We start from the raw sequence: 52,926 nt of genomic DNA, 5'->3' as shown, positions 1-52,926 counted from the left end.
TGTGGGCGCTGGGCCTGGGACACGGTTGTCACTTGCGACGCTCCCCGTAGGATTTGGGACGGGTCAGGCTGTCTATCATGGGGACGCAGAGATTGGCCAGCAGCACGGCGAAGGCGATGGCGTCCGGATAGCCGCCGAAACGGCGAATGATGTAGATGAGCACGCCGATGAGGGCGCCATAGATGAGACGACCCCGGGCCGTGGTCGAGGCGCTGACCGGATCGGTGGCGATGAAGAAGGCCCCCAGCATGGTGGCGCCGGAAAACAGGTGGAACATGGGGGTGGCGGTGGCATCCGGGCTGATGAGATAGCCCAGGGTGGCGGCGCCAAACAGGCTGGCCAGCATGGCCACCGGGATGCGCCAGGCGATCACCCTCTGTTGCAGCAGGAAGAGGCCGCCCAGCAGGTAGCCCAGGTTGACCCAGCTCCAGCCGATGCCGCCCCAACCCTCGAACACGGAGTGCGTCATCACCTCGCTCGCGGTCAGCCCCTGGCCCAGTCCCGTCTTGAGGGTATCCAGCGGCGTGGCCATGGTGAGGCCATCTACCCCCTGCTTGAGCTGGGCCATGCTGTAGCCGTCCAGGCTAAAGCCGGTGAAGATGGTGGAGACGGCATCCCCAAAGCCGATGCCGTAGGCGGCGATGTCGGACGGCGGCAGCCAGCTGGTCATCTGTACCGGGAAGGAGACCAGCTGCAGCACATAGGCCACCATGGCCGGGTTGAACAGGTTCTGGCCCAGGCCGCCATAGAGGTGCTTGGCGATGATGATGGCGAAGGCGGTGGCGACCAGGGTCATCCACCAGGGCAGCAGGGGCGGCAGGGCCAGCCCTATCAGCACGGCGGTGAGCAGGGCGCTGCCATCTAGCAGGGCGGGTTTGACCGGCCGGGCGCGCAGGCGCAGCACCAGGGCCTCGCAGCCAAGGGCCGTGACCGCGGCCAGGGCTATCTGGATGACGGAGCCCCAGCCGAAGAACCAGATCTGGGCGGCGAGCCCGGGCAGACAGGCCAGGATCACCAGCAGCATCAGGGTCTGGGTCTGCTTGCGGTTGTGAGCGAAGGGGGCACTCGCGATAGTGAACATGACTCAGGTATCCCTCTTGCTGTCAGCCGGGCTGACCGTTTCGTTGTCTGTGGTGGCGCCCGCAAGCGCCGCCTTTCTGGCCTTGGCTTTTGCCACGGCGGCGGCGATGGCTGCCTTCTTGGGATCTAGCTCGGGGGCAGACGTCTCGGCGCCAGGGGTCGTTTCGGCGCAGGGCTGTGCTGCGGGGGCCTCCTTGGCCTCGGCCGCCTTTCTGGCCTTGGCTTTTGCCACGGCGGCGGCAATGGCCGCTTTCTTGGGGTCAACCTCGGGGGCGGACTCGGCGCCAGGGGCCGTTTCGGCGCAGGGCTGTGCTGCGGGGGCCTCCTTGGCCTCGGCCGCTTTTCTGGCCTTGGCTTTTGCTACGGCGGCGGCAATGGCCGCTTTCTTGGGGTCGACCTCGGGGGTGGACTCGGCGATCGACTCGCTGGGTGCCTGGCTCGAGGCGATGGGCGCGGCGGCAGAGTCGTCTGCGCCCTGGTCCCCGGCAGCCTGGGCGGCCTTCTTGGCCTTGGCGCGGGCGATGGCGGCGGCAATGGCCGCTTTCTTGGGGTCAACCTCGGGAGCGGACTCGGCGATCGGCTCGCTCGGTGCCAGGCTCGAGGCGATGGGCGCGGCGGCAGAGTCGTCTGCGCCCTGGTCCCCGGCAGTCTGGGCGGCCTTCTTGGCCTTGGCGCGGGCGATGGCGGCAGCGATGGCCGCTTTCTTGGGGTCAACCTCGGGGGCGGACTCGGCGATCGGCTCGTTCGGTGCCTGGCTCGAGGCGATGGGCGTGGCTGCTGAGTCGTCTGCGCCCTGGTCCCCGATGGTCTGGGCGGCCTTCTTGGCCTTGGCGCGGGCGATGGCGGCGGCGATGGCCGCTTTCTTGGGGTCGAGCTCGGCAGCAGATCCCGTCACCGGCTCGCTCGGTGCCTGGCTCGAGGCGATGGGCGCGGCGGCAGAGTCGTCTGCAATCTGGTCCCCGGCAGCCTGGGCGGCCTTCTTGGCCTTGGCGCGGGCCAGGGCGGCGGCGATGGCCGCCTTCTTGGGATCGGACTCTTGGGACGGGGCGGGCTCCGTCATGGGGGCACTGGCCTCGAGTTCGGCCGCCTTGGCGGCGCGGCGCGCCAGGGCCTCCTGCTTGCGGGCCTCCCGAGCGGCGGCCATGGCTGCGTTGTCAGGGGCGCCTTCGCCTGGGGTCGCTTCCTGTTTTGCCTTGAGCCGGGCGAGGGCGGCGGCCACGGGATCTTCCCCGGTGGCGGCCGTCATGGCCTGGCGGCGCTGGGCGGCGGCCTCGGCGTGGCGTGCCTCGCGGGCGGCCTTGTCCCGCTCGAAGCGCGCCTGCTTGGCCTCGAAACGCAAGCGGGCGCGTTCGGCCTTCTCGGCTTCCTCGCGGGCCTCGCGGATATCGTCCTTGGCAATCTTGTAGTACTGCACCAGGGGGATCTGGCTCGGGCAGACCCAGGCACAGGCGCCGCACTCGATGCAGTCGAACAGGTTGAGCTGCTCCGCCTTGTCATACTCCTTGGCCCGGCTGTACCAGTAGAGCTCCTGGGGTAGCAGGGTGGCGGGGCAGGCGTCGGCGCAGGCGCTGCAGCGGATGCAGGACTGCTCCGGCTCGGGAGGGGGCAGTTCGGCCCGGGTCGGGGCGAGCAGGCAGTTGGTGGCCTTGACCACAGGCACCATGGCGTGGGGCAGGGTGAAGCCCATCATGGGCCCCCCCATGATCACCCGCTGGCCCGGTTCCGGCTGCAGATCGAAGCGCCCCAGCAGCCAGCGTACCGGGGTGCCAAGGCGCACCCAGGCATTGCCCGGCTGCTTGAAGGCGTCTCCGGTGAGGGTAACGATGCGCTCGATGAGCGGCTCGCCGTCGACGATGGCGCGCTTGATGGCGAACACGGTGGCGACGTTGAGCACCATGATGCCGATATCGACGGCCCGGCCCCCCTTGGGTACCTGACGGCCGGTCAGCAGCTCTATGGTCTGTTTGGCGCCGCCCGAGGGATATTTGGTGGGGACCTCCCGCACCAGGATGTCCTCTTCGCTGATCTGCTGACGCAGGGCCTTGGCCGCGGCGGGCTTGTTGTCCTCGATGCCGATCAGGCAGAGCTTGGGCTTGAGCAGGTGCTTGAGCACCCGGATACCCTCCAGGATCTCGTCCGCGTACTCCTGCATCAGGCGGTCATCCGTGGTGATGTAGGGCTCGCACTCCAGGCCGTTGATGATGAGGATCTCGGTGAGCTGGCCATGGCCATCGAGCTTGCTGTGGGTGGGGAAGACGGCGCCGCCGAGTCCGGCTATGCCGGCCCCTTGAATGCGCTCGAGCAGGCTGACCCGGTCCAGGTTCCAGTAATCGGGCTGGGGCTGGCGCTCGCACCAGGCGTCCTCTCCGTCGGGGATCAGGGTGATGCAGAGATCGGAGAGGCCGGAGGGGTGGGCGACCGTGTGCTGGCCGATGGCGCTGATGACCCCTGAACTGCTGGCGTGGACCGGCACGAAGCGGCCCCGCTCGAAGGCGGTGAGGGGCTGGCCCTTCTTCACCTTGTCGCCCACCTTGACCAGCAGCTCGCCGGCCAGGCCCGCGTGCTGGCGCACCGGTATGATGAGCTCGGGGGGCAGTCCCGCCTGCACCACAGGGCTCAGGCTGGATTGCTGCTTGTTCTCGGGGGGATGGATGCCGCCATGAAAATCCCACAGGGCACCGGCCTTGATGCGTTCGATTACAGACTGCATGACTACTCCACCATCTTGACCGGGATAACGACGCTGTTGAGATCCCACTTCCAGTTATCGACCGTAGTGGGGACCGGGATCATCTCGATGCAATCGGTGGGGCAGGGGTCGACGCAGAGGTCGCACCCGGTGCATTCATCCTTGATCACCGTATGCATCGCCTTGGTGGCGCCGACGATGGCGTCGACCGGACAGGCCTGGATGCACTTGGTGCAACCTATGCACTGATCCTCATGGATGAAGGCGACCTTCTTGATGGGCACGGCGGCATGGCCGTCCCCCATGGCCAGGGGTTCCACCCCCATGAGGTCGGCAATCTTGCGCATGGTGGCATCGCCGCCCGGGACGCACTTGTTGACGGCGTCGCCATTGGCGAGGGCTTCGGCATAGGGCTTGCAGCCCGGATAGCCGCACTGGCCGCACTGGGTCTGGGGCAGCAGGGCGTCGAGCTGATCGACGATGGGATCGGCCTCCACCTTGAACTTGATGGCGGCAAATCCCAGGATCAGGCCGAAGGCCAGGGCCAACAGCGCCAGAACCAGGATGGCAAACAATAGGTGAGTCATAGCGCTATATCTTGATAAGGCCGGTAAAGCCCATGAAGGCAAGGGACATCAGGCCTGCGGTGATCATGGCGATGGACACGCCACGAAACGGCGCCGGGATGTCGGCGGCCACCAGGCGCTCACGCATGGCGGCAAACAGCACCAGCACCAGGGCGAAACCGGCAGCGGCGCCGAAGCCGTAGATGATGCTCTGGATGAAGTTGTGGCGCTCGTTGATGTTGAGCAGCGCCACCCCGAGCACGGCGCAGTTGGTGGTGATGAGGGGCAGGAAGATGCCGAGCAGGCGATAGAGGGTCGGGCTGCTCTTGCGTACCACCATCTCTGTAAACTGCACCACCACGGCGATGACCAGGATGAAGGCCAGGGTGCGCAGGTAGCCAACCGAGAGCGGCAGCAGAATATAGTGTTCCACCAGATAGGAGCAGGCGCTGGCCAGGGTCAGCACGAAGGTGGTCGCCAGCCCCATGCCGATGGCGGTTTCCAGCTTGCCCGAGACCCCCATGAAGGGGCAGAGGCCGAGGAATTTCACCAGCACGAAGTTGTTCACCAGCACGGTGCCAATCAGTAAAAGCAGGTACTCAGTCATCAGAATTTGGATTATCCGCTGTGAAGGCGGGCGGTATTATCTGATGTTAGGGGGTCAGAAACAACCGCAAGCCCGCAGGGTTATTAGTGAATTATCCAGCCCTGTGGTGCGAGGACGCGTCCCTTGTGCCCATCTCTCCCGACGAGGCGCCAGGGGGGCACCTCGTCGGGAGTGATTCATATGGAGAGATTTTTGACCGTGTCGGAGACGGAGTTGGCGTCTTCGATGATCTCCTTGATGACGGCGGAGACGATGTTGGCCTGCTCCTGCCCGGCCATCGCCTTGTCGGACACCACGCTGACGGTCTGGGTGATGGTGGAGGTGATCTGGGAGTTGAGCTTGATGACGGAGACGATCTCGTTGGTGGAGGAGGAGGTTCTGGCCGCCAACTGCCTCACCTCGTCGGCGACCACGGCAAAGCCTCGCCCCTGTTCCCCCGCCCGGGCCGCCTCGATGGCGGCATTGAGGGCCAGCAGATTGGTCTGATCCGCGATGCCGCTGATGGTGGAGATGATGGACTCTATGCTCCTGGACTGCTGGTTGAGCCGCTCTATCTGCTGGGTCACCTCGCTGACCGAGCTGTTGATGTGACGGGAGGTGTCCAGCACCTTGTCGATCACCTCTCGTCCCTTGTCGGCGCTGGCGACCGTCTCGCTGGCGATGGCGCAGGCCTTCTTGGCCGCCTCGCGCACCGAGAGGGCCTGCTCGACCCGCTCCGTGATGTCGCTGGCCAGCTTGATGATTTTTACCACCTTGCCTTCGTGATTGAAGATGGGGTTGTAGGTGGCCTCCAGCCAGATCTTCTGGCCCTGGTGCCCCAGGCGCATGAAGAGACCGGATTGTATGGTGCCTGCGCCCAGATCCCGCCAGAAGTGGGGGTGCTGGCGGTAGAAGTCGTCATCGCAAAACAGTCGGTGATGCTGGCCCGCCACCTCTTCGAGCCGGTAGCCAAAGCAGTGGAGAAAATTCTGGTTGGCGGTGATGACGGTGCCGTCCGGCTCGAAGTCGATCACGGCCAGGGACTTGTCCAGGGCGGCCAGCAAGGCCTGGCTTCGCTCCAGGGACGATTGCTGCTGGGTCACGTCCGAGGCGACCTTGGCGACCCGCACCACCTTGCCCTCGACCACGATGGGAAAATAGGTGGCCTCCAGCCAGACGGCCTGGCCCGATTTGGCCTGACGGATGAAGCGGCCGCTGCGAAAGGTGCCCTTGCGCAGATCCTGCCACAGAACCTCGTAGTCGCGGGTCTTGACGTCATCGGGAAAGCAGAGGGTGCTGTGGTGCTGCCCCAGCACCTCATCACGCCCATATCCCACGATGGCGAGGAAGCGATCGTTGACGAAGGTGACTATGCCGTCCGGGGTGAACTGGATATAGGGCGCCTGGGACTGGATCGCCTGCTCGAAGGCGTCCAGCCCGGCGACTCTTGCGGTTTCTTCGCGTTGTTCATTGCTGTCCGTGTGTTTCCAAAACATGTGGTGCTCCTCCGTGAGACCCCTGTGATGCTTTGTTCTGACGATAACCGACCGGCTCAATACTAGTACAACTCCTTTGCCGACAGCAGAGGAGAATTGGGGTAACGCGCTGTTTTCATGCTGTTTATGTCCGCTTTCCCGGCAAGTGGTACCGCAGAGAGCGCGGGGGATGCCAAGGCGACCGAGGGATTGAGTCTCGCTGCCCGGGTCCTCTTTTTTTACCAATTTTCCCGGCCGTTCAACACATCAGAGCACCTTATCTCGGCAAGATGAGGTATCTTATGCCCGATTTCATCCATCAAACGGATAAGAGAAAACACATGATCATCAAACCCAAGGTTCGCGGCTTTATCTGCACCACCACCCATCCGGTCGGCTGTGAAGCCAATGTTCGCCGTCAGATTGCCTACACCCAGGCCAAGGGCACCATCGAGAATGGGCCCAAGAAGGTGCTGGTGATCGGCGCCTCTACCGGTTACGGCCTGGCTTCCCGCATCGCCACCGCCTTTGGCTCCGGCGCCGCGACCATAGGTGTCTTCTTCGAAAAGCCGAGCTCCGAGACCAAGACGGGCTCCGCCGGCTGGTACAACTCCGCCGCCTTCGACAAGGCCGCCAAAGAGGCTGGCCTCTACGCCAAGAGCATCAATGGCGATGCCTTCTCCCACGAGTGCCGTGCCAAGGTGATCGAGCTCATCAAGCAGGATCTGGGTCAAATCGATCTGGTGGTCTATTCCCTGGCCTCCCCGGTGCGCAAGCTGCCGGACACCGGCGAAGTGGTGCGATCTGCGCTGAAACCCATCGGCGAGGTCTACACCTCAACCGCCATCGACACCAACAAGGATCAGATCATCACCGCCACCGTCGAGCCGGCGAACGAGGAAGAGATCCAGAGCACCATCACCGTCATGGGCGGTCAGGACTGGGAGCTGTGGATGGCTGCCCTGCGTGATGCGGGCGTGCTGGCCGACGGCGCCAAGTCCGTGGCCTACTCCTACATCGGCACCGACCTGACCTGGCCCATCTACTGGCATGGCACCCTGGGCCGCGCCAAGGAAGATCTGGACCGCGCCGCCGCCGCCATCCGTGGCGATCTGGCCGCCAAGGGGGGCACCGCCCACGTGGCCGTGCTCAAATCCGTGGTGACCCAGGCATCAAGCGCCATTCCGGTGATGCCGCTCTATATCTCCATGGCCTTCAAGATCATGAAGGAGAAGGGCATTCACGAGGGCTGCATGGAGCAGGTGGATCGCATGCTGCGCACCCGTCTCTATGGCGAGGCGCTGGCACTGGACGAGCAGGCCCGCATCCGCATGGACGACTGGGAGTTGCGGGAAGACGTGCAGCAGACCTGCCGCGATCTCTGGCCCTCCATCACCACCGAGAACCTCTGTGAGCTCACCGACTACGCCGGCTACAAGCAGGAGTTCCTGCGCCTGTTCGGTTTCGGCCTGGACGAGGTGGATTACGATGCGGACGTGAACCCGGACGTGCAATTCGACGTGATCGAACTCTAAGGCTTTCGCCTGCGTCATGAGAAAGGGCCCCGTCTGCTGCAGACGGGGCCCTTTGCTATCCGGTCTGTACTCCTCCCGAAAGAGGCCGCCAGCCAGAGAGGCGCCCGGGGGAGCCTCTCTTTGCCATGCCGGTGGTTGCAATCACAGCCTTGGCTTACTGCTTGTAATCCTTCAGGAAGCGGGCAAGGCGGCCAATGGCCTCTTCCAGCTCCTCTTCCCTGGGCAGGAACACCAGGCGGAAGTGATCCGGTGCGGGCCAGTTGAAGCCGGTGCCCTGCACCAGCAGCAATTTTTCCTGCTGCAGCAGGTCGAACACCATCTTCTGGTCGTCGCGGATGTCGTACACCTTGGGGTCGAGGCGCGGGAACATGTAGAGCGCCCCCTTGGGCTTGACGCAGGAGACCCCGGGGATCTCGTTGAGCAGCTCCCAGGCCTTGTCCCGCTGGCGGCGCAGGCGGCCACCCGGCAGGATCAGCTCGTTGATGCTCTGATAGCCCCCAAGGGCGGTCTGGATGGCGTGCTGCATGGGCACGTTGGCACACAGCCGCATGGAGGCCAGCATCTCCAGCCCCTCGATGTACCCCTTGGCGCGGCCCTTGGGCCCTGTGATGACCATCCAGCCCTGGCGGAAGCCGCAGGCGCGGTAGGCCTTGGAGAGGCCGTTGAAGGTCACCACCATGACGTCGTCGCACAGGGTGCAGACGCTGGTGTGGGAGATGTCGTCGTAGAGGATCTTGTCGTAAATTTCGTCGGCGAAGATGATGAGGTTGTGCTGGCGGGCGATCTCGATCACTTCAAGCAAAAACTCGCTGCCGTAGACGGCGCCGGTCGGGTTGTTGGGGTTGATCAGCACCAGGCCGCGGGTGCGCGGTGTGATGCGGGCGCGGATGTCGTCGAGATCCGGATACCAGTCAGCCCCTTCATCGCAGCGGTAGTGCACCGCATGGCCGCCGGAGAGGGTGACGGCCGCAGTCCAGAGCGGATAGTCGGGGGAGGGCACCAGCATCTCGTCGCCGTTGTTGAGCAGCGCCTGCATGGCCATCACGATGAGCTCGCTCGCGCCATTGCCGATGTAGATGTCGTCGATGTCGACCTTGCGCATCCCTTTTTGCTGGTAGTACTGCATCACCGCCTTGCGGGCGGAGAAGAGCCCCTTGGAATCGCAGTAGCCCTGGCTCTGGGGCATGTTGAGGATCACATCCTTGATGATCTCCTCCGGCGCTTCGAAGCCGAACGGGGCCGGGTTGCCGATGTTGAGCTTGATGATGCGGTGGCCTTCGTCTTCGAGACGGCGAGCCTCTTTATGCACAGGGCCGCGAATGTCATAGCAGACATCGTCGAGCTTGTGCGACTTGTCGATGGTGAACATAGTGAACGAGATCCCCTGGGGCGCGTTGGCGAAAAAGGCGATTTTTAGTATCAAATTTCTTTGCCTCTATTCTTCACAGAATTGAATGCTAGAACAATCTTCTTTTTAGAATAATTCCCTGATTTTTAGCCCTCAAACAGGGTTGCTGGTTTGTTAAATTCAGCATGATCGTTTGCCCTGCGACGACATTACCAGTGAAAGATGAGGGAAGGGATAGATATCAACAGCGAGTGTGTTGAATTAGCCCGTGCTTGTGGCACGATTGGCTTGCGTGAAAAACGGTCGTTTGGCCCCCCGGCTTGCCCTGGCATGGTCGCTCAAGGGCAGGTGCAGGCGGGCACGAGGCCTTGGCGATGGACTGGGAGATGGGAATGGATCAGCAACAGGGGGGGCCCTTGCCGGGCCCGGGGCGTTATCGCCACTGCAAGGGGGGATTTTATCGGGTGCTGACCCTGGCCCGGCATACCGAGACCGGGGAGTCCCTGGTTGTCTACCAATCCGAGCAGGATGACGCCATCTACGCCCGCCCTCTGCCCATGTTCATGGGGAGCACCGAGTATCGGGGGCAGCTGGTGAGCCGCTTCACCCGGGTGGAGTAAATCCGGACGCTGGCATAAGAAAAGGCGCCAAGGGCGCCTTTTACATGGACAGCTGGGTGGTTACAGGCCGAGGTGGGCGCTGGCATAGGCCTCGAAGTCGGTACAACCGCCGATGTGCTGCTCGTCCAGGAAGATCTGCGGCACCGTGGTGACGGGCTTGCCCGCCTTGGCGGCCAGGTCGTCCTTGGTGAGCCCGGCGACGTTGATATCCACGTAGTTGAAGTCAAAATCGTCGCGCGCTTCGCGCAGTTGCTCGGCCAGCATCTTGGCGCGCACGCAGTAGGGGCAACCGGGACGACCAAAAATCTCTACAAACATCTTTTCTCTCCGTTAGGTAAGGCCGTTGAGACGAGGCGGATGACAGGATAGCCTCGGCTTTCGGCCAGTCAAAGCTGAAAATTCCGATACGCCTGTTCGCGGTGCTCGATTGCACCCCGGCCAGGTGCCGACACAGGGGTCGGCACCTGGCGCGGCATTCTGGATTGGCGGCGAGGGGGCTTGCTCAAGCCAGCCTTACTGCCCTGCGATCTGGATGGGCTGTTACTGGTAGATGCTCTCCAGCACTCCTTTTTCGAACAGAGTCCGGGGGATGGGGCCGCCTTGCTGGCACGGCCACCCGTTTATTGCCCGGCGATCTGGATCGGCTGCTGCTGGTAGATGCTCTCCAGCACGCCTTTTTCGAACACGGTCCAGGGCCAGGGCGCCTTGCTGGCACGGTAGCGCTCGTGGGTGGCCGGATCCTGGGAGAGGCCGCGCTGGAACATCACGAACGCCTTGCGCTGGCCACCGGCGGTGTCGATGAAACCGGCCAGGTTGGAGGTGCCTGTGATGGTGCCGGTCTTGGCATGGACCTTGTTCTTCATCATGGGGGCGGTGACGCTGCGCCGCCAGGCCAGGGTGCCATCCACCTGGGAGCTTGGCAGCAGCTTGATGAAGTCGAGCTCGGCGTCGTTCTTCTGGATGAAGCTGAGCACCGACAGCATCTGGCGGGCACTGATGAGATTGTGGGCAGAGAGCCCGGAGCCGTCGGCCAGGGTGGCGTTGCCCAGGTTGATACCGTGCTTGGTCAGGATGGCGCGCACCGCCATGGTGCCGCTGCGATAGCTGCCCGGTTTGTTGTAATAGTGACGGCCCACGGTTTTGAGGAAGGTGTCGGCGTAGGTGTTGTCGGATTTTTTCAGCATCCTGGCCAGCATCACCGGCAGGGGGGCCGAGGTGTGGGTCGCCAGGGTCTCGGCACCCTCCGGGGCCTTGTGGGTGACCCGCAGCAGGCCATCATGCTGGATGCCGGCTCTGTCCATGGCCCAGCGGATGTTGTCCCAACCCCAGGCTTCCACGTCGTGGATGGCAAAGCGCAGCCCCTGGGGCTCCTTGTTCGGGGTGATGCAGCCCTTGAGCTCATAGTGATTGCCCTTGGCCATGTCTACCTCCAGGGCGCAGAACTGGCGTGCCATGTCGCCATAGCTCATCACTTCCACGTTCTCGGCACTGATGCTGATGGGCACGCCCGTGGCCACGTTGCCGGTGGCGGGCCTGCCTATCTGGGTGGCTGTGATGGTGCCATAGGCGCAGTTCTTGTCGATGATGACCGAGGAGACGGGGGCGGCGAAACAGAGGGTCTGATCCCCCCAGGACCAGCCGTTGCCGCGCTCGTAGCCGTTGTAGGCGCCGGTATTGACGTAGACGTTGCCCTTGATGCGAGAGACGCCCAGCTGCTTGAACAGGGCGAGCAGATCCATGCGTGACAGGGTGGGATCGCCGACGAAGTTGATCCAGAGATCGCCATTGAGGGCGTTGCCATGCCGGGCGCCGGGTTTGGCCTGGATCTCGGTATTGAAACGAAAGTCGGCGCCGAGCTCGAGGCGGGCCGCCAGGGCGGTGAGTACCTTCATGGTGGAGGCGGGCGCTATCATGTCGTCGGCATGGCGGGCGAACTCCACCCCGTTGTTGCCTTGTACTATCACGGCATATTGGCCGCCCTGGGGCGGGGTCAGCGGGGCGGCCTGGGCCGCCAGGGAAACGAGAGCACACACACCTATCAAGAGCCGCTGCATAACATCCTCTAACGTAACGAAGGGGCTGGCGCGGGAAGGCCAACCCTGAAAACCAAGATATTCATCTGTTTTGGCCAGACACCGCCCTAGCCAGGGGCGTTGGCGGTGCGGTAGCGGCCGTCGTAATCAAAAATCTTCTCTTTCACCTGCCAGAAACGTCCCGACTTGCGGGCGATGACGAAGTCCGGGTGGCGAAACTGGCGCTCTGCCGCCAGCACGCTCGCCAGGGTGGTGAATTCGGGCTCCAGGCCCGGGGCGGGCCAATGATGACGCACAAAGCGTTGTTGAAACAAGCGTTGCGCCCCCTGGGTGTGGAAAGAAAAGTACTCCATCAGGGTGAGGCCATCCTCATCGTGATAGGTCACCTCCAGCCGCTCCCCCTGTTTGCCGCGACCGGCGGCCAGGGTCAGCCCCGCGCAGCGGATCACCATGCAGTCCTTGAGATTGAGGGCCTCCTTGAGCTTGTCGTCCGGATCCACCAGCAACTGATCGCAGCTCTGGCAGCGACGGGCGGCGATGTCGTTTTCGCTGCCGCAACCGGGACAGATCTTGGCGCGAAAGCGGTAGTCGCACTCCTCGCGGTGGCCCTCGTCATCTTCAAACAGCCCCTGGCAGCGGCGGCCGTAGTGCTCGACCACCTTGCCATCTTCGTCGGTCTTGCCCCAGAAGGTGTTGGCAAAGCCGCAGGCGGGGCAGGGCACCTGGACCGGTTCGGTACCGGCGTGGGGTCTGGGTTCCCCCACTTCGGGGGCGAACAGGTTGAAGTTGTTGCCGGCGTAGTCGAGCACCAGGCAGTCGGTCTTGCCCGGCGACAGACGCAGGCCCCGGCCCACTATCTGCTGGTAGAGCGAGACAGATTCCGTGGGCCTGAGCATCACGATGAGATCCACATGGGGGGCATCGAAGCCGGTGGTGAGCACAGCCACGTTGACCAGAAACTTGATCTCCCGGGCCTTGAAGGCATGGATCAGGGCATCGCGCTCCGGGCCCGGGGTCTCGCCGGTGACGAGGGCCGCGTGCTGGGACTGGGCGCTGAGCAGCCCCTGAATTTCCCGGGCGTGCTCGACGGTGGCGGCAAAGATCATCACCCCCTGGCGTTCGGCCGCATACTCCAGCACCTGGCTCACTATGTGGGGGGTGACCCGCTCCTGGCGTTTTAGCTCGCCGTTGATCTGGGCCTCGCTGAACAGGCCGTTTTCTCGCGGCACCAGCTTGCTGAAGTCGTAGTGGACTATGGGGGCATCGATCATGCGCGGCGGTGTCAGGTAGCCGTTTTTCACCATGAAGCGCAGGGGCAGCTCGAACACGCAATCGCCAAACAGCCGTTCGCCATGGCTCTTCACCATGCCGTGGTAGTGGCGCCGGTAGATCCAGCCCAGCCCCAGCCGGTAAGGGGTGGCGGTGAGGCCGAGGATCCTGAGGGCCGGGTTGGCCGCTTTCAGATGCCCGATCACCTGATGGTACTGGCTGTCGTCATCGAGCGAGACCCGGTGGCACTCGTCGATGATGAGCAGGGAGAAGGCGCCATCGAAGGCATCCAGATTGCGGGCCACCGACTGCACCGAACCAAACACCACCTGGGCGTTCGCCTCCTTGCGATCCAGCCCGGCGGCAAAGATGTCGGCCTTGAGCCCCCAGGCCTCGTACTTGCCATGGTTCTGCTCCACCAGCTCCTTGACGTGGGCCAGCACCAGTACCCGACCGCGGGCCTTGCGGGCCAGCTCGGCGATCACCAGACTCTTGCCGGCCCCGGTGGGCAAGACCACCACGGCGGGATCCGGGTGTTTGCGAAAATGGCGGATGACGGCGTTGACGGCGTCGGTCTGGTAGGGTCTGAGAACAAACATGGGGTGTGGCGTGTTGGCGTGGGTCGGCGCAAGGTGGCGCCATTATAGGGATCTTGGTGGCAAAATGCAGCGTGGCGAGACCCGGGAAGGAAATGGCCGTCTACCCAATAAAACGGGCCGGCATGATGCCGGCCCGTGATGACCACCAGGAGATCCTTAGTGGAAGGGGAACAGGTAGTTGAGCCAGCTGCCCATGCGCATCAGGATCTTGCGCATGATGGCCACATGATGGAAATGTTCGGTGTAGATGGCTGCCTGGCCGCTGGCACCGGCGATCACCTGATACTTGGCCCACTCGGGATCGGTGATCTCGAGGACGATGGGCAGACGGCCCGGTACCTGGGCGGAGGTCTGATCGATAAGACCTGCCTGGGCCTGGATGTTGCCCGGCGCCATGGCGGGGATCACGGACTGCACCTTGGCCTTGAAGATGCGACCCGGGATGCCGTCCAGCACTACCTCGGCCTCATCGCCCGCCTTCAGGCGCTGCATGCTGTTCTGCCAGAACCAGCCGACGTAGGTGCTTTCATCTTCGTGAATGAAGGTCATCACGGGACGATACATGAAGGGGGCCGCAATCATGCCGGGGCGCAGCGCCAGTTGCACCACATGGCCGTCGCTCGGGGCATAGACCACGGTCTGCTCCAGATTGTACTTGGCGATGTTGAGCTGGGCGTTCAAGTCATCCAGCGACGCCTTCTGCTGGTCAATCTGGGCGACGATGTCGTCCACGTTGGCCTGGGTCACGTCGAGATCCCGCTGCTTGCCGATGCCGCGACGCACCAGTTCCAGGGCGCGATCCCTGTCCAGGGTGGCGGAGCGCAGTCTGGCGTCGAGGGCTTTCAGGAAATCGGTGTTGGAGGCGAGCCGTGCGGTCAGGCTGGCAACCTTCTCCTGGAAGGGCACAGCATCGAGACGAAACAGCACATCCCCCTGCTTGACCGGCTGATTGGCTTTGACCGGCACCTCGGTGACCCGCCCTTTCACCAGCGGCACTATGGGGGTGGAGACATAATAATTACGGGCCAGTTCCGAATAGGGGTGGTTGTAGTTCATCAGCATGATGAGTGTGCCGATGATGATGACGCCACCCAGCACGGCGGTCGGCACCGTCCATTTGTTGAGCGGGATCTTGAATACCTTGAAAATCCCGACGCAGACGGCCGTGTAGGTAAGAATAAGTAGCAAATCCATGAGTGATTACCTGTTTTCGGTCTGTTCGAGCGTTGCCATGCGTGCTTGCAAAGCGGCAAGTTCTTTCTTGAGCTTGGTGATGTCGGCTTCGTCTGTTTCAAGGCGCTGGCTAAAGCCCCAACCGCGTTCTGGGCGATAGAGGGTGGCCCAGATCCAGAGGAAGGGCCAGAGCACATGCAGGGTAAACAGGCTGACCCAGCCTGCCACGTGAATGGCATCCTGGTGCGGGTGTTGGCGATGCTTGGCTATTTCATAGGGAATATCATGAATGACGATGATTCCGTAAAACATGACCAAGACAACGAACACCAATATTCCCAGGGCAATATAATCAAGTGCCATTTATCTCTCCGGTTTACATCTCAGTCGCAAGGCCAAATTTAGCCTAGCATCCACAGTATATCGGCTGTCATGATGCCAGCATATTTTCCCTGCATAAAGAGGAAATTACGTGCGAATCTTGGCGGTACAGCCTTCATTCAGGGGCATATTATGGTGAGGGATGACGGCGGTATTTCAATAGGGGATTTGATGTGTCGTCAGGAGATGAACCGGGCAGGTCCGGTGGTCCATGGACAGGAAAGCGAGAGTGACGAGATGAAAAAAAAATCTGCAATGAAGGCATTGTGGGCCGGGCTGTTGCTGGTGCTGGCCAATCTGTCCCTGGTCACGCAGGCCGTTGGCGCCGAACCCAGGCTGGATCCCACCGAGCAGGAGAAGGCGCAGACCCTGACCTTGCTCCATGAGCCCATCGTCCTGCTGCAGGCCAAGTTCGGTCGCCTGGACGGGGCGGCCCGGGTGCGTCTGGTCAAGGAGCGAGTCAAGCAGTTGCAGGCGTCCGACCTTGAACAACCCATCACCCTGGTGAGCGCCATGCGCTTTGGCCAGGACTCCCGGGAGTTTCTGGTCAATGGCAAGCGGATCCTGGTGCTGGTGGAGGGGGATCTCGAGACCCTGGATGAATTGACCCTGGACCAGGCGAGCGAGCGTGTCAGGGGGCGGCTCGACAAGGTACGGCTCAAGTATCTTGAGCTGCACTCCACCCCCTACCTGCTCAAGGCCGGCGGCATGGCACTGCTGGCCAGCCTGATCTTCTTTGGCTTGGTCTGGTCACTGCAATGGGGCCATAGACGGGTCAGGAAGTGGCTTGCCAGCCGACTCCTGCTGCAAAAGGGGCTGATCCCCCATCAGTGGCGTCAGGTGGCGGGCAATGTGGAGGTCCGCCTGCTGGCGATCGTCACCCTGCTGCTGCTGTTCATGCTCACCTATGGCTGGCTCACCTATGTGCTGGCACTCTTCCCCCAGACCCGAGCCTGGAGCGAGCGACTGGGGACCTCCCTCTTCGCCCTGTGTGCCGACATGCTGGAGGGGATCATGGCCGCCATGCCCGGGCTGGTGACAGTGATGCTCATTTTCGTCATCACCCGCCTGTTCATTCGCATGCTGGCCATCGTCTTCGATCGCATCGAGCGTGGCCAGTTCCGCGTGCAGGGGCTGCACGCCGAGACGGTGGGAGCGACCCGACGCCTGCTCTCAGTGGTGATCTGGCTGTTTGCCCTGACGGTGGCCTATCCCTATCTGCCGGGGGCCAATTCCGATGCCTTCAAGGGGGTGAGCGTCTTCTTCGGCCTCATGGTGACCCTGGGCTCCGCCGGCATCATGAACCATGCCATGAGCGGCCTGGTGCTCATCTACTCTCGCGCCCTGCGCCCCGGCGATCTGGTGCAGATTGGCGAGGTAGAGGGGATGGTGACCGAGCTTAGTGCCCTCTCCACCAAGCTGGTGACCCGTCAGGATCACGAAGTGACCCTGCCCAACGCCGTGGTGGTGGGGGGCAAGGTGACCAACCTCACCCGACTGGCGGGGGAGAAGGGGGTGGCCCTGCTCACCAAGGTGACCATCGGCTACGACACTCCCTGGCGTCAGGTCCATGCCATGCTGGAGCTGGCGGCCCGGCGCTGCGAGCGACTCAACCAGGAGCAGGCCCCCCTGGTGCGCCAGCTCAATTTGCAGGACTGGTACGTGGAGTACGAGTTGCAGGTGCGGATGAAGCCGGATTTGCTGCCCGCCGTGGTCAAGACCGAGCTCCACGGCCACATCCAGGACGTGTTCAACGAGTTTGGCGTGCAGATCATGTCCCCCAACTTCATTGCCCAGCCCGAGCAGGCGGTGCTGGTGGCCAGGGAGCAGTGGTACCAGGCACCGGCCGAAGCGCCCAAAGGGGAGGGGGGCGCCGGCAACTGAGCCAGTTGATGGCGTCAGTGCGCGCAACGAGAAAGGCCCGGCAGTGATGCCGGGCCTTTTGCCGTTGCCGGTTTGTCGAGGGGGGTCAGCTTTCGTTGGGACGGCTCACCAGGGCCGGGCGGTACTTCAGCAGGAAGGCGACCGTGATGACGGCGGTGGAGGCCAGACCAATGATGGTGGAGATGCCCATCTCCATGCCAAAGCCGATGGGGGCATTGGCCAGGTAGGTGATGACCACGGCGGTCATGAACATGGCCGGTATGGTGCAGACCCAGTGCAGCTTGGCTTCCTTGGCGAGGTAGGCGGCGCCGGCCCACAGCATGATCACGGCCGTGGTCTGGTTGGCCCAGCCAAAGTAGCGCCAGATCACCCCGAATTCCGCCTTGGAGATGAGGTAGCCCACCACGAACATGGGGATGGCGATCAGCAGACGCTTGACGATGGGCTTCTGGGTCATGTTGAGGAAGTCCGCCACGATCAGGCGGGCACTGCGAAATGCCGTGTCGCCAGAGGTGATGGGCAGGATCACCACGCCGAGGATGGCCAGGATGCCGCCGACGGTGCCGAGCAGACCGGTGGAGACCTCGTGGACCACGGCTGAGGGGCCGCCGCTGGCCAGGGTGGCGTTCAGGGCATCTGTGCTCTCGTAGAAGGAGAGACCCAGGGTGCACCAGATCAGGGCGATGACCCCTTCACCTATCATGGCGCCGTAGAAAATGAAGCGGCCGGATTTCTCGTTTTGCATGCAGCGGGCCATCAGCGGCGACTGGGTGGCATGGAAGCCGGACACGGCGCCACAGGCGATGGTGATGAAGAGCAGCGGCCAGAGCGGCAGATCGGTCGGGTGCAGGTTGGAGAAATCCATCCCGGTGTTGTAGAACCCCTTGCCCGAGACCATGAGACCGATGACCAGGCCCACGGACATGAACACCAGCAGGGCGCCGAAGATGGGGTAGAAGCGACCGATGATCTTGTCGATGGGCACTATGGTCGCGAGTATGTAGTAGGCGAAGATGGCGCCAATCCAGTAGACGATCTCGATGTGAGTCAGGCTGGAGAGCAGGCCTGCCGGGCTCAGCACGAACACCACGCCCACCAGCATCAGCAAGATGACGGCGAACAGGTTCATGAAGTGCTTGGCGACCGAGCCCAGGTGCTCGCCGACCACGGTCGGCACGGAGGCACCCTTGGCGCGCACCGACAGCATGCCGGAGAAGTAGTCATGGACGGCGCCGGCGAAGATGCAGCCGAACACTATCCACAGCATGGCCACCGGGCCGTAGAGGGCCCCCAGGATGGGGCCGAAGATGGGACCGACCCCGGCGATGTTGAGCAGTTGTACCAGATAGATCTTCTTGTCGGACATGGGCACATAGTCCACCCCGTCGGCCATGGTGACTGCCGGCGTCTTGAGCTCGGGTTTTGGGCCAAATATCCGTTCGATGAACTTGCCGTATATGAAATAGCCGGCGACCAGCAGGCCGACACAGAGGAAGAACCAGACCATTGTTACGCTCCAATGCTTGTTATTGTGGTGTGCAGCGGGAGTCTAGGGGGCGGGTGTGTAAAGCGCATGTGAAAAAGCCTGAGCGGTCATGTGGCGACCCGAGCGGCGGGCGTGTGTGATCCCGCTCACTGTACCGGCTTGATATAACGCTCAATTGAGGCCGAACTTGTCCTTGAGCTCCTTGAGGTAGCGGCGACTGACCGGTACGCGGGCCCCGCTGGGGGTGACTATCTCGGCCAGCTGGTTGTCGAGCAGGGCTATCTCGAAGATGGCGGCGGGGTGGATCAGGTATTGGCGATGGCAGCGCAGCAGCGGGCTCTTCTCCTCCAGGGCCTTGAGGGTGAGCTGGGTGTGGAGCAGTTCCCCCTGGCAGGCCACGTGCACGCCGCCGAGATCCGAGAAGGCGTACTCCACCTGGTCGATGGGCAGCAGCCGCACCCGGTTGTGCAGGTAGCCGGGAATGTGGCGAATGGGTGGCGCCAGGGTGGCCACGGGCTGGGGGCGCATGTCCTGTTTGAGGCGCGCCAGCGTCTTGGCGAGGCGGGCAGGCTCCACCGGCTTGAGCAGATAGTCGAAGGCGTTTTCCTCGAAGGCCTGGACGGCGTAGTCATCAAACGCCGTGACAAACACGATGCGGGGCAGGGGGTCGAGCATGGCCACCAGCTCCATGCCGCTGAGCTTGGGCATCTGGATGTCGAGGAACACCACATCCGGTTTCAGGGCATTGATGAGGGTGAGTGCCTCCAGGGCATTGGCCGCCTGCCCCAGGATCTCGATGGCGGGATCCTGGCCGAGCAGCAGGGCCAGTTCGTCCCGGGCATAGGGTTCATCGTCGACGATCAGGGTACGGATCATGCCGCCTCCCTGGCGCAAGGGGCGTGCCCGTCTCTGGGCTGGGGGAAAGGGGTCATGTGCTCTCCTTGGGCAGGGTGAAGGAGACCCGGGTCCAGTGGTCGGGCTCGCAGCGAATGTTGATGCCATATTGGGGGCCAAAGGCGCTCTTTAGCCGCTTGTCGACGATGGAGATGCCGAGCCCGTCGCCGTTTGCCCCCGGTTGCCAGCAGCCGGCGTTGTCCTCGACGCTGATGGTCACGCACCCCTCATGCTCCTGGGCGAGCAGCCGCAGCCGTCCCTCGCCGAGCAGGGTGGAGATGCCGTGCTTGATGGCGTTCTCGATGAGGGGCTGCAGGGTGAAGCTTGGCAGGCGCAGCTGGGCCAGATGGGGCGGGATCTCGTTGATGACGGTCAGGCGGTCGCCAAAGCGGGCCAGCTCTATCTCCAGATAGGACTGGCAGTGCTCCTGCTCCTCCTGCAGGGTGGCGAGCCCGCTCTGGCGCTTGAGGTTGTTGCGAAAGAAGCGCGACAGGTGCAGCAGCAGCTCCCGGGCCTTGTCCGGGTTGCTGCGGGTGATGGCGCTGATGGTATTGAGGGTGTTGAACAGGAAATGGGGGTTGATCTGGGCCTGCACCAGCTTGAGTTCGGACTGCATCAGCAGCCGCTGCTGCTGCTCTATCCGGCCGCTGAGCAGCTGCTGGGAGAGCAGGTTGGCGATCCCCTCGCCCAGGGTGTGGTTGATCTTGAGAAACAGCCGGGTCTTGGGCTCGTAGAGCTTGATGGTGCCTATCACCCCCATGTCTCCCTGCAGGGGGATCACCAGTACCGAGCCGAGCTCGCACTGGGGGGAGATGCTGCAACGATAAGGCTGGCTGTTGCCATCGGCAAACAGCACCCGGTTCTCGCTGATGGCCTGCTGGGTGAGACGGGAGGTGATGGGGGTGCCGGGCTTGTGGTGATCTTCCCCTGTGCCGATGAAGGCCAGGATCTGGCGGGTATCCGTGATGGCCACGGCGCCGACCCCGGTCTCCTCCTTGATGATGTGGGCGATTTTCTCGCTGGCATCGCTGGTGAAACCCCGGCTCATGATGCCGACGGTGCGGTTGGCGATGGTGAGGGCCTTGGCCGAGAAGACCCGGGAGAACTTCTCATACATCTGTTGCTGATCGCGGATCATGCTGATGAAAAGCGCCGCTCCGCAGGAGTTGGCCAGGATCATGGGGGTGGCGATGGTGCGCACCAGCAGCAGCGCCTTGTCGAAGGGGGCTGCCACCAGCAGTATGATGGCCATCTGCATCGCCTCGGCCACCAGGGTGACGAAGAAGGCGGTTCTGGGCTCGAACAGGGCATCCATCCGCCCGGCCCGCATCAGGCGCCAGTGGACCAGTCCCCCCAGCAGCCCCTCGCAGGTGGTGGAGATGGCGCAGGCGAGATCGGTAAAGCCCCCCAGGCTGTAGCGGTGCAGGCCGCCGGTCAGACCGACCAGCAGGCCGACCAACGGGCCCCCCAGCAGACCGCCGAGCACGGCGCCCACCGCCCGGGTGTTGGCGATGGCATCGTCTATGTCCAGCCCCACATAGGTGCCCAGGATGCAGAAACCGGAAAAGAGCACATAGATGAGTACCTTGTGGGGCAGGCGCACCGAGAAGTGGGTCAGGGGCCGAAACAGCGGTGTCTTGGAGAAGAGGTAGGCGATGACCAGAAAGACGCTCATCTGTTGCAGCAGAGAGAGGATCAATTGCATGAAAAGTGTTCCCCATGGTGAGAGAGCCAACTGGTTACCATCGTGCGATAACTGTGATCCGGATCTTGTTCTGTGGTGGTGCCACTGTGATGCTGGGGCGCATTTTGCCAGAGCGTGAAAATAAAAACATATAAAATCAGTGCGTTAAATTGATATTTGTATAAACGAGAAACAATTGATATTCAGATGGTGAGCATGAATGCGTCCATCGGGCGCGCCACACGGAGGTGGCATGCTCCGCCCGGCCTCTGGCTGGGCGTTTTTTATCCAGCTCCAATGGCGGACGATTCTGGAGGGGCTCGAGCAATTATTCAGGTTTGTCCAATGAGTTATCCCCAGCTTCTGGGGATAACTCAGAATGCAAAGTAATAACAGCAACGTCGCCCCAGATTGAAGAAGTGGCGTTGGGCCTCGTCAAGCTCCTCCGGCTTGAGGGAGGCGGTGATGGTGCGCCCATCTTCGCGCAGATCGATGAGACTGACCCCCTCGGCTCGCTGGCCCTTGATAAAAGGGAGGATCTTGGGACTGAGGGGGCGGGTCGGCTCCGTGCTGATCACCAGGGCCAGGGCGCCGTCCGAGAGCTGCACCAGGGTGCCCGGGGGATAGACGCCGAGCAGCTTGATGAGCAGCTTGACCATGGATTGTTCGAACTTCTTCTGGGAAAGCTTGTAGAGCAGGCTGATGGCCTGATTGGGGGTGACCGGCTGGCTCGCTCCCCTGGGGTGCAGCAGCTCGTCGAAGTAGTCCACCAGACCGATGAGTCGCACCAGGGGCGGTATCTCTCCCCCCTTGATCCCGAGCGGAAAACCGCTGCCGTCGAGTCGCTCGTGATGCAGGTGGGCCACCTGGCGGATCCTGGGCTCGAATGCCTGCAGCTGATTGAGCATCTCCAGCCCGTACTGGGGGTGCATGTTGAGGTAGTTCTGCTCGGCCCGGGTCAGTTCGCCTCGCTTCTGGCTTATCTGGGAGGGGATCCTCAGCTCGCCGATATCGTGAATGAGGCCGGCCAGGCCGACCTCCTCGACCGCCAGGGGGCTCATCTCCAGCTCGCGGGCCATCAGCATGGCGATGAAGGCGACGTTGAGGCTGTGTTGCAGCAGTATGTCGCTGTGGGGCGTGCGAATGAGGTGCAGGCCGAGGGGACCCTCGTGCTGTGCCAGGCGGGCGGCCAGGGTACGCACCAGCTGGGCCGTGTTGGCCAGCCCCTCGTCCGGTTTCAGGTTGAGGGCGCCAAGCGCCTCGCGCAGATCCGACATCGATTGGCCATAGGCCTTCTCGGCCGCCCGCAGGGAGCGACGCCAGTGTTTCTCGTCAAAGCCGGTGTCAGCGGTGAGGGGCTCGGGGGGAGGGGCGTCCGGCGCCGCGACCACAGGGGGCTCACCGTGCAGCAGGGGGGCCAGGGGCAGATCGCTCTTGTCGGTGTCCACGGTGAGCAGGGCCAGATCCAGGTGACGGATGATGTCGAGCTGCTGCTGATCCTTGATCTTGAAGGCATTGAACAGAAAAGGGTGCTGCTGCCAGCCCACGGGCAGATGCACATAGTGACCCACCCGCAGCTGCTCTATGGATGCCTCTACCAGCGCCATATGACACACTCCCTCGCCAAAACCCTACCCACAAGCTAGCAAAATTAGAGAGATAGACAAACAAAAAGCCCGCGCATGGGCGCGGGCTTTCGGGTCACTGCGGCGGCTTATCAGGCCTTGGCTTTCTTCTTGCCACCTTCAACCTTGGTCTCGACCTTGGCGACCACCTGGGCCTCCTCGCTGAAGGGACGGCCGTAGTAGGTGTCCATCAGGATGGCTTTGAGCTCGCTGATCAGCGGGTAGCGCGGGTTGGCGCCGGTGCACTGGTCATCGAAAGCTTCGATGGCCAGCTGGTCCACCTTGGCCAGGAAGTCGGCTTCGGTCACGCCCGCCTCGCGAATGGAGGCCGGGATCCCCAGGGTGGCCTTCAGCTCGTCCAGCCATACCAGCAGCTTTTCTATCTTGGCGGCGGTACGGTCACCGGCGGCGGTCAGACCCAGATGGTCGGCCACTTCGGCGTAACGGCGGCGAGCCTGCGGACGGTCGTACTGGGAGAACGCGGTCTGCTTGGTCGGGTTGTCGTTCGCGTTGTAGCGGATGACGTTGCTGATCAGCAGGGCGTTGGCCAGACCGTGCGGGATGTGGAACTCGGCACCCAGCTTGTGGGCCATGGAGTGACACACACCCAGGAAGGCGTTGGCGAACGCGATGCCGGCGATGGTGGCGGCGTTGTGCACCTTCTCGCGGGCAACCGGGTCGTTGGCACCGTTCTGATAGCTGGAGGGCAGGTACTCTTTGAGCAGTTTCAGGGCTTGCAGCGCCTGACCGTCGGAGTACTCGTTGGCCAGCACGGAGACATAGGCTTCCATGGCGTGGGTCACGGCATCGATACCGCCGAAGGCGCACAGGGACTTGGGCATGCCCATCACCAGGTTGGCATCGACGATGGCCATGTTCGGGGTCAGCTCGTAGTCGGCCAGCGGGTACTTCATGCCGGTGGCGTCGTCGGTCACGACCGCAAACGGGGTCACTTCAGAACCGGTACCGGATGTGGTGGTGATACAGACCAGTTCGGCCTTGACGCCCATTTTCGGGAACTTGTAGATACGCTTGCGGATGTCCATGAAGCGCATGGCGAGATCTTCGAACGCGGTGTCCGGGTGCTCGTACATGACCCACATGATCTTGGCGGCATCCATGGGGGAACCACCACCCAGGGCGACGATGACGTCCGGCTTGAAGGAGTTGGCCATCTCGGCGCCTTTGCGCACCACGGACAGGGTCGGGTCGGCTTCGACTTCGTAGAAGACTTCCACTTCCATCGACAGGCCCTTGAGCAGGCGAACCACTTCGTCGGCGTAGCCGTTGTTGAACAGGAAGCGGTCGGTGACCACCAGGGCGCGCTTCTTGCCTTCCAGGTCGCCCAGGGCGATTGGCAGGGAGCCACGACGGAAGTAGATGGATTTAGGAAGTTTGTGCCACAGCATATTTTCTGCCCGTTTTGCGACTGTCTTCTTGTTGATCAGGTGCTTGGGACCCACGTTTTCGGAGATGGAGTTACCACCCCAGGAGCCGCAACCCAGGGTCAGGGACGGGGCGATGGCGAAGTTGTACAGGTCACCGATACCACCCTGGGTGGTCGGGGTGTTGATCAGGATACGGGCGGTCTTCATCTTGTCGCCGAAGTACTTGATGCGGTCGGCGTTGCGATCCTGGTCGGTATACAGACCGGAGGTGTGGCCGATACCACCCAGGTTGACCATGGTGCAGGCCATCTCGACGGCTTCTTCGAAGTTCTTGGCACGGAACATCCCTAAGGTCGGGGAGAGCTTCTCGTGAGCGAACTCTTCCTCTTCACACACTTCCAGACCTTCACCTATGAGGATCTTGGTGGTGGGGGGCACGGTCACGCCGGACATTTCGGCGATCTTGGTGGCAGGCTGGCCCACTATGTTGGCGTTCATGGCACCGTTGATCAGGATGACCTTGCGCACCTTGTCGGCTTCTTCCTTGGTCAGCACGTAACCGTTGTGGGTCGCGAAACGCTCTTTCACCTGGTCATAGATGGAATCGACCACGATGACGGCCTGCTCGGAGGCACAGACCACGCCGTTGTCGAAGGTCTTGGACATCAGGATGGAGGCGACGGCGCGCTTCACATCGGCGGTTTCGTCGATGACGACGGGAACGTTGCCGGCACCCACACCGATGGCGGGCTTGCCGGAGGAGTAGGCGGCTTTCACCATGCCCGGGCCACCGGTGGCCAGGATCAGGTTGATGTCGTTGTGCTTCATCAGGGCGTTGGACAGTTCAACGGTCGGTTGATCGATCCAGCCGATGATGTCTTTCGGCGCACCGGCGGCAATGGCTGCATCCAGAACCAGCTTGGCAGCGGTATTGGTGGAGTTCTTGGCACGGGGGTGCGGGGAGAAGATGATGGCGTTGCGGGTCTTCAGGGAGATCAAGGACTTGAAGATCGCAGTGGAGGTCGGGTTGGTGGTCGGTACGATACCGCAGATGATGCCTACCGGCTCGGCGATGGTGATGGTACCCATCTCGTCATCTTCACTGAGGATGCCGCAGGTCTTCTCTTCTTTGTACTTGTTGTAGATGTATTCGGAGGCGAAGTGGTTCTTGATGACCTTGTCTTCGATGATGCCCATACCGGACTCTTCCACGGCCATCTGGGCCAGGGGGATACGGGCATTGCTGGCGGCCAGGGCGGCGGCGCGGAAGATCTTGTCTACCTGTTCTTGCGAGAAGCTGGCGAATTCACGCTGGGCTTCCTTGACGCGGGCGACCAGTGCATCCAGTTCAGCCAAATTGGTTACTGCCATGTTTATCTCCTGATGATTTTGAAAACTGTTTAGTAAGACCTTAGCAATGCCCGGCAATTATAGTCGCCGTGTCAAGTTCGACTTGACCCCTATGGGGTATTTACACGTCTTACTGAACTGCTTTCGGTATCGATTATGGGTCGTCTCCCGCCGACGAAGCTTGATCTGGATCATGTGTAACAAAAGAACAAAAGAAATTTTATTTCACAATACATGTTTTGAGCATGTTACGGGCTTGTGGGAAGGGGGCATGTCGGGAGAAAAGGGGGCGTGAAGGTCATTCACGCCATTAAAATCAAGCAGTTAAAACGACGACATCCCAGTGTCCCTGTTGTTCGGTAGGCAGGATGGGGGCCGCATTATGGTAGAAACGGCGATCGTCGAGCACCAGATACTCGCCGGTTGTTAATGCTTGTTGGAAAAAAGGTGGTTGCCTTAATCCATGATAGAGCTGAAGTTCTCCGCCACTGACCCCCTGGCTGCCACAGAAGAAGACGCCGATGAAGTCGAAGCCGTCCTGATGCACCCCCTCGGGGGCGGGTGGGGTCTCGCTGCCGGAGGCGGCGCAGATCCGCATCTGGTGTACCCCTATCTCGCGGCCATCCGCCAGGGCGGTGTGGCGCACGAAGGCGGCCAGCATGGCCTGGAAGGCGTCATGCTCGGCGAAGGCGGGCACCAGATCGGCATAGGTGCGCGGCACATCTCCGAGGAACTTGTTGATGGCGGCGGCCTGGAAGAAGACGCCATTGTCGAGGCGGTGAAAGCCCTGGCCCTGTTTCTCGAAGCGGCCATAGCGGCGGCGTCGAAAATCGCCGTCGATATAGGGATCGACCGGGAGCTGTCCGAAAAACCGCGTCAGGGTGGCAACCTGCTCCGCCGGCAGGGTATCGAGTTGCCAATCCAGCGTGATGTCCGTATCTATCATTGCAAACTCCTCTTTTCATGAGATGAAATATTGCCGCCAGGATCCATGGCGAGATAAAGCTCGAAAGGAGTTTATCAAAATGTTAATTCACCACAATGTTTTTTAACAAACGATCGTGTCGAAATTTGATAACACATTAGAGGAACTAACTGGAGAGCCCGCTTCAGCCTGAAATTATTTGATTGGTGACCCTACTCGCAATGGGGTAAATTTACGCACAATTTATTACCCCGGCCTTGTGGCCGCTCCTGTGTGGATGACATCCGTGGCTGACATCGATTTCTCGCTGTATCTGAAGTTCTTCATTGGTCTTATCGCCATCATCAACCCCCTTGGTCTGCTGCCGGTCTTCGTCAGCCTGACCAATCACCAGACTCCGTCCGAGCGAATGAAGACCAATACCACGGCCAATATCGCCGTCATGGTGATCTTGCTGGTGGCCATGTACATGGGGCAGCTGATCCTCGACGGTTTCGGCATCTCGCTCGCGTCGTTCCGCATCGCAGGGGGCTCGCTCATCACCCTGATCGCCTGGTCCATGCTGCAGGGCAAGCTGGGGGAGGTGAAACACAACAAGCAGGAGAAGGGGGAGCTGGCTGCCCGTGAATCCATTGCCGTGGTGCCCCTGGCACTGCCGCTGATGGCGGGGCCAGGGGCCATCTCCTCGGTCATCGTCTATGCCAGCCAGAGCCACTGGCAGCAGCTGCTCGGCATGTCCCTGGTGGTGGTGGTCTTCTCTTTCTGCTCCTGGCTCATCTTCCGAGCGGCCCCCTTGCTGTTCAAGCTGATGGGCAATACCGGCATCAACGTGGTGACCCGGATCATGGGCCTCATCATGATGTCCCTTGGCATCGAGATCATGGTGGCGGGGATCAAGGGGGTCTTTCCCAGTTTGATGTGAGGTGAGTCTGTTTTGTCGTAGCCGGTCCCTGTGACCGGCTTTTTGTTGTTTCTTTTTCTGGAACCATTTCCTAGAATCGAGCGGCTTTTGTATATAAAAGCACCGTTATAGCCTATTTAAATGCTGAATAATTCGCTGAAAGTTGTTTATTTGACCAAACTCGCGCGTCTGCCCTGAAGCTATCTATTGCATTATCAGAAATGACAGGGAATTATGCTGACTGCGTGCCTCGGCTCGCATTACGAACGAACGCATGGAATGTTCTTGTTGGAGTAATGGAAATGACTCATAAAAAAACAATGATTAATACCCTTTTGTTGGCCGCGCTATTCGGCGGAGCCTCTCAGGCCCACGCCGCCGATGTTCCCGCCGGTACCAAGCTTGCCCCCGAGCAGGTCCTGGTCAAAGGCAATGGCTCCGAGCCCGCCACCCTGGACCCGCACAAGACCGAAGGAACGGTCGAATCCAATATTCAACGTGACCTGTTCGAAGGCCTGGTCAGCTCGGGCCCCAAGGGTGAAGTGCTGCCCGGCGTCGCCGAATCCTGGGAGACCAAGGACAACAAACACTTCGTGTTCCACCTGCGCAAGGATGCCAAGTGGTCCAACGGGGATCCCGTCACCGCCCATGACTTCGTCTTCGCCTTCCAGCGGGCGGTGGATCCCAAGACGGGTTCTCCCTACTCCTGGTACATGGAGATCCCGACCATAGTCAACGCCAGCGAGATCATCGCGGGCAAGAAGCCGGCCGACACCCTGGGGGTGAAGGCGGTCGATGATCACACCTTCGAGGTGCAGCTGGAAAAAGCGATCCCTTACTTCGTCAGCATGCTCTCCCACACCACCACCTATCCGGTTCCGAAGAAGGTGATCGAGCAGTTTGGTGACAAGTGGACCCAGCCCGGCAACATGGTCTCCAACGGTGCCTACCAGCTGAAAGACTGGGTGGTCAACGAGCGGGTCGATGTGGAGCGCAACCCCCACTACTGGAACAACGCCAAGACCGTCATCAACAAGGTGACCTATCTGCCGATCCAGTCCACCAACGCCGAGCTGAACCGCTATCTGGCCGGTGAAGTGGACATGACCTATCAGATGCCCATCGAACGCTTCAAGCAGATGAAGAAAGAGAAGCCCGATGAGCTGAAGGTGACCGGTTATGTGGGCACCTACTACTACACCTTCAACACCAAGCGCAAACCCTATGACGACGCCCGGGTGCGTACCGCCCTCACCTACGCCATCGATCGCAACGTGATCGCCGACAAGGTGATGGGGCAGGGCCAGACTCCGAGCTATGCCCTGGTGCCTGACTTCGTGGACGGCTTCAAACCGGTGGCGCCCGAGTGGTCCAAGCTGAGCCAGGCCGAGCTTGATGCCAAGGCCAAGGCCCTGCTGGCCGAGGCCGGTTATGGCCCGGGCAACCCGCTCAAGTTCGAGCTGCTCTACAACACCGACGACAACCACAAGAAGGTGGCCGTGGCCGTCGCCTCCATGTGGAAGAAACTCGGCGTGCAGGTGAGCCTGGTGAACCAGGAGTGGAAGACCTACCTTGAGACCCTCAAGCAAGGGCAGTTCGATGTGGCCCGCCGCGGCTGGATTGCGGATTACAACGAAGCCTCTTCCATGCTGGATCTGATGCAGACCACCCACGGCAACAACGACGGCAAATACTCCAACCCGACGTTCGACAAGCTGATGGACGAGTCGCGGGATCAGGTCGACGATGCGTCCCGCAACAAGCTCTATGCCCAGGCCGAAGATATCCTGGCCAAGGACATGCCCATCGCCCCCATCTATCAGTACGTGACGGCCCGCATGGTCAAGCCCTACGTGGGCGGCTACCCGGCCAACCCGCTCGACAACCTCTACAGCAAAGACATGTATGTCGTTGCTCACTGAGTAAAGAAACAAGTCGCATAACAAGCAGGCCCGCCACGGCGCGGGCCTAAATTAAAACCGCGACCCTTTGGAAGCAGTACAGGACAGGAAATGTCTATGTTGAAATTCATCCTCAAACGTCTGTTGGAAGCGATCCCGACCCTGCTGGTCCTGATCACCGTCTCCTTCTTCATGATGCGCTTCGCCCCCGGTAACCCCTTTACCAGCGAACGGGCATTGCCGCCGGAAGTGCTGGCGAACATAGAGGCCAAGTACGGCCTGGACAAACCCATCGGCACCCAATACCTCACCTACCTGGGCAACCTGGTTCAAGGTGACTTGGGGCCTTCGTTCAAATACAAGGATTTCTCGGTCAATGATCTGGTGAGCCAGGCCCTGCCGGTCTCCGCCAAGATAGGGGCCTTCGCCTTCCTGTTTGCGGTCCTGCTGGGGGTCACCTTCGGCACCATAGCGGCCTTGAAACAGAACACCCTCATCGACTATCTGCTGATGTCGTCGGCCATGGCCGGGGTGGTGATACCCGGCTTCGTGCTGGCGCCCTTGCTGGTGCTCTTCTTCAGCATCTATCTGGGCTGGTTCCCGGCCGGTGGCTGGCAGGGGGGCGGGGTGCAGTTCATGGTGCTGCCGGTGTTCGGCATGATGATGTACTACATCTCCGCCATCTCCCGCATCATGCGTGGCAGCATGATAGAGACCATGAACTCCAACTTCATCCGCACCGCCCGTGCCAAGGGCCTGCCCCTGCGCCACATCATCCTCAAGCACGCCCTGCGCCCGGCCATGCTGCCGGTGGTCTCCTATCTGGGCCCGGCCTTTGTCGGCATCATCACAGGTTCCGTGGTGATCGAGACCATCTTCGGCCTGCCGGGGATTGGCCAGCTGTTTGTCAACGGAGCGCTGAACCGTGATTACTCCATGGTGCTCGGCCTGACCATTCTGGTCGGTGCCTTGACCATCACCTTTAACGCCGTGGTCGATATTCTCTATGCCTTCATCGATCCCAAGATCCGTTACTAAGCCGGGAGTACATCATGGTTGTCACAACTGAGAAACGCGAAGCCGTCGAGGCGTTCGCCCAGCAAGTGGAAGTGGTGGAGGGGCGTTCCCTGTGGAAGGATGCCCGCCGCCGTTTCCTGCGCAACAGGGCCGCACTGGTGAGTCTCATCATTCTCACCTTCATAGGGCTGGCGGTGATCGTCGGGCCCCATCTCTCTCAATACACCTTCGACGATCCGGACTGGGGCGCCATGCAGGCAGCCCCTGACATGGAGACGGGCCACTGGTTCGGTACCGACAGCCTGGGGCGCGACCTGTTCGTGCGAACCCTGCTGGGCGGGCGCATCTCGCTGATGGTCGGCATCATGGGGGCCCTGGTGGCCGTCATCATCGGTACCCTGTACGGCGCCGCCTCCGGCTTCATCGGTGGCCGGGTCGACAGCCTGATGATGCGGGTGCTGGAGATCCTCAACGCCTTCCCCTTCATGTTCTTCGTCATCATGCTGGTGACCTTCTTCGGTCGCAATCTGGCGCTCATCTTCATCGCCATCGGCGCGGTGAGCTGGCTCGACATGGCGCGGATCGTCCGCGGCCAGACCCTGAGCCTCAAGAGCAAGGAGTTCATCGAGGCGGCCCATGTGTGCGGTGTCTCCAAGTGGAAGATCATCACCCGTCATATCGTGCCCAACGTGCTGGGCATCGTGGCGGTCTACGCCACCCTGCTGGTGCCCGGGATGATCATGTTCGAATCCTTCCTGAGCTTCCTGGGCCTGGGGGTACAAGAGCCCATGACCAGCTGGGGGGCCCTGCTGGATGAAGGCTCCAAGTCGATGGAGGTGGCCATCTGGCAACTCCTCTTCCCCGCCGGTTTCATGGTCGTGACCCTGTTTTGCTTCAACTTCCTCGGGGACGGTCTGCGTGATGCCCTCGATCCAAAGGATCGATAAGACGGCAAAGGATCGGTAAGGCGCCAAGGGCCCGACAAGACCCCAGGGCGCCACAAGACCCATCCGCTGAGCGCGCGGCGCCAGCGGACTGGTCAGGCAAGCATCACGAGCGATCGATAAGGAATTTTTAGATGAATCTACTGGATGTAAAAGATCTGCGGGTCGAGTTCAAGACCCCGGACGGCAACGTGGTGGCCGTGAACGACCTCAACTTCTCCCTGGCGGCAGGCGAGACCCTCGGCATCGTCGGCGAGTCCGGTTCGGGCAAGTCCCAGACCGCGTTTGCCATCATGGGGCTGCTGGCCAAGAACGGCATCATCACCGGCTCGGCCAGGTTTCAGGGGGAGGAGATACTCAATCTCCCCGAAGCCAAGCTCAACAAGATCCGCTCCGAGAAGATCGCCATGATCTTCCAGGACCCCATGACCTCGCTCAACCCCTACATGAAGGTGAAGGATCAGCTGATGGAAGTGCTGATGCTGCACAAGGGGGTGACCAAGGCGGCGGCGTTCGAGGAGTCGGTGCGCATGCTGGACGCGGTGAAGATCCCAGAGTCGCGCCAGCGCATGAACATGTACCCCCACGAGTTCTCCGGCGGCATGCGCCAGCGGGTGATGATCGCCATGGCACTGCTGTGCCGGCCCCAGCTGCTCATCGCCGACGAGCCGACCACGGCACTGGACGTGACGGTGCAGGCCCAGATCATGACCCTGATGAACGAGCTCAAGCGTGAGTTCAATACCTCCATCATCATGATCACCCATGATCTGGGCGTGGTGGCCGGTATCTGCGACAAGGTGCTGGTGATGTACGCCGGGCGCACCATGGAGTACGGCCGGGTGAACGACATCTTCTATCGCCCGAGCCACCCCTATACCGAAGGCTTGCTGCGGGCCATTCCCCGTCTCGATACCGAGGGGGAGATATTGCCCACCATACCGGGCAACCCGCCCAACCTGCTGCGTCTGCCCAAAGGCTGCCCCTTCCAGGAGCGCTGCCACCGCGCGCACGAGCGCTGTGGCCAGGAGTCGCCGCGCCTGCTGCCCTTCAACGACGGCCGCACCCGTGCGTGCCACTGGGTGTCTGATGCCATGGTCAAGGGAGTGAACTAAATGGGTACCGACAAGAAACTGCTGCTGGAAGTGTCCGACCTCAAGGTCCACTTCAGCATCAAGAGCGACAAGGCCTGGCCCTGGGCCAAGCCCTCCACCCTCAAGGCGGTGGACGGGGTAACCCTGCGCCTGTACGAGGGGGAGACCCTCGGCGTGGTGGGGGAGTCCGGCTGCGGCAAGTCCACCTTCGCCCGGGCCCTGATAGGCCTGGTGCCGGCCACCGACGGCAAGGTGGTGTGGCTGGGCCAGGATCTGACCAAGCTCGAGCAGAACGCCCTGCGCGAAAAGCGCAAGGAGATCCAGATGATCTTCCAGGACCCGCTGGCCTCCTTGAATCCGCGCATGACCATAGGCGACATCATCGCCGAGCCCCTCATCACCTTCTACCCCAGGCTCCCCAAGGCGGAGGTGGAGAACCGGGTGCGGGCCATGATGACCAAGGTGGGCCTCTTGCCCAACCTGGTGAACCGCTATCCCCACGAATTCTCGGGCGGTCAGTGCCAGCGTATCGGCATCGCCAGGGCGCTGATCCTCGAGCCCAAGATGATCATCTGCGACGAGCCGGTCTCGGCGCTGGATGTCTCCATCCAGGCCCAGGTGGTCAACCTGCTCAAGTCCATCCAGAAGGAGATGGGGCTGTCGCTCATCTTCATCGCCCACGACCTGTCTGTGGTCAAGCACATCTCGGATCGGGTGCTGGTGATGTATCTGGGCAATGCGGTGGAGCTTGGCAAGGGCAAGGAGATCTACGCCAATCCCCTGCATCCCTACACCCGGGCCCTGATGTCGGCGGTGCCCATCCCGGATCCGGATCTCGAGCGTAGCAAGGTCATCCAGATCCTGGAGGGGGATCTGCCGTCCCCCATGAATCCGCCGTCCGGCTGCGTGTTTCGCACCCGCTGCCCGGTGGCGGGCCCCGAATGTGCCAAGACCCGACCCGTGCTCGAGGGCAACTTCGATCACGCCGTCTCCTGCCTGAAAGTGGATCCGCTCTAAGGCCAGGGCTCTGCCAGGGGGCGCCCGTCGGGCGCCCCTCTTTTTTGCGCCTGAGTGAAGATGCGCCTTGGCGCCGCCGTTCGAGGCTGTTACCATCCGCCCCACAAGGGGAGTAACTTCTCGCCGGTCTGTCGTCATTACGGTGTGTTTGCGCAGCAAGCCACCCGGCACCCGGGCAGTCGATGCCAATCGGCTGTAAGTGAGACCTTGCCGAGAGGCAAGGCGATGCTGCTCCAAACGCAAACCCACGCCTCCCGGTCGTGGGTTTTGTCGTTTCAAGGAGAGCTGAACATGGGTGAATGGTGGATGTGGTTGGGGTTTTTCGCCCTGGTGTTGACCCTGCTCTGGGTCGATTTGCGGTTCGTGGGGGGCGGCCGATCCCACAAGGTCTCCCTCAAGGAGGCGGGGGCCTGGTCCCTCGTCTGGGTCAGCGTGGCCCTGCTGTTCAATCTGGCCATCTGGTACTGGGCCGACCTGCACCTGGGGCGGGAGATGGCCAACCAGAAGGGGTTGGAGTTTCTCTCGGGTTACCTCATCGAGAAGGCGCTGGCGGTGGACAACGTCTTCGTCTGGCTGATGCTGTTTGGCTACTTTGCCATCCCGGCCGAGCTGCAGCGCCGGGTGCTGCTGTACGGGGTGCTGGGGGCCATCGTGATGCGGGCCGGCATGGTGTTCGCGGGCAGCTGGCTCATCGAGCAGTTCCACTGGATCCTCTACCTGTTCGGCGCCTTCCTGCTGCTGACCGGCGCCAAGATGCTGTGGGCGGCGGACCAGGAGCCGGATCTGGAGAACAACGCCCTGCTGGGCTGGATGCGGCGCCGTTTCAAGGTGACCGAGACCCTGGAAGGGGAGAAGTTCTTCGTCTGGCGTGACGGGGTGCGCTACGCCACCCCCTTGCTGCTCATCCTGGTGCTGGTGGAGGTGAGCGATCTCATCTTCGCGGTGGACAGCATCCCGGCCATCTTCGCGGTGACCACGGATCCCTTCATCGTGCTGACCTCCAACATCTTCGCCATCATGGGGTTGCGCGCCATGTACTTCCTGCTGGCCGGTGTCGCCGAGCGTTTCGCCCTGCTCAAATACGGCCTGGCCTGCATCCTGATGTTCATCGGGGTCAAGATGCTGCTGCTGGATATCTTCAAGATACCGACCGGCATCGCTCTTGGCGTGGTGGCCCTGATCCTGGTCAGCTCCATGGGACTCAGCCTCTGGGTGACCCGCAAGAAGCTGGCGTAAGGTCGTTTGGCTGGATTGGCGCAAGATCCCGTGCGGTATATCACCCTCGGCGTGGTGGTGCTGACCCTGGTCAGCTCCATGGGGCTCAGCCTCTGGGTGACCCGCAAGAAGGTGATCGACCAGAAGACGGTGTAGACACAGACAACAAGGGCTCCCTCGGGAGCCCTTTTTCATCGCAGAAATTTGTTTAGTGCTTGATCTTCTTGGGATTGGTGTAGCCCCAGATGGTGTACATGTCCGCCAGCAGGGCGCCGTTGTACTCTTCCAGATCAGATTGCTTCACCTCGGCCTCTCCCTGGCGACCGAACAGCACCACCTCGTCACCGGGCTTGACCCCCTTGATGTCGGTCACGTCCACCATGACGGTGTTCATGGAGGTCTTGCCCACCACGGGTGCCTTCTGGCCCTGGATCAGCACATAGGCCTTGTTGCTCAGCGCCCGGCGATAGCCGTCGGAGTACCCCAGGGGCAGGTTGGCGAGCAGGGAATCGCGCTTGAGAGTGAAGGTGCGGTCATAACCGACTGTGTTGCCCGCCGGGTAGTGGTTCACCGAGGCGACCTGGGTCTTGAACGCCATCACCTTCTTGTATTCGGTGTAGGAGGGGATGGTATCGCCATAGATGATGCCGCCCGGGCGCACCATGTCAAAGTAGGCTTCCGGCACTTCCAGGGTGGCGAAGGAGTTGGCGGCGTGAATGGTCAACTTGTTGCGATCCAGCTTGCCTGCCTCGATGAGCCACTGGGTGTCCAGCTTGAACTGGGCCAGCCCCAGCTTGACGTCCTCTTTCTCCTCCACCGGGAAGTGGGTCATGATGCCGACCGGGGTGATCCCCTTGAGGGCCAGCATGGAGAGGGCCTCGCCCTTGGCGTCCTCGGCTCTCAGGTCGATGCCGTTGCGGCTCATGCCGGCGGAGTTGAGGCCGATGTGCACCGGGATCCGGGTGTTGTGACGCACTGCGATGTCGGAGATCCCCTGGGCGCTCACCAGGCTGCCCACCAGCTCTTCCAGCCGGTAGGGCAGGGCCTGCTCGACTTCATCCGGGGTGGCGGCGCGCACCCGCATCAGGCGGCCGGTGAAGCCCTTCTCGCGGGCCACGCGGGCCTCTTCATTGCTGGCGATGCCGATGCAGGGGATGCCCGCCTTGACCACGGAGGGGACCAGCAGATCGATGCCGTGACCATAGGCGTCCGCCTTCATGATGGCGCAGATCTGCGGGCCCTTGTCGCCGAGGCGGGTCTTGAGGGTCTGGAGGTTGTGCTCAAACGCACCCAGATCTACCTCCAGCCAGGCGTTGGCGGCGGTCTGTACCTCGCCACTGCGCAGGTCGCTGGCCTGGGGCAGGTAGGGAGCGGCAGTGGCCTGACCGGCCAGCAGGCCAAAGATCAGGGTAGCGAGCAGGGTTTTCTGATTCATGGGGTGTCCTGTTATGTTGAGGCAAGGCTGGGAGAACAACGGGTTCCCCCGAGATCCGTTCCTGGCATCAGTGGCCTGGCCATCGATGCCTTCTTATTGATTTATATCTAGTTAGTGGGTAACTCGACCCGAATGGGAGTGTACCGTATGGTGCCCTTTGTGGCACGTCATCTTGGGAGATGAGAGATGAGATCGTTGGAGTGTCGCGTGCCGCCCGTGCTGCTGTCTGGCGTGGTGGCACTGGGGATGGTGCTGGGGAGCGGCGGCGGGGAAGGGTGGCCGGTGGCGGCCCTGTTGCTGACGCTGCTCGGCTGCGTGTTCGGGTTTGGCGCTCTGCTGCGCTTTCGTCGCCATGGCACCAGCGTCAGCCCGATGCGCCCGGAGCAGGCCACGGCCCTGGTGACCACAGGGCTCTATGGGCTCAGTCGCAATCCCATGTACCTGGGGCTGCTCTGCTGGATGATGGCGCTGGCCTGTTATCTCGGGGGAGCCTGGGTCTGGATCGGACCCCTGCTGCTGTGGGGCTGGCTCACCCGCTTTCAAATCGTGCCCGAGGAGCGGGCTCTGCGGGCGCGCTTTGGCGAGCCATATCTGGACTACTGCAGGCGGGTGCGCCGCTGGTGCTGAGGCTGCCACTCACTCGCAGACAATAACACGGCCCGCTGATGCGGGCCGCTCTGTTGGTGTCTTCTGTCTGGAGGATATCGGGCTCACGCCTTGGCGGTATCCACCTCGCCCAGCGGCGCGCTGTCACCCAGGCTCTCTTCGGTCCTGGCCACCACACAGGCGGCGATGGCGTTGCCCAGCACATTGGTGGCGGAGCGGCCCATGTCGAGGAAGTGGTCTATGCCGAGCAGCAGCAAGACACCGGCCTCCGGGATATGGAACTGGTTGAGGGTGGCGGCGATCACCACCAGGGAGGCGCGCGGCACCCCGGCCATCCCCTTGGAGGTGACCATGAGCAGCAGCAGCATGGTGATCTGCTGTGCGAAGGAGAGATCTATGCCATAGGCCTGGGCGATGAAGATGACCGCGAAGGTGCAGTACATCATGGAGCCATCCAGGTTGAAGGAGTAGCCCATGGGCAGCACGAAGCTGGCGATGCGCTTGGGGCAACCAAACTGCGCCAGGCGTTGCAGGGTCTTGGGATAGGCCGCCTCTGAGCTGGCGGTGGAGAAGGCGAGCAGCACGGGCTCGCGGATCAGGGCCAGCAGGGCCGGGGTGCGGCGGCGGATGAAGAGGCTGCCCATGGCGATCAGCAGCAGCCAGAGGCAACCGAGGGCCAGGTAGAACTGGGCCATGAAACTGCCATAGGTGGCCAGGATGGCGAGCCCCTCCCTGGCGACCATGGCCGCGATGGCCGCGAACACGGCGAAGGGGGCGAAGTTCATCACGTAGCCGGTGACTTTGAGCATGATCTCGGCACTGCTTGCCAGCAGCATCACCACCGGTTTGGCGGCATCCCCCAGGGCAGCGGCGGCCAGCCCGAAGAAGAGGGAGAACACCACTATCTGCAGGATCTCGTTGTTGGCCATGGCCTCGACCACGCTTTTCGGGATGGCGTGGGCGATGAAGTCGCGCAGGCCCAGGCTGGTGGTGGCGAGGCCGCTGCTGGCGGACTCGGGAGGCAGGGGCAGGGAGAGACCGCTGCCCGGCTGCATCAGGGTAACCATGAGCAGCCCAAGGGAGAGGGACATCAGGGAGGCGAGCATGAACCAGCCCAGGGTCTTGGCGCCGATCCGGCCCACGGTGCGGGTGTCGCCCATCTTGGCGATGCCGACCACCAGGGTAGTGAACACCAGGGGGGCGATGATCATCTTGATGAGACGCAGGAAGATGTCGGTGAGCAGGGTGATGTTGCCTGCGAAGGCAGGGGCCTGATCCGGGGCAAAGAGGCGGTAGCCCTGACCGGTGGCGATGCCAAGCAGCATGGCAGTCAGGATGGCGAGAGTCAGCTTGTTCAGTTTCATGGGGAGAGATCCGCGCAGCACAAGGAGTCGGGATGGGGTGGCGCGTGCCACGACAGCCGGGCCGGATCGCCACGTAGGCGAGCCATGGGCGCAGCATGCCCAAAGGGCGCGGTGAAATCTAGCGCTGGATCACACTTTTATCGCTGGTCTTAGGTGTATTCGATATGCCATTTATTAATATGGCAGTGATTTATGCTAGTCGGTCGCGATCCTGGCGAGATAGGCGGCTAACAGTGCCTCGTCCCCCTGCTGGCGATGGGCGAGGCGCAGGATCAGCAGGGCAGAGATGCGGTGCTCCACGTGAAGTTGCTCCATGAAGGTGTCGGGCTCATAGCGGTCGAACCCGAATTGGGGGCGACGGGGGGTGGCGCGCACCGCATCGCGCACTATATCCAGACTCATCACCTCGACCCAGCCATAACCCTGGGCCAGGGCCAGCTCCCCGGCGCGCTTGAGCACATACTTGCGCGCCGTCTCCCGGCTCACCAGATCGTTGCCGACAAACTCTATCTGCCAGCGATCCGGGCCTATCTGGCTCTGGGAAAAACCGGTCTGGCCGCCCCAGAGGGAGGGTTTGCTGTCATAGGGGGTGGCGCAGCCCGCCAGCAGCAGGGCGCAGAGCAGCAGCAGGAGTCTGGTGAACATGGATCTGGCCTCGGGGCGGTGAGATAGGCCGATCAAAACACAGGGAAGGGCCATGGGCAAGTCAGGGTCTGACGGTCAACCGGGCTGGCGTGGGGATGACCCGGGAATGGGCGGGCGGAGGGCCGCCGCCAGGCTGGCCTGGTGCAGGCCCGCACCGACGAGGCAGGAATATGGATAAAGAAAAGGCCCAGTCACTGACTGGGCCTTTTCTCGGGGAATGATGGTCGGCGTGAGAGGATTCGAACCTCCGACCCCTGACACCCCATGACAGTGCGCTACCTGGCTGCGCTACACGCCGACTGCGTCAGCTTGGCTGACGGGGGCTGAGTTTATGGAGATGCCCCTATCCTGTCAACAGGGGAAATCACACCGTGAGATCGTTTGCCTGCTTTGTGGGCAACTTCGGATCAAAGTGCGAGCAATTGCCCGTATTGGCGCTATTTTTCGGGCCTTGCGGCCAAAAAAACGACCACCCTGTGGGTGGCCGTCTGGTATCCGCGATGACGGGATCAGCGGTTGAAGGTCAGTCGCTTGCCCAATACCTGATCGGTGACCTAACCGTTCTGCCAGGCGATCTGGCCATTGACCAGGGTCATCTCAATCATGGCGCTCTGGCTGCGGTTGCCCGTCTCAGCGGTTGAAGGTCAGCCGCTTGCCCAATACCTGATCGGTGACCTGACCGTTCTGCCAGGCGATCTGACCATTGACCAGGGTCATTTCTATGGTGCTCTGGAAGCGGTAACCGTTGAACGGGGACCAGCCGCACAGGTAGAGCAGATTGTCGTCGTTGACCACATAGGGCTTGCCCAGATCCAGCAGCACCAGGTCGGCGAAGTAGCCTTCCCGGATGTAGCCGCGATCCTGCACCTGGAAGCGCTCGGCCACCGCATGGGAGGTCTTCTTGACGATGGTTTCCAGGCTGAAGACGCCGTTGTGATAGAGCTCCAGCAGCGCCTGCAGGGAGTGCTGCACCAGGGGCACGCCGGACGGCGCCTTGAAGTAGCTGTTCTGCTTCTCTTCCCAGGTGTGGGGGGCGTGGTCGGTGGCGATGATGTCGAGCACGTCGTTGCGCACCGCATCCAGCAGGGCGTGCTGGTCGGCGGCGCTCTTCACCGCCGGGTTGCACTTGATCTGGCTGCCCAGGGTGTCGTAGTCCGCCTCGTTGAAGAACAGATGGTGGACGCACACCTCGGCGGTGATGTTCTTGTCCTTGAGATCCTTCAGATCCGGGGTGGCGGTGAACAAGGAGAGCTCTTTCGCCGTGGTCAGGTGCAGCACGTGCAGCTTGGCGCCGTACTGCTTGGCCAGGGAGACCGCCATGCTGGAGGATTTGTAGCAGGCGTCGGCGCTGCGGATGCGGCCGTGCTCGCGCATGGGCACATCCTCGCCCCACTTGGCGCGGGCCTCGTCTTCGAGCACCTTGATGGAGGGGGTGTCCTCGCAGTGGGTGACTATCATCACCGGGCTCTCACGGAAGATGGCCGCCAGTGTCTCCTGGTTGTCCACCAGCATGTTGCCGGTCGAGGCCCCCATGAAGATCTTGATGCCGCAGGACTGCTTGGGATCGAGCTTCTTGATCTCTTCCAGGTTGTCGTTGGTGGCACCCAGATAGAAGCTGTAGTTGGCGGCGGCGGAGTTGGCGGCGATCTGGTATTTGGCTTCGAGGGCGTCGATGGTGGTGGTCTGGGGATTGACGTTGGGCATCTCCATGAAGCTGGTGGTGCCACCGGCCACGGCGGCCCGGGATTCGCTGGCGATGGTGCCCTTGTGGGTCAGGCCCGGTTCACGAAAATGGACCTGATCGTCGATCATGCCCGGGATCAGGTGGCGACCGGTGCCATCGATCACCATGGCGTCCGGCGCCTCTATGTGGGGGGCGATCCGTTTGATCCGCTCCCCTTCGATCAGCACATCGGAGGCGTAGATGCGCCCTTCGTTGACCAGGGTAGCGTTCTTGATAAGCAGTGTGTTCATGGCGGGTCCAGTTCCTTTGTCTGTGATCGCGGGTCATAATAGCGCAATCTGTCCCTACTCTGTAGCAAGGCCTGAGTGATGAAGTTATTTGTAAGAGATTTGACCGTGATCGACTCCAGCTATCTGTGCGAACGCCGTGGCATGGTGGGGGAGAGCTGGCTGGTGGACGTGGAAATGAGCGGCGAGCTCAACGAGATGAGCATGCTGCTGGACTTTGGCCGGGTGAAGAAGCTCATCAAGGCGATCATCGACCGCGAGGTGGATCACAAGCTGCTGGTGCCGACGGACAATGCCATGGTACGCATCGAGTCCTTGTCCGGCGACGAGACCTGTGTCGATCTGCTGCGCCAGGACAAATCCATCCACCTGCGCTGCCCGGAGCAGGCGTTCGCCTTCATCCCCGGCACCCAGGTGGACAAGGAGTCGGTGACCCGCTATCTGCTGGGGGTGCTGGCCAGGGAGCTGCCCGGCAACATCAAGGATCTGTCGCTGACCCTGCGTCACGAAGCCATTGCTGGCGCCTTCTATCACTACAGCCACGGCCTCAAGAAGCACGACGGCAACTGCCAGCGCATAGCCCACGGCCACCGCTCCCCCATCGAGATCGAGGTGGACGGCGCGCGTGACCAGGAGCTGGAGCTTGACTGGGCCGAGCGCTGGGCCGATATCTACCTCGGCACCGCCGACGATGAGGTGCCCCTGACCGAGCTGGCCCTGAGTGCCGTGGCCGCCCCCCTGCTGGGGAGCGGTCACATCGGCTTCAAGTACGTGGCGCCCCAGGGCCTGTTCCAGCTTGCCATGCCGGTCGCCGAGGTGGAGATGATAGACACGGACACCACCATAGAGTTGCTGGCCTGCTACATCGCCCGGGAAGTGAAGGGGATGGTGGGAGACAAGCTGGTCAAGGTGGTGGCCTATGAAGGGGTGGGCAAGGGCGCCATCGCCTACGCCTGATGGCCCGGTTTGCCCAATCATGAAGAAGGCCCCGCAGATGCGGGGCCTTCTTCTTTGGGGCAGCCGTCAGGCGCTGAGGCGAAAACGCCTGACCAGGCTCTCCTGCTGCTCGGCCAGGGCATCGAGCTGCTGGCTGGTCTCGGCGACCCGCTCTATCCCCTGATAGTTGAGGTCCGAGATGTCCGAGATGCGATTGAGGTTGGTGGCGATGTCGGCGCTGGTGGCCTGCTGCTGCTCGGCGGCGGAGGCTATCTGGCTCGACATGTCGCTGATGAGCACCACTATGCCCTGCACTTCCTCCATGGCGTTGTTGGCGTGGGAGCTCTGGCTCATGCAGCTGTCCATCTCGCGGGAGCACTCCTGCATGACGCTGACCGCCCGGGCGACCCCCTGCTGCAGGTTCTCTATCATGGTCTGGATCTCGTTGGTGGAGTGGGCGGTGCGACCTGCGAGGTTGCGCACCTCGTCGGCCACCACGGCGAAGCCGCGGCCCTGCTCCCCGGCCCGGGCCGCCTCGATGGCGGCGTTGAGCGCCAGCAGATTGGTCTGCTCGGCGATGGCGCGAATGACGTCGAGGATATTGCCAATCTGATCGCTCATGGCGCTCACATCACCAATCACCTTGCCGGTCTGTTGCAACTTGCCCGCCAGCTGGTGGGTGGTGCTGATGTTGCCCGCCATCACCTGGCGTCCGGTCTCGGAGGCCTTCTCCACGTCCATCACCCGCTCCAGGGTCTGGTTGGCGGCCTGGGCCACCTCCCGCACCGAGGCTTCCATCTGGGTCATGGCGGCGGCGACCGAGGCGGTCTCCTGGCGCTGCTTCTCCAGATCCGCCCGCACCGATTCCGTGGTGTGGCGGTTGTCGTGGGCGGCGTCATTGAGCTGGGTCGAGGCCTGGGAGAGCTGGGAGAGCACCTCGCTCATCTGGGCGATCAGCAGGTTGACCTGGCTGCCGAGCTGGCCGAATTCGTTGCGGCTCTTGAAGCCGATGCGCAGGGTCATGTCCCCCTGGGTCACCTGGGTCAGCACCCGCAGCAGCTCCTTGAGGGGGCGACGGATGGCGCGGCCCAGGGTGATGGCCACCAGGATGGCGACCAGGATGGCCAGCACTATGCTGATGCCCTGGGAGAGGCTGCTGCGCTGCTGTACCTGCTCGGAGACCTGGATGCTGGCGTTCATCAGCTGCTGGCTCTGGTCCGTGATGGCCTCGAGCTGGCCCTGGATGGCGATGATGAGCTGGCTCGCCTGCTTGCTCTTCTCGTGCAGGGTGGCCTGCTGTTTCATCAGGGCCAGATACTGGCCGAGCAGGCCGTCGGCGGCCGTGGTGTCGCGCACGAAGGCGCGCACGTTGTGGCCGACGTCGTTGTCAAAGTCCGGCAGCTCCCGCTCCAGATCCGCGATGGTGCCGTTGAAGCCGCCGATCTGCATCTTGTTGCGCTTGAGGGCCGACTCGATGGGGCCGGTGACGGACTGGTTCAGGGCATCCATGGTGGAGAGCTCTATGGTGGAGAGCTGGGTGGTGAGCTTCTCGGAGAGCATCTTGATGAAGCTGTCCTCCTGGCCGGCCATCATGTCGACCAGGTTCTTCTTGAACTGGGGCAGGGTGACCTGAAACTGGCCCTTGGCCTGGTTTACCTTGTGCAACTGGCTGAGCAGGGCCTGGTGTTCGGCGGGCAAGGCCTGGGTCAGGGCCTGATAGCTGGCGACCTGCTCCTTGAGGGCCGTGAGCGGCGTCTGCAGCTGGGGTTGATCGCCAGCCTGGGCCGTCAGGGCCTGCAGCCGGCGATCAACCTCGCCCTCGGCCTCCTCCAGGGCGGCTATCTCTTCGGGCAGCATCCTGGCATCCTGCTCGGTCAGCACGTCGTTGAGCCGCTTGTTGGCGCTGAGCAAGCTTATCTGGGTCTGGCTGCTGGCCTGGACCAGCGGCATGGACTGCTGGGTGACCTGATGCAGTGCCTGACCGAGGGCGCGCTGGCTGTGAAAGGTGAAGGCAGAGCTCGCTATCATCACGGCCACCAGGATGGCAAACCCGAGATAGACCCGCTGCAAGATGGAGAGGTCCGACATACTTAGTTTCATTATTGTCCCGCTTTGAATGCAAAAGTCCCTTGCCTGAATCCCCCGTCCCTTTGCTACCCTACGGACGTCGCGCCCGGCACCGGAGATCCCTCGTTCTGGCTATCGGTATTTTTAACAATAACTGAAGACATTGTGACAACGGCTGTCGCAAAAACCGGCCTGTGTCACACTTGGCGGCCCCGGCGGCGATGGAATAGCCTCGTTAGAGGCTTTATTTTGATTTTTCTTTTTAACGCAAGGAGTTACCCATGGCCGATGAAACCATTTTCAGCAAAATCATCCGCAAGGAAATCCCGGCCGAGATCCTCTATCAAGATGATCTGGTCACCGCCTTTCGCGACATCTTCCCCAAGGCGCCAACCCATATTCTCATCATCCCCAATGTGCTGATCCCCACGGTCAACGACGTCGAAGCCGAACATGAGCTGGCCCTGGGCCGCATGTTTACCGTGGCCCGCAAGCTGGCGGCCGAGGCGGGCATCGCCGAGGATGGCTATCGCCTCATCATGAACTGCAACCGCCACGGCGGGCAGGAGGTGTATCACATCCACATGCACCTGGTCGGCGGTCAACCCCTGGGCCCCTTGCTCAGCCTGTGATGCGTCTCCTTGCATCGACCGGCCTGCTGTTGGCCGGTCTGCTGCTGGGGGGCTGTGCCAGCTGGCAGGATTTGTTCGTTTCCTATTCGGTGCAGATGGCCCCGGTGCGCAGTGCCCTGCTCCAGGGCAGGGCCCTGGACGCCATGGCCGAGGTGCGCGAGCTGGTCCCCGGCGATGACGGCTATGTGCTCAGCCGCCTGGAATTGGGCCGCATCGCCCAGCTGGCCCGGCAGGATCCTGCGAGCCGCCAGGCCTGGGTGGCGGCGGATCGGGCCCTGACGGCACAGGATGAGCAGGCACGCTTTCGGGTGAGTCAGGGGCTGGCCCAGGCGGGCAGCCTGCTGACCAACGATCAGACCCTGGGCTATCAGACCCCGGACTATGAGCGCACCATGCTGCACCACTACCTGGCCCTCGATTACCTGGCGCGAGGGGATCGGGAGGGGGCCCTGGTGGAGGTGCGCCGCGCCAACCAGGTGCAGGAGCGGGCCCTGCGGGAACGGGATGGCGAGCTCGCCAAGGCCAAGGCGCAGGCCGGGGTGCGCCAGGCCCTGTCGCGGGCGCCGGATCTCGATCGCTTGGTCGGTCAGGTCAAAAATGGCTTCCAGAATGCCTACACCTTCTATCTGTCCGGGGTGCTCTATGAGGCGAGCGGGGATCTCAACGATGCCTGGGTCGACTATGGCCGCGCCCTGGAGATAGCGCCGGACAACCCGGCTTTGCAAGGGGCCCTGCTGCGGCTGGCGCGCCTGCGGGGCTCCCCCGAGGAGCTGGAGCAGACAGAGCGGCGCCTCGGTCGCAAGGCGCCGCCCCTGGCGCGGGGGGAGGGCAGGGTGGTGATCCTGTTCGAAGACGGCCTGATCCCGGCCCGGCGCGAACTCTTCCTGCCGCTGCCCCTGTTCACCTCGGCCGGGGATTTTCGTACCTTTACCGTCGCCATCCCCTACTACGATAATCGCGGCGCGGACGTGGGCCCCCTCAGGGTCGGGGTGGCCGGCCAGGCCGGCACCACGGCGCCCCTGGTGCGGCTCGAGGCCCTGGCCGCCAGGGATCTGCAAGAGCGCCTGCCGGCCATGTTGAGCCGTCAGGCCCTGCGGCTGCTGGCCAAGGAACAGCTGAGACGCACCGCCGCCAAGGAGGGGGGAGATGTGGGCAACCTGGTGGTCGGCCTGTTCAATACCTTCTCCGAGCGGGCCGATACCCGCAGCTGGCTGACCCTGCCGGCCCAGGCATCGAGCTGGGAGGCCAGCTTGCCGGCGGGTCGCCAGAGCCTGATCCTGGGGGCGGGGAGCGCGAGCCAGACCCTGCCCATCGAGGTGCGGGCCGGGCGCACGACCCTGATCTGGGCCAACCGTCTGGGCGCCGCCCTGACCACCCGGGTGCTGACCCTCTAGCCCAGGGGCGAGACACGCCATTCATTCGAGGAGCACACATGAAACGATTAGCCCTGGCCTGCGGCCTCGCCCTGCTGCTGTCGGCCTGTGCCAGCAACACCAGCGGGGTCGCCCTGTCGGCCCCAGGCGGCGGCCCGGCCGAGTTTCGGGTCGACAATGGCAGCCTGGATCTGCAGCTGGCAGAGCTGGGTCGGCGCCAGCAAAATGGCCTGTTGCAGGTCAATGTGGCGCTGACCAACCAGCGACGCGGCGACAATCATCTGCAATACCTCTTCTACTGGTATGATGCCAGCGGCCAGGAGGTGGCCCCCGATGGCCGCGGCTGGACCCCGCTGGTGATGCACGGCCAGCAGCGCCGCACCCTGTCGGCCCTGGCGCCGACCCGGGAGGTGCTGGGGTATCGCCTGGTGGTGCGCGAAGTGATAGCCGAATCCAATTGATCCCATGATGGGAGCGCCGCCCGGCGCGGCGGCAAGGGGGCTTTTGTCCCTGCGTATTGAACGATTGAGGAAAGAACCGATGAAGATGAATCATGCCCTGCTCATCCTGGCCGGTGTCCTGCTGCTGGGGGGCTGCTCCAGCACCACGGTGAGCTATGGCGATGCCACCGCCACCGAGACGGTCACCGTGGATTATGGCTCGAGCGATCTGCAGGCCATCGCCGACAAGATGGCCGACTCCCTGCTCGCCTCGCCGGCGACCTCCGAGATCACCGCGGGGGGGCGTCCCGTGATGTTCATGGACAGCATCCGCAACAAGACCTCGGAGCACATCGACACCGAGGCCATCACAGACACCCTGCGCACCAGGCTGCTGCGCTCGGGCAAGTTCCGCTTCGTCGACATGAGCAAGGTGGCGGCGGTCAGGCAGCAGCTCGAATACCAGCAGAGCAGCGGCATGGTGGACCCTGCCGCCATGGTGCGCCTGGGCAAGCAGACCGGCGCCCGCTACATGGTCTATGGCAACCTCAGCAGCATCGTCAAGGACAACGGCAAGGTGAAGGACGTCTACTACCAGATGACCATGAACCTGATGGACTTGCAGAGCGGCGAGCTGGAGTGGGCGGATCAGAAGGAGATCCGCAAGCAGGCCAAGACCTCGACCTTTGGCTGGTAACCAGGCCCTGCTGGCGAGTCTGCCTGCCCCCTGGCGGACGGGACGGCTCGCCCCCCTGGGGCTCGGCCTGACCAACCGCAACTATCGACTGCGCCTCCCTTCGGGGCGCAGTTACTTTCTGCGGCTGGGTCATCCGGATCCGGTGCGCCTTGGCATCGATCGGGCCACCGAGTGGCAGCTCTATCGTGGGGCCATGGCGGCCGGACTGGCGCTGCCTTGCCACTACGGGGATCCCGAGCGCGGCATCTTGCTGCTGGACTGGTGCGAGGCGCCGAGCTGGGCACAATCGCCTCCTCCCCGCCATCTGGCGCTGCCCGCCCTGGCGCGGTTGCTGGTGCGGCTGCATCGCCTGCCGGTGCCGACCGTCAGGATGGCGGTGCGGGCCCATGCCGAAGGTTATCGCAGCCGGCTGCGGGCGCCCCCGCCCTGGCTGGCCGCCCTGGAGGCGTCCCTGCTCGCCAGCCGGGAGCCGGACGGCTGCTGGCTCCCTTGCCATCACGATCTCAATCCGGCTAACTTGTTGGGGGAGCGGCCCTGGGTCATCGATTGGGAGTATGGCGCCGCCGGTCACCCGGGATTCGAACTGGCCAGTATCGTGCGAACCCATGGCTGGGACCTGGATGAGATGGCGGTGCTTGAAGCCTGCTATCTTGAAGAACATGCACGGCTCGCCTGTGCCACCCCGATCCCCGTGTTTCAGGGGGCGGCCTTTTTGCCCTGGGTCGACTACATCGCCCTGCTGTGGGCCCTGCTCATGGCCGAACAGGCGCCGGATCCGGCCTATGGCACCCTGATAGCCCATCATCGCCAACGACTGGAGTAACCATCTTGATGACACACCTTTGGCGCAAGAAAACACGAGTCTGGCTGGCGGGTCTGGCCTGCCTGCTGCTGGTCGGCTGTGCGACCCGGGTGATCTACTACTGGCTCGATTCGGCCATCGTCTGGCAGCTGGACGACTACTTCTCCCTGGACCGCGACCAGAAGACCCTGCTGGATACCGAGGTGAAGGGGCTGATGGCCTGGCATCGCCAGCACGAGCTGCCCATCTACGCCCGGGATCTCGATGCCCTGGCCAAGGCGGTGGCCAGCCCCATGACCCCGGCCCAGGTCACACTCCATCTGGACAGGACACAGGCGAGCCTGGCCCGCACCCTGGAGAACGCCATTCCCCGCACGGTACGCCTGGCCCGCACCCTGACCGATGCCCAGGTGGCGCGCTTCATGGCCGACAGGGTAAAGCGTCAGCAGGAGCGCCAGCATGACTTCCTCACGGAGTCGAAGACAGGGATGCAGCAGGAATTTCAGGACAAGTTGAGGGAGCGGCTGGTGTTCTGGATAGGCAAGGTGAAGCCGGCCCAGGAGCCGCTCATCGCCCAGTGGGCCGAGTGGCAATACGAGATGATGCCCCCCTGGCTCGAGTTTCAGGGGGCCTGGACCCGGGAGCTGGACAGGTTGATGAAGCAGCGCCAGAGCCCGGACTTTGGCAAGGAGCTGACCCGCCTGCTGCAACAGGGGGACGGCCTGATGGATGGCCGCTTCACCGGCTATACCGACCAGTCACGCCAGCGCACCATCCAGTGGCTCAGCGCCTTGAGCCAGTCGATGGATCTCTCCCAGCGCGCCCACCTCTATACCCTGCTCAAGGAGTATGCCGAGGATTTCGAGACCATGACCCGCAGCCGATGAGTGTGTTCGGGGCAGGCGCGGCCTTGCCCCCGTCACCTTGGCTGTGATAGCTTGCCAGCTGTGGGCGCCCGCCCACGGCTTATATCGGGGTAATATGTCGACCAATCGTCCAGATACAGTGAAATGGATGCTGATGAGCGTGCTCATGGCCTTCATGCTGCTGTTCGCCACTCTTGGAGTGGCGCGATCTGCGGTGGTCGTTCCCCAGCATCAGCACAGTCAGGAGAGCGTCTTCCATGGCGCCAGCGTCCCCGAAGGGGGGGCGGTCAAGTTCATCGGCACCCATCAGAGCCATCTGCTGCGCCTGGAACATGCCCAGCTGAGGGAAGACGAACGTCCGCCGCTCGATTACCAGCTGATCGCCGACTGGTCCGCCGCCTTCTGCCAGCTGCTGCTCGGCGGCCTGCTGCTCTGCCGCGCCCTGCTCTACCAGAGACACAGTTTCCGGGACCAGTTCAGGGCCATTCATCGCCACTGGCTTTGCCGCCGCCACCTGCAATACCGCTTCTCCCAGAGCGCCGTTTCGCGCTGATCCCGAGCCGCCGCCGGGTCAATCCCTGCTGGCCGCTCCCCGGGCAATCCCTGCCCGATATCGACTGATTGTTCGCGATGACGCCCGCCGTGCGGGTGCTCGCCCCGTATCCTTCGAACCGGATCTTCCCTATGAACAGCGTGAGAAAGAGATCGCGCCTCGTGCACAATCGCACGAGCGCCTGGCAGTACGCCCTGTTGCTGCTGATGTTATTGACCTTCGGCTTCTACTCCCTGCCCACCTTCTTCGGTGAGCAGCCCTCCCTCGGCCTGCACGGCCAGACCAGTCTGAGCACCGGCGATGCCGAGCTGCTGGCCCGGCAGGGCATCGCGGTGCAGCAGACCATCGCCTCGGCGGACAAGCTGGAGCTGGTGTTTGCCAATCAGGCGGATCAACAGCGAGCCAAGCAGCTGCTGGAAGGGCAGGGCCATGACAGCGCCGCCCTGACCCTGGAGTTTCATGCCAATGCCCCTGGCTGGATAAGCCGGCTCGGTGCCAGCCCCATCAAGCTGGGGCTGGACCTGCGCGGCGGCTCCCAGCTGCTGATCGGCGTGGATCTGGACTTCGTGCTGGAGAGCCAGACCCGCAACCTGGTGGACAACCTGCGCAGCGGCCTGCGTGAGGCCCACCTGCGGGGCGGCGCCGTGAGCCGGGTCGCGACGGGGGAGGTGCGCATCCTGCTGCCCCAGGACGCACAGCAGACCCCCTGGCTCACCCTCATCAAGGAGAGCGGCGGCGTGCGTCAGGGGCAGTGGTTGCTGTCTCGCAGCGGCAATGAGGTGACCCTGACCCTGAGCGAGGCCGAGCGCAGCCTGCTCATCAACAACGCCGTGACCCAGAACCTGTCGATCCTGAAAAAACGGATCAACGAGCTTGGCATCGTCGAGGCCTCGGTCCAGCGCCAGGGCCAGGACGGCATTCGCATCGAGCTGCCCGGGGTACACAACCCCAGGCAGGCCAAGGAGGTGATCGGGGCCACGGCGTCCCTGGCCTTCTATCAGGCCAGACCCGAGAGCCACTTCGTCATGACCGACAGAGAGGGGCGCAGCGTGGGGCTGGATCGCAAACCCGTGCTGACCGGCGAGCACATCGTCGATGCCAGGGCCAGCATGGGGGAGATGGGTCAACCCCAGGTCGCCATCGTGCTCGATGCCCTGGGGGGGAGCAAGATGAGCCAGTTCAGCCGCCAGCACGTGGGCAGCGCCATGGCGACCCTGTTCACCGAATACAAGACGGACGGCAAGGGCAAGCTTCGGGCCCATAGCGAGGTGATCAACGTCGCCACCATACAGACCGCCCTTGGCAACCAGTTTCGCATCACCGGGATTGGCAGCATGCCAGAGGCCCAGGAGCTCGCCATGTTGCTGCGGGCCGGCGCGCTGACCGCGCCGCTCAAGATCCTGGAGGAGCGCAGCATAGGCCCCACCCTGGGGATGCAGAACATAGAGGCGGGCTTCACCGCCCTGGCGTTTGGCATGGCGGGCATGATGCTGTTCATGATGGCCTGGTATCGCAAGTTTGGCTGGGTGGCCATCTCGGCCCTGCTCGCCAACCTGCTGATGCAGGTGGGCATGCTGGCGGTGCTGCCGGGCGCCGTGCTGACCCTGCCCGGCATCGCCGGTCTGGTGCTCACCGTCGGCATGGCGGTGGATACCCATGTGCTCATCTTCGAGCGGGTGAAAGACAGGTTGCGGGAGGGGGGCAGCCTGGCCGGGGCCATCGACTTCGGTTACCGCTCGGCGTTTAGCACCATCTTCGATGCCAACCTCACCACCCTGATCAGCGCCGTGGTGCTCTACTCCATCGGCTCAGGGCCGCTGCAAGGCTTCTCCATCACCCTGATCCTGGGGCTGGTGTCCAGCATGATCACAGGTATCTGGGGCACCCGTGCCATCATCAATCCCATCTGGGGCAAGAGCAGCCAGCGGCTGCAGAGGGTTTAACCATGTTCCATCGTCTGTTTGCCATGAACCTGACCCGCTGGCGCTATCTTGGCCTGGGCTTCTCCGTACTTGTCACCCTGGCCAGCTTGGCGCTGCTGCTGGGCAACGGCCTGCAACTGGGCCTCGACTTTACCGGCGGCATCTTGCTGGAATTCAAGATCCAGACCCTCAAGGAGGCCCACGAACTCAACGCCCTGCTCGATGGATCCCTGCAAGCCCTGGTCAGCCTGCAACCGGCCGGGGTGCCCGGGGAGTGGCTGATCAAGCTGCCGCCCCATGGCCTGCCCATGCCAGCCCAGGCTCTGGCGGAGCAGCTGGCCGGCCAGATCGGCCTGCCGGTGGAGTTGCTGCGCACCACCATAGTCGGCCCCCAGGTGGGCGCCGAGCTGTTCCAGCAGGGGATGATGGCGGTGCTGGTGGCCTCCCTGGCCATCTCTGTCTACCTGGCCTTTCGCTTCGAATGGCGCCAGGCTGTGGGCATACTGCTCTCCGTGCTCCATGACGGCGTGGTGGCCCTGGGGCTGCTGGCCCTGTTTCACATCGAATTTGATCTCAACGTGATCGCGGGGCTGATGGCGGTGATCGGCTACTCCCTCAACGACAGCATCGTCATCTCGGATCGGCTCAGGGACATACTGAGCTCCCGTACCCGCCTCGACATGCACGGCTGCAGCGATCTTGCCATCAAGGCGACCTTCAGCCGCACCATGATAACCTCGGGCACCACCCTGTTTACCGTGGGGGCACTGCTGCTGTTTGGCGGTGACGCCCTCCATGGTTTCGCCTTCACCCTGTTTGCCGGCATCCTGACCGGGACCCTCTCCTCCATCACTGTGGCCTCCACGGTGCAGGAGCTGCTGGGGCTCTCCCCCCAGGCTTACCAGAAGAAGGAGGAAGACCTGGCGCAGGCGGCCTGAGTCGCTGCGCCGCTTGATGAAAAACGGGCCCGTCGGGCCCGTTTCTGCTGATGGCCCCGCCGGGGCGGCTTAAAAACCGGAGCCGGGCTGCTGCAGGAACGCCGTCTCCTCCTGGGTGCTGGGGCGGCCCAGGATGGCATTGCGGTGGGGGAAGCGGCCGAAGCGCTCGACGATCACCTGATGGCGGCGGGCAAAGTCGGCGAAGCCCTCAAAGGTGGCCCGGGCAGGCCCCGTGGCCTGCTCGGCCGCCAGGGCCTCGAACAGGGCGACGCTCCTGGCCTGTTGCTCGCGGCACTCCGCATGTTCCAGGGGCAGGTAGAAGAAGACCCGCGCCAGGGGGGAGAGGGACCTGTCCGCCCCGAGGGCGAGGCCCGCCAGGCAGAGGTCACGGGCCTTGCCATCCTGGGCAAAGGCGCCCGGGGTGTCCCGGTGGATGTTGCGCGGCAACTGATCCAGCAGCAGGATCAGCGCCAGCCGGCCGGCGGGCACTTCGGCCCAGTGAGTCAGCTCGCCCCTGGCCGCCCCCGCGGCCAGTTCGCCGAAGCGGCGGGCCAGCAGGGCATCGGTCTCGCTGTTCTTGCCCCACCAGAGGGAGGCTTGCCGCTGGGCGCGGGGGGCGTCGTCGGCGTCATCGCCAAACCAGAAATCGAGCAGAGGCTGCCAGGCTTGCATGGGAACTCCTTGGGCTGGGGTGGGCTGAGACGGTGTCATCCGACTCAGAGGGGCTGCCGAAACGGCGGCTTCTGGTTACACTGTGCCATCTTTTGCCCCAAAGGGTGATCCCCGGATGGGCCCGTGGTCGCCTGATCCCCTCATCACCCTGACCTGGGCAGCCCGGATGTGTCCCACTGAATAGAAGGAATGCCAGATATGGCCGGAGCCAGTCTGTTGGCCCTGCCGGGTGATATTGCCAGCGTGCCGGGTGATGTCGCCCTGATGACCGGGGCGGTGACCAAGAAGATCGCCGCGCTGTTTCCCACTGATATAAGGAAGGTTTGAT

General features: G+C 62.7%; 45 protein-coding genes and 1 tRNA gene. 22 read left to right on the top strand and 24 right to left on the bottom strand.

Annotated elements, in window-relative coordinates:
- Positions 1 to 28 precede the first annotated feature (28 nt).
- The 5 genes from rsxD to BN1119_RS21010 form a co-directional block, all read right to left on the bottom strand.
- Positions 29 to 1,081, bottom strand: coding sequence for an electron transport complex subunit RsxD (gene rsxD / locus BN1119_RS05245; protein WP_041994975.1), 1,053 nt, complete (start codon positions 1,079 to 1,081; stop codon positions 29 to 31).
- Between the two features lie 3 nt (positions 1,082 to 1,084).
- Positions 1,085 to 3,790 carry an electron transport complex subunit RsxC gene (rsxC, locus tag BN1119_RS05240; RefSeq protein WP_041994973.1) on the bottom strand — a complete coding sequence of 902 codons (2,706 nt, stop codon included), beginning with the start codon at positions 3,788 to 3,790 and terminating at the stop codon, positions 1,085 to 1,087.
- 2 nt (positions 3,791 to 3,792) lie between these two features.
- Positions 3,793 to 4,356: an electron transport complex subunit RsxB gene (rsxB, locus tag BN1119_RS05235; protein ID WP_041994971.1), complete on the bottom strand. Its 564-nt coding sequence runs from the start codon at positions 4,354 to 4,356 to the stop codon at positions 3,793 to 3,795.
- 4 nt (positions 4,357 to 4,360) lie between these two features.
- Positions 4,361 to 4,942 (bottom strand): electron transport complex subunit RsxA, encoded by a 582-nt coding sequence (gene rsxA, locus BN1119_RS05230; protein WP_005909250.1) that lies wholly within the window; start codon positions 4,940 to 4,942, stop codon positions 4,361 to 4,363.
- A gap of 176 nt (positions 4,943 to 5,118) precedes the next feature.
- Positions 5,119 to 6,417 carry a methyl-accepting chemotaxis protein gene (locus BN1119_RS21010; RefSeq protein WP_041994969.1) on the bottom strand — a complete coding sequence of 433 codons (1,299 nt, stop codon included), beginning with the start codon at positions 6,415 to 6,417 and terminating at the stop codon, positions 5,119 to 5,121.
- 320 nt (positions 6,418 to 6,737) lie between these two features.
- Between BN1119_RS21010 and fabV the strand changes: the two genes are divergently transcribed.
- Positions 6,738 to 7,931 (top strand): enoyl-ACP reductase FabV, encoded by a 1,194-nt coding sequence (gene fabV / locus BN1119_RS05220; RefSeq protein ID WP_041994968.1) that lies wholly within the window; start codon positions 6,738 to 6,740, stop codon positions 7,929 to 7,931.
- Positions 7,932 to 8,085: 154 nt separating this feature from the next.
- Here the strand turns inward: fabV and BN1119_RS05215 are convergent, their stop codons facing one another.
- Positions 8,086 to 9,300, bottom strand: coding sequence for a pyridoxal phosphate-dependent aminotransferase (locus BN1119_RS05215; protein WP_041994966.1), 1,215 nt, complete (start codon positions 9,298 to 9,300; stop codon positions 8,086 to 8,088).
- Between the two features lie 371 nt (positions 9,301 to 9,671).
- Between BN1119_RS05215 and BN1119_RS05210 the strand changes: the two genes are divergently transcribed.
- A complete protein-coding gene (locus BN1119_RS05210; RefSeq protein WP_041994981.1) occupies positions 9,672 to 9,899 on the top strand; it encodes a DUF1653 domain-containing protein in 228 nt (75 codons plus the stop codon).
- A gap of 60 nt (positions 9,900 to 9,959) precedes the next feature.
- Here the strand turns inward: BN1119_RS05210 and BN1119_RS05205 are convergent, their stop codons facing one another.
- From BN1119_RS05205 to BN1119_RS05185, 5 genes are all read right to left on the bottom strand, one after another.
- A complete protein-coding gene (locus BN1119_RS05205) occupies positions 9,960 to 10,217 on the bottom strand; it encodes a GrxA family glutaredoxin (RefSeq protein WP_041994964.1) in 258 nt (85 codons plus the stop codon).
- A 302-nt stretch (positions 10,218 to 10,519) separates the two neighbouring features.
- Positions 10,520 to 11,953 (bottom strand): D-alanyl-D-alanine carboxypeptidase/D-alanyl-D-alanine endopeptidase, encoded by a 1,434-nt coding sequence (gene dacB, locus BN1119_RS05200; RefSeq protein ID WP_041994962.1) that lies wholly within the window; start codon positions 11,951 to 11,953, stop codon positions 10,520 to 10,522.
- 86 nt (positions 11,954 to 12,039) lie between these two features.
- Positions 12,040 to 13,800 (bottom strand): DNA repair helicase RadD, encoded by a 1,761-nt coding sequence (locus BN1119_RS05195; RefSeq protein WP_041994960.1) that lies wholly within the window; start codon positions 13,798 to 13,800, stop codon positions 12,040 to 12,042.
- A 156-nt stretch (positions 13,801 to 13,956) separates the two neighbouring features.
- Positions 13,957 to 14,994 carry an HlyD family secretion protein gene (locus BN1119_RS05190; RefSeq protein WP_041994958.1) on the bottom strand — a complete coding sequence of 346 codons (1,038 nt, stop codon included), beginning with the start codon at positions 14,992 to 14,994 and terminating at the stop codon, positions 13,957 to 13,959.
- A gap of 6 nt (positions 14,995 to 15,000) precedes the next feature.
- On the bottom strand, positions 15,001 to 15,336 hold the full coding sequence (locus BN1119_RS05185) for a DUF3302 domain-containing protein (RefSeq protein ID WP_041994956.1): 336 nt from the start codon (positions 15,334 to 15,336) through the stop codon (positions 15,001 to 15,003).
- A gap of 273 nt (positions 15,337 to 15,609) precedes the next feature.
- Between BN1119_RS05185 and BN1119_RS05180 the strand changes: the two genes are divergently transcribed.
- On the top strand, positions 15,610 to 17,238 hold the full coding sequence (locus BN1119_RS05180; protein ID WP_244463682.1) for a mechanosensitive ion channel family protein: 1,629 nt from the start codon (positions 15,610 to 15,612) through the stop codon (positions 17,236 to 17,238).
- Positions 17,239 to 17,323: 85 nt separating this feature from the next.
- On the opposite strand, the gene BN1119_RS05175 is transcribed toward BN1119_RS05180, so the two are convergent.
- From BN1119_RS05175 to BN1119_RS05150, 6 genes are all read right to left on the bottom strand, one after another.
- Complete coding sequence (locus tag BN1119_RS05175; protein ID WP_041994954.1) at positions 17,324 to 18,745, bottom strand: carbon starvation CstA family protein; 1,422 nt, start codon at positions 18,743 to 18,745, stop codon at positions 17,324 to 17,326.
- A gap of 150 nt (positions 18,746 to 18,895) precedes the next feature.
- On the bottom strand, positions 18,896 to 19,600 hold the full coding sequence (gene btsR, locus BN1119_RS05170; RefSeq protein WP_041994952.1) for a two-component system response regulator BtsR: 705 nt from the start codon (positions 19,598 to 19,600) through the stop codon (positions 18,896 to 18,898).
- A gap of 52 nt (positions 19,601 to 19,652) precedes the next feature.
- Positions 19,653 to 21,323 (bottom strand): sensor histidine kinase, encoded by a 1,671-nt coding sequence (locus BN1119_RS05165; RefSeq protein ID WP_041994949.1) that lies wholly within the window; start codon positions 21,321 to 21,323, stop codon positions 19,653 to 19,655.
- Between the two features lie 353 nt (positions 21,324 to 21,676).
- Complete coding sequence (locus tag BN1119_RS05160) at positions 21,677 to 22,909, bottom strand: HD-GYP domain-containing protein (protein ID WP_041994947.1); 1,233 nt, start codon at positions 22,907 to 22,909, stop codon at positions 21,677 to 21,679.
- A 110-nt stretch (positions 22,910 to 23,019) separates the two neighbouring features.
- A complete protein-coding gene (gene adhE / locus BN1119_RS05155) occupies positions 23,020 to 25,686 on the bottom strand; it encodes a bifunctional acetaldehyde-CoA/alcohol dehydrogenase (RefSeq protein WP_041994945.1) in 2,667 nt (888 codons plus the stop codon).
- A gap of 295 nt (positions 25,687 to 25,981) precedes the next feature.
- Positions 25,982 to 26,611 carry a 2OG-Fe dioxygenase family protein gene (locus BN1119_RS05150; protein ID WP_041994943.1) on the bottom strand — a complete coding sequence of 210 codons (630 nt, stop codon included), beginning with the start codon at positions 26,609 to 26,611 and terminating at the stop codon, positions 25,982 to 25,984.
- A gap of 265 nt (positions 26,612 to 26,876) precedes the next feature.
- On the opposite strand from BN1119_RS05150, the gene BN1119_RS05145 reads away from it, so the two are divergent.
- The 7 genes from BN1119_RS05145 to BN1119_RS05115 all read left to right on the top strand — a co-directional run bounded on the left by BN1119_RS05145 (position 26,877) and on the right by BN1119_RS05115 (position 34,700).
- Positions 26,877 to 27,512: a YchE family NAAT transporter gene (locus BN1119_RS05145; RefSeq protein ID WP_041994941.1), complete on the top strand. Its 636-nt coding sequence runs from the start codon at positions 26,877 to 26,879 to the stop codon at positions 27,510 to 27,512.
- A gap of 281 nt (positions 27,513 to 27,793) precedes the next feature.
- On the top strand, positions 27,794 to 29,413 hold the full coding sequence (locus tag BN1119_RS05140) for an ABC transporter substrate-binding protein (protein WP_084205300.1): 1,620 nt from the start codon (positions 27,794 to 27,796) through the stop codon (positions 29,411 to 29,413).
- A 96-nt stretch (positions 29,414 to 29,509) separates the two neighbouring features.
- On the top strand, positions 29,510 to 30,430 hold the full coding sequence (gene oppB, locus BN1119_RS05135; protein ID WP_041994937.1) for an oligopeptide ABC transporter permease OppB: 921 nt from the start codon (positions 29,510 to 29,512) through the stop codon (positions 30,428 to 30,430).
- A 14-nt stretch (positions 30,431 to 30,444) separates the two neighbouring features.
- Entirely contained in the window at positions 30,445 to 31,356 is a 912-nt protein-coding gene (oppC, locus tag BN1119_RS05130) for an oligopeptide ABC transporter permease OppC (protein WP_041994935.1), read from the top strand.
- Between the two features lie 131 nt (positions 31,357 to 31,487).
- On the top strand, positions 31,488 to 32,468 hold the full coding sequence (oppD, locus tag BN1119_RS05125) for an ABC transporter ATP-binding protein (RefSeq protein ID WP_041994933.1): 981 nt from the start codon (positions 31,488 to 31,490) through the stop codon (positions 32,466 to 32,468).
- Positions 32,469 to 33,464: a murein tripeptide/oligopeptide ABC transporter ATP binding protein OppF gene (oppF, locus tag BN1119_RS05120; RefSeq protein ID WP_041994931.1), complete on the top strand. Its 996-nt coding sequence runs from the start codon at positions 32,469 to 32,471 to the stop codon at positions 33,462 to 33,464.
- Between the two features lie 291 nt (positions 33,465 to 33,755).
- The gene (locus tag BN1119_RS05115; protein WP_041994929.1) at positions 33,756 to 34,700 is read left to right on the top strand and encodes a TerC family protein; all 945 of its coding nucleotides are present in this window, start codon (positions 33,756 to 33,758) and stop codon (positions 34,698 to 34,700) included.
- A 187-nt stretch (positions 34,701 to 34,887) separates the two neighbouring features.
- Here BN1119_RS05115 and alr read toward each other — a convergent pair whose 3' ends face one another.
- The gene (gene alr, locus BN1119_RS05110; protein WP_041994927.1) at positions 34,888 to 36,114 is read right to left on the bottom strand and encodes an alanine racemase; all 1,227 of its coding nucleotides are present in this window, start codon (positions 36,112 to 36,114) and stop codon (positions 34,888 to 34,890) included.
- Between the two features lie 186 nt (positions 36,115 to 36,300).
- Between alr and BN1119_RS05105 the strand changes: the two genes are divergently transcribed.
- Complete coding sequence (locus tag BN1119_RS05105) at positions 36,301 to 36,741, top strand: methyltransferase family protein (protein WP_041994925.1); 441 nt, start codon at positions 36,301 to 36,303, stop codon at positions 36,739 to 36,741.
- Between the two features lie 83 nt (positions 36,742 to 36,824).
- On the opposite strand, the gene BN1119_RS05100 is transcribed toward BN1119_RS05105, so the two are convergent.
- The 4 genes from BN1119_RS05100 to BN1119_RS05085 all read right to left on the bottom strand — a co-directional run bounded on the left by BN1119_RS05100 (position 36,825) and on the right by BN1119_RS05085 (position 40,703).
- On the bottom strand, positions 36,825 to 38,084 hold the full coding sequence (locus BN1119_RS05100; protein ID WP_041994923.1) for a dicarboxylate/amino acid:cation symporter: 1,260 nt from the start codon (positions 38,082 to 38,084) through the stop codon (positions 36,825 to 36,827).
- A gap of 195 nt (positions 38,085 to 38,279) precedes the next feature.
- The gene (locus BN1119_RS05095) at positions 38,280 to 38,729 is read right to left on the bottom strand and encodes a CC0125/CC1285 family lipoprotein (protein ID WP_041994921.1); all 450 of its coding nucleotides are present in this window, start codon (positions 38,727 to 38,729) and stop codon (positions 38,280 to 38,282) included.
- 221 nt (positions 38,730 to 38,950) lie between these two features.
- A tRNA-Pro gene (locus tag BN1119_RS05090) sits at positions 38,951 to 39,027 on the bottom strand.
- 332 nt (positions 39,028 to 39,359) lie between these two features.
- Complete coding sequence (locus BN1119_RS05085) at positions 39,360 to 40,703, bottom strand: dihydroorotase (RefSeq protein WP_041994918.1); 1,344 nt, start codon at positions 40,701 to 40,703, stop codon at positions 39,360 to 39,362.
- A gap of 78 nt (positions 40,704 to 40,781) precedes the next feature.
- Between BN1119_RS05085 and BN1119_RS05080 the strand changes: the two genes are divergently transcribed.
- Positions 40,782 to 41,657, top strand: a complete 876-nt coding sequence (locus tag BN1119_RS05080; RefSeq protein ID WP_041994916.1) for a 6-pyruvoyl trahydropterin synthase family protein — start codon at positions 40,782 to 40,784, stop codon at positions 41,655 to 41,657.
- A 66-nt stretch (positions 41,658 to 41,723) separates the two neighbouring features.
- On the opposite strand, the gene BN1119_RS05075 is transcribed toward BN1119_RS05080, so the two are convergent.
- Positions 41,724 to 43,736 (bottom strand): methyl-accepting chemotaxis protein, encoded by a 2,013-nt coding sequence (locus BN1119_RS05075; protein WP_041994914.1) that lies wholly within the window; start codon positions 43,734 to 43,736, stop codon positions 41,724 to 41,726.
- Between the two features lie 248 nt (positions 43,737 to 43,984).
- Between BN1119_RS05075 and hinT the strand changes: the two genes are divergently transcribed.
- The 9 genes from hinT to secF all read left to right on the top strand — a co-directional run bounded on the left by hinT (position 43,985) and on the right by secF (position 51,926).
- On the top strand, positions 43,985 to 44,335 hold the full coding sequence (gene hinT, locus BN1119_RS05070; protein ID WP_041994912.1) for a purine nucleoside phosphoramidase: 351 nt from the start codon (positions 43,985 to 43,987) through the stop codon (positions 44,333 to 44,335).
- Positions 44,335 to 45,729 (top strand): COG3014 family protein, encoded by a 1,395-nt coding sequence (locus tag BN1119_RS05065; protein WP_041994910.1) that lies wholly within the window; start codon positions 44,335 to 44,337, stop codon positions 45,727 to 45,729. Before hinT ends, BN1119_RS05065 begins: the two co-directional genes overlap by 1 nt.
- A gap of 38 nt (positions 45,730 to 45,767) precedes the next feature.
- Positions 45,768 to 46,169, top strand: a complete 402-nt coding sequence (locus tag BN1119_RS05060; protein WP_041994908.1) for a YcfL family putative periplasmic lipoprotein — start codon at positions 45,768 to 45,770, stop codon at positions 46,167 to 46,169.
- 79 nt (positions 46,170 to 46,248) lie between these two features.
- Positions 46,249 to 46,845: a penicillin-binding protein activator LpoB gene (lpoB, locus tag BN1119_RS05055; RefSeq protein ID WP_041994906.1), complete on the top strand. Its 597-nt coding sequence runs from the start codon at positions 46,249 to 46,251 to the stop codon at positions 46,843 to 46,845.
- Positions 46,835 to 47,668, top strand: coding sequence for a phosphotransferase (locus tag BN1119_RS05050; RefSeq protein WP_041994904.1), 834 nt, complete (start codon positions 46,835 to 46,837; stop codon positions 47,666 to 47,668). Before lpoB ends, BN1119_RS05050 begins: the two co-directional genes overlap by 11 nt.
- An 8-nt stretch (positions 47,669 to 47,676) precedes the next feature.
- Positions 47,677 to 48,534, top strand: a complete 858-nt coding sequence (locus BN1119_RS05045) for a DUF6279 family lipoprotein (RefSeq protein WP_084205299.1) — start codon at positions 47,677 to 47,679, stop codon at positions 48,532 to 48,534.
- A 133-nt stretch (positions 48,535 to 48,667) separates the two neighbouring features.
- The gene (locus BN1119_RS05040; protein ID WP_244463681.1) at positions 48,668 to 49,066 is read left to right on the top strand and encodes a hypothetical protein; all 399 of its coding nucleotides are present in this window, start codon (positions 48,668 to 48,670) and stop codon (positions 49,064 to 49,066) included.
- Between the two features lie 131 nt (positions 49,067 to 49,197).
- Positions 49,198 to 51,009, top strand: coding sequence for a protein translocase subunit SecD (secD, locus tag BN1119_RS05035; RefSeq protein WP_041994900.1), 1,812 nt, complete (start codon positions 49,198 to 49,200; stop codon positions 51,007 to 51,009).
- 2 nt (positions 51,010 to 51,011) lie between these two features.
- The gene (gene secF, locus BN1119_RS05030) at positions 51,012 to 51,926 is read left to right on the top strand and encodes a protein translocase subunit SecF (RefSeq protein WP_041994898.1); all 915 of its coding nucleotides are present in this window, start codon (positions 51,012 to 51,014) and stop codon (positions 51,924 to 51,926) included.
- 69 nt (positions 51,927 to 51,995) lie between these two features.
- Here secF and BN1119_RS05025 read toward each other — a convergent pair whose 3' ends face one another.
- On the bottom strand, positions 51,996 to 52,598 hold the full coding sequence (locus tag BN1119_RS05025) for a DUF924 family protein (protein WP_041994896.1): 603 nt from the start codon (positions 52,596 to 52,598) through the stop codon (positions 51,996 to 51,998).
- Positions 52,599 to 52,796: 198 nt separating this feature from the next.
- On the opposite strand from BN1119_RS05025, the gene BN1119_RS21005 reads away from it, so the two are divergent.
- Positions 52,797 to 52,925 carry a hypothetical protein gene (locus BN1119_RS21005; protein WP_280136471.1) on the top strand — a complete coding sequence of 43 codons (129 nt, stop codon included), beginning with the start codon at positions 52,797 to 52,799 and terminating at the stop codon, positions 52,923 to 52,925.
- The last annotated feature ends 1 nt before the right edge of the window (position 52,926 follow it).

Source organism: Aeromonas bivalvium (genome assembly GCF_000819765.1).
In the GTDB taxonomy this organism is placed as follows: domain Bacteria; phylum Pseudomonadota; class Gammaproteobacteria; order Enterobacterales; family Aeromonadaceae; genus Aeromonas; species Aeromonas bivalvium.
The sequence above is the reverse complement of the archived record's forward strand: the minus strand, read 5'-3'. Positions and strand labels throughout refer to the sequence as shown.

What these genes read in the sequence shown, in the direction of transcription:
- rsxD (WP_041994975.1), bottom strand. Translation starts at nt 1,081, where the DNA reads ATGTTCACTATCGCGAGTGCCCCCTTCGCTCACAACCGCAAGCAGACC.
- rsxC (WP_041994973.1), bottom strand. Translation starts at nt 3,790, where the DNA reads ATGCAGTCTGTAATCGAACGCATCAAGGCCGGTGCCCTGTGGGATTTT.
- rsxB (WP_041994971.1), bottom strand. Translation starts at nt 4,356, where the DNA reads ATGACTCACCTATTGTTTGCCATCCTGGTTCTGGCGCTGTTGGCCCTG.
- rsxA (WP_005909250.1), bottom strand. Translation starts at nt 4,942, where the DNA reads ATGACTGAGTACCTGCTTTTACTGATTGGCACCGTGCTGGTGAACAAC.
- BN1119_RS21010 (WP_041994969.1), bottom strand. Translation starts at nt 6,417, where the DNA reads ATGTTTTGGAAACACACGGACAGCAATGAACAACGCGAAGAAACCGCA.
- fabV (WP_041994968.1), top strand. Translation starts at nt 6,738, where the DNA reads ATGATCATCAAACCCAAGGTTCGCGGCTTTATCTGCACCACCACCCAT.
- BN1119_RS05215 (WP_041994966.1), bottom strand. Translation starts at nt 9,300, where the DNA reads ATGTTCACCATCGACAAGTCGCACAAGCTCGACGATGTCTGCTATGAC.
- BN1119_RS05210 (WP_041994981.1), top strand. Translation starts at nt 9,672, where the DNA reads ATGGATCAGCAACAGGGGGGGCCCTTGCCGGGCCCGGGGCGTTATCGC.
- BN1119_RS05205 (WP_041994964.1), bottom strand. Translation starts at nt 10,217, where the DNA reads ATGTTTGTAGAGATTTTTGGTCGTCCCGGTTGCCCCTACTGCGTGCGC.
- dacB (WP_041994962.1), bottom strand. Translation starts at nt 11,953, where the DNA reads ATGCAGCGGCTCTTGATAGGTGTGTGTGCTCTCGTTTCCCTGGCGGCC.
- BN1119_RS05195 (WP_041994960.1), bottom strand. Translation starts at nt 13,800, where the DNA reads ATGTTTGTTCTCAGACCCTACCAGACCGACGCCGTCAACGCCGTCATC.
- BN1119_RS05190 (WP_041994958.1), bottom strand. Translation starts at nt 14,994, where the DNA reads ATGGATTTGCTACTTATTCTTACCTACACGGCCGTCTGCGTCGGGATT.
- BN1119_RS05185 (WP_041994956.1), bottom strand. Translation starts at nt 15,336, where the DNA reads ATGGCACTTGATTATATTGCCCTGGGAATATTGGTGTTCGTTGTCTTG.
- BN1119_RS05180 (WP_244463682.1), top strand. Translation starts at nt 15,610, where the DNA reads ATGAAGGCATTGTGGGCCGGGCTGTTGCTGGTGCTGGCCAATCTGTCC.
- BN1119_RS05175 (WP_041994954.1), bottom strand. Translation starts at nt 18,745, where the DNA reads ATGGTCTGGTTCTTCCTCTGTGTCGGCCTGCTGGTCGCCGGCTATTTC.
- btsR (WP_041994952.1), bottom strand. Translation starts at nt 19,600, where the DNA reads ATGATCCGTACCCTGATCGTCGACGATGAACCCTATGCCCGGGACGAA.
- BN1119_RS05165 (WP_041994949.1), bottom strand. Translation starts at nt 21,323, where the DNA reads ATGCAATTGATCCTCTCTCTGCTGCAACAGATGAGCGTCTTTCTGGTC.
- BN1119_RS05160 (WP_041994947.1), bottom strand. Translation starts at nt 22,909, where the DNA reads ATGGCGCTGGTAGAGGCATCCATAGAGCAGCTGCGGGTGGGTCACTAT.
- adhE (WP_041994945.1), bottom strand. Translation starts at nt 25,686, where the DNA reads ATGGCAGTAACCAATTTGGCTGAACTGGATGCACTGGTCGCCCGCGTC.
- BN1119_RS05150 (WP_041994943.1), bottom strand. Translation starts at nt 26,611, where the DNA reads ATGATAGATACGGACATCACGCTGGATTGGCAACTCGATACCCTGCCG.
- BN1119_RS05140 (WP_084205300.1), top strand. Translation starts at nt 27,794, where the DNA reads ATGACTCATAAAAAAACAATGATTAATACCCTTTTGTTGGCCGCGCTA.
- oppB (WP_041994937.1), top strand. Translation starts at nt 29,510, where the DNA reads ATGTTGAAATTCATCCTCAAACGTCTGTTGGAAGCGATCCCGACCCTG.
- oppC (WP_041994935.1), top strand. Translation starts at nt 30,445, where the DNA reads ATGGTTGTCACAACTGAGAAACGCGAAGCCGTCGAGGCGTTCGCCCAG.
- oppD (WP_041994933.1), top strand. Translation starts at nt 31,488, where the DNA reads ATGAATCTACTGGATGTAAAAGATCTGCGGGTCGAGTTCAAGACCCCG.
- oppF (WP_041994931.1), top strand. Translation starts at nt 32,469, where the DNA reads ATGGGTACCGACAAGAAACTGCTGCTGGAAGTGTCCGACCTCAAGGTC.
- BN1119_RS05115 (WP_041994929.1), top strand. Translation starts at nt 33,756, where the DNA reads ATGGGTGAATGGTGGATGTGGTTGGGGTTTTTCGCCCTGGTGTTGACC.
- alr (WP_041994927.1), bottom strand. Translation starts at nt 36,114, where the DNA reads ATGAATCAGAAAACCCTGCTCGCTACCCTGATCTTTGGCCTGCTGGCC.
- BN1119_RS05105 (WP_041994925.1), top strand. Translation starts at nt 36,301, where the DNA reads ATGAGATCGTTGGAGTGTCGCGTGCCGCCCGTGCTGCTGTCTGGCGTG.
- BN1119_RS05100 (WP_041994923.1), bottom strand. Translation starts at nt 38,084, where the DNA reads ATGAAACTGAACAAGCTGACTCTCGCCATCCTGACTGCCATGCTGCTT.
- BN1119_RS05095 (WP_041994921.1), bottom strand. Translation starts at nt 38,729, where the DNA reads ATGTTCACCAGACTCCTGCTGCTGCTCTGCGCCCTGCTGCTGGCGGGC.
- BN1119_RS05085 (WP_041994918.1), bottom strand. Translation starts at nt 40,703, where the DNA reads ATGAACACACTGCTTATCAAGAACGCTACCCTGGTCAACGAAGGGCGC.
- BN1119_RS05080 (WP_041994916.1), top strand. Translation starts at nt 40,782, where the DNA reads ATGAAGTTATTTGTAAGAGATTTGACCGTGATCGACTCCAGCTATCTG.
- BN1119_RS05075 (WP_041994914.1), bottom strand. Translation starts at nt 43,736, where the DNA reads ATGAAACTAAGTATGTCGGACCTCTCCATCTTGCAGCGGGTCTATCTC.
- hinT (WP_041994912.1), top strand. Translation starts at nt 43,985, where the DNA reads ATGGCCGATGAAACCATTTTCAGCAAAATCATCCGCAAGGAAATCCCG.
- BN1119_RS05065 (WP_041994910.1), top strand. Translation starts at nt 44,335, where the DNA reads ATGCGTCTCCTTGCATCGACCGGCCTGCTGTTGGCCGGTCTGCTGCTG.
- BN1119_RS05060 (WP_041994908.1), top strand. Translation starts at nt 45,768, where the DNA reads ATGAAACGATTAGCCCTGGCCTGCGGCCTCGCCCTGCTGCTGTCGGCC.
- lpoB (WP_041994906.1), top strand. Translation starts at nt 46,249, where the DNA reads ATGAAGATGAATCATGCCCTGCTCATCCTGGCCGGTGTCCTGCTGCTG.
- BN1119_RS05045 (WP_084205299.1), top strand. Translation starts at nt 47,677, where the DNA reads ATGACACACCTTTGGCGCAAGAAAACACGAGTCTGGCTGGCGGGTCTG.
- BN1119_RS05040 (WP_244463681.1), top strand. Translation starts at nt 48,668, where the DNA reads ATGAGCGTGCTCATGGCCTTCATGCTGCTGTTCGCCACTCTTGGAGTG.
- secD (WP_041994900.1), top strand. Translation starts at nt 49,198, where the DNA reads ATGAACAGCGTGAGAAAGAGATCGCGCCTCGTGCACAATCGCACGAGC.
- secF (WP_041994898.1), top strand. Translation starts at nt 51,012, where the DNA reads ATGTTCCATCGTCTGTTTGCCATGAACCTGACCCGCTGGCGCTATCTT.
- BN1119_RS05025 (WP_041994896.1), bottom strand. Translation starts at nt 52,598, where the DNA reads ATGCAAGCCTGGCAGCCTCTGCTCGATTTCTGGTTTGGCGATGACGCC.
- BN1119_RS21005 (WP_280136471.1), top strand. Translation starts at nt 52,797, where the DNA reads ATGGCCGGAGCCAGTCTGTTGGCCCTGCCGGGTGATATTGCCAGCGTG.